Annotated in this window: 59 protein-coding genes, 1 tRNA gene and 1 other RNA gene; 27 read left to right on the top strand and 34 right to left on the bottom strand. The window is 66.2% G+C overall.

The window, feature by feature from the left end; translation table 11 throughout:
- Positions 1-12: 12 nt before the first annotated feature.
- Positions 13-498 (bottom strand): glutathione peroxidase, encoded by a 486-nt coding sequence (locus tag IEX43_RS12390; RefSeq protein WP_268238371.1) that lies wholly within the window; start codon positions 496-498, stop codon positions 13-15.
- Between the two features lie 102 nt (positions 499-600).
- The gene (locus IEX43_RS12385; RefSeq protein ID WP_229666453.1) at positions 601-1,851 is read right to left on the bottom strand and encodes a peptidoglycan DD-metalloendopeptidase family protein; all 1,251 of its coding nucleotides are present in this window, start codon (positions 1,849-1,851) and stop codon (positions 601-603) included.
- A 650-nt stretch (positions 1,852-2,501) separates the two neighbouring features.
- Between IEX43_RS12385 and IEX43_RS12380 the strand changes: the two genes are divergently transcribed.
- Entirely contained in the window at positions 2,502-3,422 is a 921-nt protein-coding gene (locus IEX43_RS12380; RefSeq protein ID WP_188811430.1) for an oxygenase MpaB family protein, read from the top strand.
- A 79-nt stretch (positions 3,423-3,501) separates the two neighbouring features.
- Here IEX43_RS12380 and IEX43_RS12375 read toward each other — a convergent pair.
- A tRNA-Ser gene (locus IEX43_RS12375) sits at positions 3,502-3,586 on the bottom strand.
- Positions 3,587-3,923: 337 nt separating this feature from the next.
- Here IEX43_RS12375 and IEX43_RS12370 point away from each other — a divergent pair.
- The 5 genes from IEX43_RS12370 (at position 3,924) to IEX43_RS12350 (ending at position 10,411) form a co-directional block, all read left to right on the top strand.
- The gene (locus IEX43_RS12370; protein WP_188811429.1) at positions 3,924-4,286 is read left to right on the top strand and encodes a YqfO family protein; all 363 of its coding nucleotides are present in this window, start codon (positions 3,924-3,926) and stop codon (positions 4,284-4,286) included.
- 7 nt (positions 4,287-4,293) lie between these two features.
- Positions 4,294-4,390, top strand: an RNA gene (gene ffs / locus IEX43_RS12365) — signal recognition particle sRNA small type.
- Between the two features lie 21 nt (positions 4,391-4,411).
- On the top strand, positions 4,412-8,101 hold the full coding sequence (locus tag IEX43_RS12360) for a DNA polymerase III subunit gamma and tau (RefSeq protein ID WP_188811428.1): 3,690 nt from the start codon (positions 4,412-4,414) through the stop codon (positions 8,099-8,101).
- A gap of 78 nt (positions 8,102-8,179) precedes the next feature.
- Positions 8,180-8,779, top strand: coding sequence for a recombination mediator RecR (recR, locus tag IEX43_RS12355; RefSeq protein ID WP_066273645.1), 600 nt, complete (start codon positions 8,180-8,182; stop codon positions 8,777-8,779).
- Between the two features lie 273 nt (positions 8,780-9,052).
- Positions 9,053-10,411, top strand: a complete 1,359-nt coding sequence (locus tag IEX43_RS12350; protein WP_066273644.1) for an aspartate kinase — start codon at positions 9,053-9,055, stop codon at positions 10,409-10,411.
- A 94-nt stretch (positions 10,412-10,505) separates the two neighbouring features.
- Here the strand turns inward: IEX43_RS12350 and IEX43_RS12345 are convergent, their stop codons facing one another.
- Entirely contained in the window at positions 10,506-10,721 is a 216-nt protein-coding gene (locus IEX43_RS12345) for a hypothetical protein (protein WP_188811426.1), read from the bottom strand.
- A 121-nt stretch (positions 10,722-10,842) separates the two neighbouring features.
- Positions 10,843-11,085, bottom strand: coding sequence for a hypothetical protein (locus tag IEX43_RS12340; protein WP_188811424.1), 243 nt, complete (start codon positions 11,083-11,085; stop codon positions 10,843-10,845).
- 76 nt (positions 11,086-11,161) lie between these two features.
- Between IEX43_RS12340 and IEX43_RS12335 the strand changes: the two genes are divergently transcribed.
- The 4 genes from IEX43_RS12335 to IEX43_RS12320 are packed head-to-tail and all read left to right on the top strand — an operon-like array spanning position 11,162 to position 13,451.
- Positions 11,162-11,650 carry a MarR family winged helix-turn-helix transcriptional regulator gene (locus IEX43_RS12335; RefSeq protein WP_188811422.1) on the top strand — a complete coding sequence of 163 codons (489 nt, stop codon included), beginning with the start codon at positions 11,162-11,164 and terminating at the stop codon, positions 11,648-11,650.
- 4 nt (positions 11,651-11,654) lie between these two features.
- Complete coding sequence (locus tag IEX43_RS12330; protein WP_229666443.1) at positions 11,655-12,209, top strand: SSI family serine proteinase inhibitor; 555 nt, start codon at positions 11,655-11,657, stop codon at positions 12,207-12,209.
- A complete protein-coding gene (locus tag IEX43_RS12325) occupies positions 12,181-13,119 on the top strand; it encodes a 3-methyladenine DNA glycosylase (protein ID WP_188811420.1) in 939 nt (312 codons plus the stop codon). Before IEX43_RS12330 ends, IEX43_RS12325 begins: the two co-directional genes overlap by 29 nt.
- Positions 13,116-13,451, top strand: a complete 336-nt coding sequence (locus IEX43_RS12320) for a serine protease inhibitor (RefSeq protein ID WP_188811418.1) — start codon at positions 13,116-13,118, stop codon at positions 13,449-13,451. The genes IEX43_RS12325 and IEX43_RS12320 overlap by 4 nt, the downstream gene beginning before the upstream one ends.
- An 88-nt stretch (positions 13,452-13,539) precedes the next feature.
- Here IEX43_RS12320 and IEX43_RS12315 read toward each other — a convergent pair whose 3' ends face one another.
- Together IEX43_RS12315 and IEX43_RS12310 are read right to left on the bottom strand one after the other, a co-directional pair.
- Positions 13,540-16,644 (bottom strand): S8 family serine peptidase, encoded by a 3,105-nt coding sequence (locus tag IEX43_RS12315; RefSeq protein WP_188811662.1) that lies wholly within the window; start codon positions 16,642-16,644, stop codon positions 13,540-13,542.
- Between the two features lie 289 nt (positions 16,645-16,933).
- A complete protein-coding gene (locus IEX43_RS12310) occupies positions 16,934-17,119 on the bottom strand; it encodes a hypothetical protein (protein ID WP_174180966.1) in 186 nt (61 codons plus the stop codon).
- A 294-nt stretch (positions 17,120-17,413) separates the two neighbouring features.
- Between IEX43_RS12310 and purS the strand changes: the two genes are divergently transcribed.
- Genes purS through purL form a run of 3 tightly spaced genes read left to right on the top strand, consistent with a single transcriptional unit; the run spans position 17,414 to position 20,761 of the window.
- Positions 17,414-17,665 (top strand): phosphoribosylformylglycinamidine synthase subunit PurS, encoded by a 252-nt coding sequence (gene purS, locus IEX43_RS12305; RefSeq protein WP_015935902.1) that lies wholly within the window; start codon positions 17,414-17,416, stop codon positions 17,663-17,665.
- Between the two features lies 1 nt (position 17,666).
- Positions 17,667-18,455, top strand: coding sequence for a phosphoribosylformylglycinamidine synthase subunit PurQ (purQ, locus tag IEX43_RS12300; RefSeq protein WP_188811416.1), 789 nt, complete (start codon positions 17,667-17,669; stop codon positions 18,453-18,455).
- On the top strand, positions 18,452-20,761 hold the full coding sequence (gene purL, locus IEX43_RS12295) for a phosphoribosylformylglycinamidine synthase subunit PurL (protein ID WP_188811414.1): 2,310 nt from the start codon (positions 18,452-18,454) through the stop codon (positions 20,759-20,761). The genes purQ and purL overlap by 4 nt, the downstream gene beginning before the upstream one ends.
- Positions 20,762-20,834: 73 nt before the next feature.
- Here purL and IEX43_RS12290 read toward each other — a convergent pair whose 3' ends face one another.
- The 5 genes from IEX43_RS12290 to IEX43_RS12270 all read right to left on the bottom strand — a co-directional run bounded on the left by IEX43_RS12290 (position 20,835) and on the right by IEX43_RS12270 (position 23,540).
- A complete protein-coding gene (locus tag IEX43_RS12290) occupies positions 20,835-21,776 on the bottom strand; it encodes a hypothetical protein (protein WP_229666441.1) in 942 nt (313 codons plus the stop codon).
- 117 nt (positions 21,777-21,893) lie between these two features.
- Positions 21,894-22,187 carry a DUF503 domain-containing protein gene (locus IEX43_RS12285; RefSeq protein ID WP_104188210.1) on the bottom strand — a complete coding sequence of 98 codons (294 nt, stop codon included), beginning with the start codon at positions 22,185-22,187 and terminating at the stop codon, positions 21,894-21,896.
- 75 nt (positions 22,188-22,262) lie between these two features.
- Positions 22,263-22,580 carry a putative quinol monooxygenase gene (locus tag IEX43_RS12280; RefSeq protein WP_104188207.1) on the bottom strand — a complete coding sequence of 106 codons (318 nt, stop codon included), beginning with the start codon at positions 22,578-22,580 and terminating at the stop codon, positions 22,263-22,265.
- Positions 22,577-23,131, bottom strand: coding sequence for a DUF1990 family protein (locus tag IEX43_RS12275; protein WP_188811412.1), 555 nt, complete (start codon positions 23,129-23,131; stop codon positions 22,577-22,579). The genes IEX43_RS12280 and IEX43_RS12275 overlap by 4 nt, the downstream gene beginning before the upstream one ends.
- Positions 23,124-23,540 (bottom strand): MmcQ/YjbR family DNA-binding protein, encoded by a 417-nt coding sequence (locus IEX43_RS12270; RefSeq protein ID WP_188811410.1) that lies wholly within the window; start codon positions 23,538-23,540, stop codon positions 23,124-23,126. The genes IEX43_RS12275 and IEX43_RS12270 overlap by 8 nt, the downstream gene beginning before the upstream one ends.
- 45 nt (positions 23,541-23,585) lie before the next feature.
- On the opposite strand from IEX43_RS12270, the gene IEX43_RS12265 reads away from it, so the two are divergent.
- A complete protein-coding gene (locus IEX43_RS12265; protein ID WP_188811408.1) occupies positions 23,586-24,614 on the top strand; it encodes an isopenicillin N synthase family dioxygenase in 1,029 nt (342 codons plus the stop codon).
- 13 nt (positions 24,615-24,627) lie between these two features.
- Here the strand turns inward: IEX43_RS12265 and IEX43_RS12260 are convergent, their stop codons facing one another.
- The 6 genes from IEX43_RS12260 to IEX43_RS12235 all read right to left on the bottom strand — a co-directional run bounded on the left by IEX43_RS12260 (position 24,628) and on the right by IEX43_RS12235 (position 29,984).
- The gene (locus IEX43_RS12260) at positions 24,628-25,053 is read right to left on the bottom strand and encodes a CoA-binding protein (protein ID WP_188811406.1); all 426 of its coding nucleotides are present in this window, start codon (positions 25,051-25,053) and stop codon (positions 24,628-24,630) included.
- Between the two features lie 79 nt (positions 25,054-25,132).
- Positions 25,133-25,990, bottom strand: coding sequence for a hypothetical protein (locus IEX43_RS12255; protein ID WP_188811404.1), 858 nt, complete (start codon positions 25,988-25,990; stop codon positions 25,133-25,135).
- Positions 25,987-26,535: an RNA polymerase sigma factor gene (locus IEX43_RS12250; protein ID WP_188811658.1), complete on the bottom strand. Its 549-nt coding sequence runs from the start codon at positions 26,533-26,535 to the stop codon at positions 25,987-25,989. Before IEX43_RS12250 ends, IEX43_RS12255 begins: the two co-directional genes overlap by 4 nt.
- A 285-nt stretch (positions 26,536-26,820) precedes the next feature.
- A complete protein-coding gene (locus IEX43_RS12245; RefSeq protein WP_188811402.1) occupies positions 26,821-27,177 on the bottom strand; it encodes a YegP family protein in 357 nt (118 codons plus the stop codon).
- 197 nt (positions 27,178-27,374) lie between these two features.
- Positions 27,375-28,664, bottom strand: a complete 1,290-nt coding sequence (locus IEX43_RS12240; protein WP_104188403.1) for an adenylosuccinate synthase — start codon at positions 28,662-28,664, stop codon at positions 27,375-27,377.
- A 258-nt stretch (positions 28,665-28,922) separates the two neighbouring features.
- Positions 28,923-29,984, bottom strand: a complete 1,062-nt coding sequence (locus tag IEX43_RS12235; RefSeq protein WP_066273598.1) for a M14 family zinc carboxypeptidase — start codon at positions 29,982-29,984, stop codon at positions 28,923-28,925.
- A 327-nt stretch (positions 29,985-30,311) separates the two neighbouring features.
- Here IEX43_RS12235 and IEX43_RS12230 point away from each other — a divergent pair, with 327 nt between their 5' ends.
- The gene (locus IEX43_RS12230; RefSeq protein ID WP_174180939.1) at positions 30,312-30,953 is read left to right on the top strand and encodes a uracil-DNA glycosylase family protein; all 642 of its coding nucleotides are present in this window, start codon (positions 30,312-30,314) and stop codon (positions 30,951-30,953) included.
- Between the two features lie 126 nt (positions 30,954-31,079).
- On the opposite strand, the gene IEX43_RS12225 is transcribed toward IEX43_RS12230, so the two are convergent.
- From IEX43_RS12225 to IEX43_RS12215, 3 genes are all read right to left on the bottom strand, one after another.
- The gene (locus tag IEX43_RS12225; protein WP_188811401.1) at positions 31,080-31,502 is read right to left on the bottom strand and encodes a DUF3151 domain-containing protein; all 423 of its coding nucleotides are present in this window, start codon (positions 31,500-31,502) and stop codon (positions 31,080-31,082) included.
- Complete coding sequence (gene fbaA / locus IEX43_RS12220) at positions 31,503-32,522, bottom strand: class II fructose-bisphosphate aldolase (protein ID WP_188811400.1); 1,020 nt, start codon at positions 32,520-32,522, stop codon at positions 31,503-31,505.
- Between the two features lie 115 nt (positions 32,523-32,637).
- Entirely contained in the window at positions 32,638-33,249 is a 612-nt protein-coding gene (locus IEX43_RS12215; RefSeq protein ID WP_192044014.1) for a TrmH family RNA methyltransferase, read from the bottom strand.
- Between the two features lie 115 nt (positions 33,250-33,364).
- On the opposite strand from IEX43_RS12215, the gene IEX43_RS12210 reads away from it, so the two are divergent.
- Complete coding sequence (locus IEX43_RS12210) at positions 33,365-34,195, top strand: HAD-IIA family hydrolase (protein WP_229666440.1); 831 nt, start codon at positions 33,365-33,367, stop codon at positions 34,193-34,195.
- A gap of 9 nt (positions 34,196-34,204) precedes the next feature.
- Here the strand turns inward: IEX43_RS12210 and IEX43_RS12205 are convergent, their stop codons facing one another.
- From IEX43_RS12205 to pyrE, 4 genes are all read right to left on the bottom strand, one after another.
- The gene (locus tag IEX43_RS12205; RefSeq protein WP_188811397.1) at positions 34,205-35,245 is read right to left on the bottom strand and encodes an alpha/beta fold hydrolase; all 1,041 of its coding nucleotides are present in this window, start codon (positions 35,243-35,245) and stop codon (positions 34,205-34,207) included.
- A gap of 83 nt (positions 35,246-35,328) precedes the next feature.
- Positions 35,329-35,952 carry a hypothetical protein gene (locus IEX43_RS12200; RefSeq protein WP_188811394.1) on the bottom strand — a complete coding sequence of 208 codons (624 nt, stop codon included), beginning with the start codon at positions 35,950-35,952 and terminating at the stop codon, positions 35,329-35,331.
- 111 nt (positions 35,953-36,063) lie between these two features.
- On the bottom strand, positions 36,064-36,831 hold the full coding sequence (locus IEX43_RS12195; RefSeq protein ID WP_188811392.1) for a GAF and ANTAR domain-containing protein: 768 nt from the start codon (positions 36,829-36,831) through the stop codon (positions 36,064-36,066).
- Positions 36,832-36,956: 125 nt separating this feature from the next.
- The gene (gene pyrE, locus IEX43_RS12190; protein WP_188811390.1) at positions 36,957-37,541 is read right to left on the bottom strand and encodes an orotate phosphoribosyltransferase; all 585 of its coding nucleotides are present in this window, start codon (positions 37,539-37,541) and stop codon (positions 36,957-36,959) included.
- A 74-nt stretch (positions 37,542-37,615) separates the two neighbouring features.
- Here pyrE and nadE point away from each other — a divergent pair, with 74 nt between their 5' ends.
- Positions 37,616-38,470 carry an ammonia-dependent NAD(+) synthetase gene (gene nadE, locus IEX43_RS12185; protein ID WP_188811388.1) on the top strand — a complete coding sequence of 285 codons (855 nt, stop codon included), beginning with the start codon at positions 37,616-37,618 and terminating at the stop codon, positions 38,468-38,470.
- A gap of 4 nt (positions 38,471-38,474) precedes the next feature.
- Here nadE and IEX43_RS12180 read toward each other — a convergent pair whose 3' ends face one another.
- Positions 38,475-39,272 (bottom strand): IclR family transcriptional regulator, encoded by a 798-nt coding sequence (locus tag IEX43_RS12180; RefSeq protein ID WP_188811386.1) that lies wholly within the window; start codon positions 39,270-39,272, stop codon positions 38,475-38,477.
- Positions 39,273-39,448: 176 nt separating this feature from the next.
- Here IEX43_RS12180 and IEX43_RS12175 point away from each other — a divergent pair, with 176 nt between their 5' ends.
- The 6 genes from IEX43_RS12175 (at position 39,449) to IEX43_RS12150 (ending at position 43,865) form a co-directional block, all read left to right on the top strand.
- Positions 39,449-40,180, top strand: coding sequence for a CoA transferase subunit A (locus IEX43_RS12175; protein ID WP_188811384.1), 732 nt, complete (start codon positions 39,449-39,451; stop codon positions 40,178-40,180).
- 33 nt (positions 40,181-40,213) lie between these two features.
- Positions 40,214-40,885, top strand: a complete 672-nt coding sequence (locus tag IEX43_RS12170) for a CoA transferase subunit B (RefSeq protein ID WP_188811383.1) — start codon at positions 40,214-40,216, stop codon at positions 40,883-40,885.
- A complete protein-coding gene (locus IEX43_RS12165) occupies positions 40,882-42,072 on the top strand; it encodes an acetyl-CoA acetyltransferase (RefSeq protein WP_188811381.1) in 1,191 nt (396 codons plus the stop codon). The genes IEX43_RS12170 and IEX43_RS12165 overlap by 4 nt, the downstream gene beginning before the upstream one ends.
- A gap of 270 nt (positions 42,073-42,342) precedes the next feature.
- On the top strand, positions 42,343-42,546 hold the full coding sequence (locus tag IEX43_RS12160; RefSeq protein ID WP_013599688.1) for a cold-shock protein: 204 nt from the start codon (positions 42,343-42,345) through the stop codon (positions 42,544-42,546).
- 146 nt (positions 42,547-42,692) lie between these two features.
- On the top strand, positions 42,693-43,046 hold the full coding sequence (locus tag IEX43_RS12155; RefSeq protein ID WP_188811378.1) for a hypothetical protein: 354 nt from the start codon (positions 42,693-42,695) through the stop codon (positions 43,044-43,046).
- Positions 43,047-43,079: 33 nt separating this feature from the next.
- Entirely contained in the window at positions 43,080-43,865 is a 786-nt protein-coding gene (locus IEX43_RS12150; protein ID WP_188811376.1) for a MerR family transcriptional regulator, read from the top strand.
- Here the strand turns inward: IEX43_RS12150 and IEX43_RS12145 are convergent.
- A complete protein-coding gene (locus IEX43_RS12145) occupies positions 43,862-44,995 on the bottom strand; it encodes an acyl-CoA dehydrogenase family protein (RefSeq protein WP_377102775.1) in 1,134 nt (377 codons plus the stop codon). The two genes, IEX43_RS12150 and IEX43_RS12145, sit on opposite strands and share 4 nt — an antisense overlap.
- Positions 44,996-45,143: 148 nt before the next feature.
- On the opposite strand from IEX43_RS12145, the gene IEX43_RS12140 reads away from it, so the two are divergent.
- Positions 45,144-45,650, top strand: coding sequence for a MarR family winged helix-turn-helix transcriptional regulator (locus IEX43_RS12140; RefSeq protein ID WP_104188143.1), 507 nt, complete (start codon positions 45,144-45,146; stop codon positions 45,648-45,650).
- A gap of 43 nt (positions 45,651-45,693) precedes the next feature.
- Here IEX43_RS12140 and IEX43_RS12135 read toward each other — a convergent pair whose 3' ends face one another.
- Together IEX43_RS12135 and IEX43_RS12130 are read right to left on the bottom strand one after the other, a co-directional pair.
- Positions 45,694-46,347, bottom strand: a complete 654-nt coding sequence (locus IEX43_RS12135; protein ID WP_188811372.1) for a DedA family protein — start codon at positions 46,345-46,347, stop codon at positions 45,694-45,696.
- A gap of 71 nt (positions 46,348-46,418) precedes the next feature.
- Positions 46,419-47,018 (bottom strand): helix-turn-helix domain-containing protein, encoded by a 600-nt coding sequence (locus IEX43_RS12130; protein WP_229666439.1) that lies wholly within the window; start codon positions 47,016-47,018, stop codon positions 46,419-46,421.
- A gap of 66 nt (positions 47,019-47,084) precedes the next feature.
- Between IEX43_RS12130 and IEX43_RS12125 the strand changes: the two genes are divergently transcribed.
- The gene (locus IEX43_RS12125; protein ID WP_188811370.1) at positions 47,085-48,062 is read left to right on the top strand and encodes an NAD(P)/FAD-dependent oxidoreductase; all 978 of its coding nucleotides are present in this window, start codon (positions 47,085-47,087) and stop codon (positions 48,060-48,062) included.
- Here IEX43_RS12125 and IEX43_RS12120 read toward each other — a convergent pair.
- The 4 genes from IEX43_RS12120 to IEX43_RS12105 are packed head-to-tail and all read right to left on the bottom strand — an operon-like array spanning position 48,049 to position 52,428.
- Positions 48,049-48,825: an enoyl-CoA hydratase gene (locus IEX43_RS12120; protein ID WP_188811368.1), complete on the bottom strand. Its 777-nt coding sequence runs from the start codon at positions 48,823-48,825 to the stop codon at positions 48,049-48,051. The two genes, IEX43_RS12125 and IEX43_RS12120, sit on opposite strands and share 14 nt — an antisense overlap.
- Entirely contained in the window at positions 48,822-49,811 is a 990-nt protein-coding gene (mmsB, locus tag IEX43_RS12115; RefSeq protein WP_188811367.1) for a 3-hydroxyisobutyrate dehydrogenase, read from the bottom strand. The genes IEX43_RS12120 and mmsB overlap by 4 nt, the downstream gene beginning before the upstream one ends.
- A 2-nt stretch (positions 49,812-49,813) precedes the next feature.
- Positions 49,814-50,929, bottom strand: coding sequence for an enoyl-CoA hydratase/isomerase family protein (locus IEX43_RS12110; protein ID WP_188811366.1), 1,116 nt, complete (start codon positions 50,927-50,929; stop codon positions 49,814-49,816).
- Complete coding sequence (locus IEX43_RS12105; protein WP_188811365.1) at positions 50,929-52,428, bottom strand: CoA-acylating methylmalonate-semialdehyde dehydrogenase; 1,500 nt, start codon at positions 52,426-52,428, stop codon at positions 50,929-50,931. The genes IEX43_RS12110 and IEX43_RS12105 overlap by 1 nt, the downstream gene beginning before the upstream one ends.
- Before the next feature lie 256 nt (positions 52,429-52,684).
- On the opposite strand from IEX43_RS12105, the gene IEX43_RS12100 reads away from it, so the two are divergent.
- Positions 52,685-53,491 (top strand): exodeoxyribonuclease III, encoded by an 807-nt coding sequence (locus IEX43_RS12100; RefSeq protein ID WP_188811364.1) that lies wholly within the window; start codon positions 52,685-52,687, stop codon positions 53,489-53,491.
- 34 nt (positions 53,492-53,525) lie between these two features.
- A complete protein-coding gene (locus IEX43_RS12095) occupies positions 53,526-54,422 on the top strand; it encodes a hypothetical protein (RefSeq protein ID WP_188811363.1) in 897 nt (298 codons plus the stop codon).
- Between the two features lie 48 nt (positions 54,423-54,470).
- Here IEX43_RS12095 and IEX43_RS12090 read toward each other — a convergent pair.
- A partial coding sequence (locus IEX43_RS12090) for an integrase core domain-containing protein (RefSeq protein ID WP_188811362.1) occupies positions 54,471-54,723 on the bottom strand: 253 nt, incomplete at its 5' end.

The following is a 54,723-nucleotide window of genomic DNA, read 5'->3' as shown; positions in this document are numbered from 1 at the left end:
AGCGGCGCATTTTTATCCGAGGGCGTTCTCGACGGCGTCGATCACCTCCGCCGAGTCGGGTTCCACTGTGGGCGCAAAGCGTCCCATCACTTCCCCTTCCCGGCTGATAAGGAACTTCTCGAAGTTCCACTTCACCAATCCGGGCAACAGTCCTGTCTTGAACTTGGTGAGCTCCGTGTAGAGCGGGTGCTGGCCCCTGCCGCGGACGTCCGCCTTCACGGTCAGAGGGAATGTCACCCCGAAGTTCCGCTGGCAGAACTCGGCGATCTCGCTGTCACTGCCAGGTTCCTGCCCGGCGAACTGGTTGCACGGGACGCCGAGGATCTCGAACCCGCGGTCCCTGAACTTTTCGTAGAGCGTCTCCAGGCCGGCGTACTGGGGCGTGAACCCACAGTTGGAGGCTACGTTCACCACCATCACCACTTTTCCCTTGAACATGCCGAAGTCGGTGGCGGTGCCGTCGTTCAGGGTCAATGGGATCGGGTACAGGGATGTCACAGGTTGCGTCCTCGGAAAGTTGTTCATGCCTGGAATTCGTTACCGGCGAACCACTGTACTGGTCCGGGCTTGGAGTTTCCTGGGTGAACTTCCGGCTCGATCTTAGGGTTCCGGGGTCGCGTACGTGCCTGTTGGCAGCGGCTCTGGCTCTGTGGTCTCAATCGGTGCCGGAATCGGCTCGACTGAAAAGGTCGCAGTGGGCGCCGGTGCGGGCTCAACCGGTGCAGGCTGAACCGGTGTGGGCGCGGGCTCAACCGGCGCAGGCTGCACCGGTGTAGGCGCGGGCTCAACCGGCGCAGGCTCAACCGGTGTAGGCGCGGGCTCAACCGGTGTAGGCGCGGGCTCAACCGGCGCAGGCTGGACCGGTGTGGGTGCGGGCTCAATCGGCGCAGGCGGGGGTTCAACCGGTGCCGGAACCACGGGCGCAGGCTCCGGCTCAACCGGTGCAGGCGGTGGCTCAACCGGTGTCGGTGTTACCGTTCCCGGATCCGTCGGGGTCGGAGTGCCCGGCTCAGTCGGCGTCGGCGTCGGCGTCGGCGTACCCGTCTCCGACGGTGTTGGCGTACCCGTCTCCGACGGTGTTGGCGTACCCGTCTCCGACGGTGTTGGCGTACCCGTCTCCGTCTCAGTCGGGGACGGCGTCGGCGTGCCCGTCCCAGTCTCCGTCGGGGACGGCGTCGGCGTGCCCGTCCCAGTCTCCGTCGCGGACGGCGTCGGCGTGCCATACCCGGCCCACGCAGTCGGCGACGGCGTTCCGGAGTCCGCGGGCCTCAGGGTCGACAGCCAGGATGCCGGCCCAGAAGGAGACCCAGCCGCCGTCGTCGGGTCCTTGACCCAGCGGGGAGCCGGAGGAGGCTCGTTGCCCTGGCCCACCGGGATGGTCCAGCGTATGGGCCCGGTGGACGGAGCGTCGGTGCCCGGCAGGTATGACCGCAGGTCAGCCGGTCCGCCGCCGAAAGCCCGGACCGGGATCAGGCGCCACTTCTGGGGGCTCACGTGGTGCCCGTCGAGGATTGTTTCGAAGTGCAGGTGGCATCCCGTCGACCATCCGGTGGAGCCCACCCGCGCAATGGCTTCCCCGGCGTTGACGGAATCCCCGCTGCGGACGGCGATGGACTCCAGGTGGTTGTAGGTGGTGATAAGCCCGTTGCCGTGGTCAATCTCAACCCGGTTGCCGCCGCCCCAGGGATGCCAGCCCGCGGCGCGCACCTTTCCCGAGTCAGCCGCGTAGACCTGGGTGCCGCAGGGAGCCGCATAGTCCTGGCCAAGGTGGAAATCGCCAGCTGTTCCGGACAGCGGACTTACCCGGAGTCCGAAGGGCGACGAGGGGGCCAACTGCTTGAGGGGAGCCATCAGGTACCCCGCCGGCGGCCTGCCCACCCCTGTCAGCTCCACGGCCAGGGAAGACGGGGTCTCCTCTCCGTGGCCACTTACCAGCGGACGCGGGAAGGCGATGTCAACATCTGGGTCGCTCAGGATGGCCGCGGTCAGGGGGCCTGCAACAAGGCCGTCCAACGTCGGGGCGCCCGTCCCCGTGCTGCCGTGCCGGTCTGGACTGGTGCCGGTACTGGAGCCAGCCGGAATCCCCACGGCACCCATGCCTGCGCCGGGACGGATAACGGAGGCCGCAACGGTCCCCGCTTCAGGTGCGGGGCCGGAAGGGTTCACGGCCCAGACGGCCATGGCCAGCACCCCGCTGGCCGCCACAGCTCGCACAACGGGCAGGCACAACCCTTTGGGGCTTGTGGCGTCCTTCCCGGATACCGCGTGATTGCCCATGAGACTGACTCCAGGACGTGACTGGCCGCCCCTGTCTTGACGGTATCTCCCATGGGAACATACGGGCCGGGACCCTGGGAACCCTGCAGCGGGACACTGCGGTTTTTTTGTGGATGACCGCTGTCCGGTTGCTGCCACCGGGTAGTCCGTTCACGAACCTGGACAGCCCGGGTTGTGCTTACGATTAGCCCAAGAGCGGGGTTTGCCGCAGGAGGGCGTGCGTAATGAAGAACATCCTGAGTCCCATCAAGAAACGCCTTGTCCACACGTTCAGCAACGGCTCCGAGGGCGTTCCGCAGTGGCAGCTCGATCTGGCGAAGGGGGACGACCCTGGCTACCACCTGCCCGGTTCCGCGGTGTGGGCGGTGCATGGTTCCATGTCGCCCATCGTCGCCGGGATCCGCACACTGCTGATGCAGTCCCTCCACCCCGGAGCTCTTGCCGGCGTCCACGAACATTCAAACTTCCGCGAGGATCCGCTGGGCAGGCTGGCAAACACTATCCGCTGGATCTTCACGGTGACATACGGTTCCACCGAAGCCGCGGAGAACGCCTCACGCCGGGTGCGCCGCCTGCACGAGGCAGTCCAGGGCAGTTACAGCGACAACCTCGGAACGCAGCGCGACTACAGTGCCAACGACCCGGAACTGGCCAGCTGGATCCACCTTGCTTTCACGGACGCGTTCCTGACAGCCCACAAAATCTGGGGTGGCGCCATACCCGGCGGCCCCGACGCCTATGTCCGCGAGTGGTCCCAGGCGGGCCGACTGATGGGAGTGGAGGAACCGCCGCTGAGCGAGACAGAGATGCACAGGCAACTGGACCGCTGGTACCAGAGCGGTGAGCTCCGCGTCGACAGCCGGGTGGCGGAGACGGTGGAGTTCATCCGCAACCCGCCTTTGAACCGGGTGCTCCGGCCGGGCTACCGGATCCTGTTTGCCGGTGCGGTGTACAGCCTGGAGCCAAGGTACCGCCAGATGCTCGGACTGGCTGTACCACGGCTGGGACCCGTGACGCTGCCGGTGAGGCTCGCAACCAAGCTGGTCCTCGGCGTCGTACGCCTGGCGTTGGGGCGCAGGGGCCCCAGCGAACTGGCCGCCAGGGAGCGCCTTCGCCGGCTGGGCGTGCCAGGCGCTGACGCGTGACGGCGTACTCGCCTCTGCCACAAGCTGAGAAACGAAAGAACCCGGCCCCGGCGGATGCCGAAGCCGGGTTCTTAACCGGCGGAGAATGGGGGATTTGAACCCCCGAGGGCGTTAACCCAACACGCGTTCCAGGCGTGCGCCATAGGCCGCTAGGCGAATTCTCCAGCTGCTTCTGAATCAAAAGCAGATACTAGATTACCTGATCTTTTCCGCATCGCCCAATTGGCCCCCGGGTGCGCGGCCGGAGGTACAGCCGAAGGTGCTCCCCGCCATGCGGCTTCACGCCTGCGCGGATGCTCTTTAACCACGAAATGGACGCCCCCAACGCGTCCATTCCCCGGACACCGTTGAGCTGCCGGGTCCGGCCCCGTTCAGCCAGGCCACGCAGCTCACAACCTTGAGATTGCCCCAATCGGTGTATATACCAATGATCAAGGGCACCGGCAGGATAAGCAACGACTTTCGTCCACCACGCCCACCCGGTTCCGGCAGGATGAAGCTATGAGCGAGCTGCACGCACTGGTGATCTATGTCCCGCGTACTCACACTGAGGCGCTCCTCACAGCCATCGGCGGCGCCGGAGCGGGCAGGATCGGCAAGTATTCGCACTGTTCCTTCGTCACGCCGGGGACGGGCCGCTTTACTCCCCTGGACGGCGCAGAACCGTACCTTGGACGGGTCGGCGAGCCGGAAGAAGCCGCCGAGGACAGAATCGAATGCGTGGTTGAAGAGCCTCTGTTGGAAGGGGTCATCGCCGCCGTGCGGGCAACGCATCCGTACGAGGAGCCTGCTTTCATGAGCTGGCCGGTTGAAGGCTGGCGACGGACGGACGGCCGATTCGAGTCGGGCAGCAAGTTCGGGTAAAGTGTCTGACGGCCCCTCATGTGGCGTCATCCTGTTGAACTCCCCCAGGACCGGAAGGTAGCAAGGGTAAATGGGCTCTGGCGGGTGCATGGGGGGTCTTTACTATTCCCCCACAGGGCGGCAGGATGTCGGCCCGGATTGGTAGGGTTTTCTCTGTGACAGTTACTACCGCCCTCTACCGCAGGTACCGTCCAGACTCCTTTGCAGACGTTATCGGGCAGGAACATGTCACCGGGCCGTTGATGACCGCTTTGCGGAAAAACCGGGTCAACCACGCCTATCTCTTCTCGGGGCCAAGGGGCTGCGGCAAAACCACCTCCGCACGGATCCTGGCGCGCTGCCTCAACTGCGCCCAGGGCCCCACTGACACCCCTTGCGGGACGTGCCCCAGCTGCGTTGAGCTTGCCCGCGGCGGCTCAGGCTCCCTGGATGTCATCGAGATCGACGCCGCAAGCCACGGTGGTGTGGATGATGCCCGGGACCTCCGCGAGCGCGCTACCTACGCCCCGGTGCGTGACCGCTACAAGATCTTCATCATTGACGAGGCCCACATGGTCACGTCAGCCGGCTTCAACGCCCTGCTGAAGATCGTTGAAGAACCACCGGAACACATCAAGTTCATCTTTGCCACCACGGAACCGGACAAGGTCATCGGGACCATCCGCTCCCGCACCCACCATTACCCTTTCCGGCTGGTGCCCCCTGAGCCGCTGATGGCCTACCTTGAGCTGCTGTGCAACCAGGAGAACGTTCCTGTGGCCCCCGGCGTCCTGTCACTGGTAATCCGCGCCGGCGGCGGTTCCGTCCGAGACTCGCTTTCTGTCCTGGACCAGCTGATGGCCGGTGCAGGCCCGAACGGCCTCGACTACGAACTTGCCGTCGCCCTCCTGGGCTACACCCACGCTTCGCTGCTCGATGACGTGGTTGAAGCCGTGGCCGCATCCGATGCCGCCACCGTTTTCCGGGCCGTGGACCGGGTCATCCAAACCGGCCATGATCCCCGCCGCTTCGTGGAGGACCTGCTGGAACGCTTCCGGGACCTCATCATTGTCCAGGCCATGCCGGAAAGCGCCCAGACCATCCTTCGCGGCATGCCCGCGGACCAGATTGCCCGGCTGAAGAACCAGGCCCACAACCTGGGCGCCGCCGAGCTGTCGCGGGCCGCAGACGTCACCAACACGGCACTGACCGAGATGACCGGTGCCACCTCCCCGCGGCTGCACCTCGAGCTGCTGTGCGCCAGGATCCTGCTGCCCAGCTCTGAGCAGAACGAGCGCGGCATGGCCGCACGGATAGACCGTGTGGAACGCCGGCTGAACTACGCCGGGAACGACGTCGGTGCTCCCGCCGCCCCAGGTGCGCCCCGCACCGCGGCGGACGTTTCCCCCACGCCTCAAGCGGGGGCACTTCCGGCCCCCGCCCCGGCCACAGTACCCGTTTCTCCTGCCCGTCCGGCAGCGGCTGGGGGTTCTGGTGGCGGACAAGCTTCTCCTGTCGCTCCGGCAGCGGGTGGGGCTTCTGGCGCGCCTGCCGCCCCGCCATCGCCTGCAGTGTCCGCCGCTTCGAGCACGCCTGCGGGCACGTCGGCGGCTTCGCCCTCGACGCCGGTTCCTGCCTCGGCGTCGGCCACTCCGCCAGTTTCGGCAGCACCAGCCGCTCCGGCAACGCATGCTGCCGGCCCGGCAGAGGACGCCTCCTCCCCCGCTGGCGCACCCCGCGGCCCGCTGACCGCACCGCGCGTCAGCACCGATGACTGGCCCGTAGAGGATCGGGCGCGGAACACTTCATCATCCACCCCTCCGGCTGGCCGCGGCGCCGATGTGCCCCGCGCCAGCACGGCACAGCAACCGTCCGCTGCGCCCAGTCAGGCACAGGGCGGCAATCCCGGGGCAGCCCCGGGCCCGGTACAGGGTGCAATGCAGGAGCCGGCGGACCGGCCGGCGCCGGCTTCCGGGCCACAGCCCTCCCCTGCCCCTGCCCCGGCCCCGGCCCCCGCCCAGCAGGACAGGCCTGCCCCGGTGGCTGCCGCAGCGGCTGGGCCCATGGGCGATGTGGAGGTCTTGCGCCGTGCCTGGCCGGATGTCCTGCGAACGCTGTCCAAAATCAAGCGCAGCACGTGGGCGCTCGTCGAACCCAACGCCCAGGTGGCCGCGTTCGACGGCCACCTCCTGACCCTGGCCTTCACCACGCCCGGGCTTGCCGGCGCCTTCGGCCGGGCAGACCATTCAGAGAATTTGCGGCAGGCCATCCACAAAACCGTGGGCATCGACTGCCAGATCACTGCGTCGGCCGGCGGCGGCGCGCAGGCGAGCTCTGACCCAGACCCAAAAGTGCCCGCCACCCGGGTGGCCCAGGCAACGTCGGCTGACGTCGCCTGGGGCCTGGCCCCTGCGCCCTCATCGTCACCCGAGCACTCAGTCCGGCAGCCGGAGACCTCAGGCCGCCCCAGCGCTGTGAGCCCGCGAGGCGGTTCGCCAAGTCCGGATGGCGCCAACAGCGCTGCCCCGCAGACCCCTCTGCGGGACGCGCAACAACAGCCCACGGGCGGCGCGGCTGCAGGGGAAAATGCCGGCCGCACCGGCGGCGCCGCACCGGAGCCCGCTGCGGCTCAGGCGGCCGTCCCGGCGAACCCTGGCAGCCAGTTTGCGGAGAGCGGTGCCGGACAGTCCGGCCCCGGGCAGGCGCCCGGACACGTCCCCGCCACTGTAAACGCCTCCCCTGTTGCGGTTCCTGCCGCCCCGGCAGGCGACTACTCCTATTCTGACGACGACTGGGGACCAGCCAGGGACGAGGACGCTCCCCCGCTGGAAGAAGAACCTCCCATGGACTGGGACCCTTCCGCCCAGTCCATGCCGCCGGCGCCATCGGCCGGTACCGGTTCAAGCAGCACCAGTTCAAGCAATTCAGGCACGGGTGGCGTTTCAAGCAGGGCCGGTTCCTCACTGGTCGGTTCTGCTCCGGTCGGCTCCGCCGCCGGTACCACCGCCCACAGCAACGGCCAGCCTGGCGCTGATCCGGCGTCGGCCGCCGGAAGTCCCCACGATCCTTGGACCCGCGCAGTCGAACAGGCACCCGGAGTCTGGGTGGTAGGCGAGGAAAGCAACGTGGGCAAGAGTGCCTCCGCGGAAGGACCCGAAGAGGCACCAAAGCCGCCTGCTCCAACGCCGCACTACGAACCTGCTGCCGCCCAGGTGCCGCCCTCCATCCCGGTCACCAAGGCCGGCTCCAGCCCTGAACCGGACTGGGGCCTGGCGCCTGCTGCCCCGGCTCCCGGCAGCGGACAGCCCGGAGCCGATGATGACGGTCAGGCGCCTTCATCACCGCAGCACGTGCGCGCGCCCGAGTACGCCATGGCATCGGCTGCCTCCGCTGCTGCAGCCCCCTCCGCGCACGCTGCTCAAGCCCCAACGGCACCATCTCCAGCAGCACCGTCCCTACCAGCATCCTCTCCGGCGCCAGCGTTTCCGGCGGCTTCGGTGATCACTGCGGCGGCGCCGGCTGCTCCTGCCAAGGCGGCTCCCGCGAAGGCGGCCCCGGCAAACTCTCCGCAGGGGTCTTCTGCTGCCGCAGCAGAAGCACGGCAGAGCCTGTACCAGCGCTTGTCCAACAGCCCCGAAGCAGAGGCCGGGCGTGCCAAGGCGCCAGCCAGGGCGGTTGCAGCTGCTGCCACCTACGTCCAGGACATCCCCAGCGCCGACGATGAGACGATCGAAGAGTCCGGAGTGTTCGGACGTGCCGCCGTGGAGCGTATTCTGGGCGGGAAGCTAATTGAGGAGCGTTCCCCGGACGGAAGCCCCATCGCGCCGCGGTACTGACCGCGGCCCCGGCGAGCCGGGGGCGCATCTGCAAGTCATTGCTTTACCCGCAAATCACACCAAGCTGAAGAGGGAAACGTGTACGAAGGTGCTGTCCAGGAGCTGATCGACGAGCTCGGACGCCTTCCGGGGGTGGGTCCCAAGTCCGCCCAACGGCTCGCGTTCCACATCCTTGAGGCGGACCCGCAGGACATGAAACGGCTGGTTGAGGCGATCACCACCGTCAAGGAACGGGTCAAGTTCTGCTCGGTGTGCGGCAACGTCACCGAGCAGGAACTCTGCAATATTTGCCGGGATCCTCGCCGGGATCCGGCCGTGATCTGCGTGGTGGAGGAATCAAAGGATGTGCTGGCCGTGGAGCGGACACGGTCGTTCCGGGGCCGCTACCACGTGCTGGGCGGCGCCATTAATCCGATCGCGGGCGTTGGACCAGAACAGCTCCGGATCCGCGAACTGCTGACCCGGCTTAACGACGGCGCCATTCAGGAAGTCATCATCGCCACGGACCCCAATCTTGAGGGCGAGGCCACCGCCACCTACCTGGCACGCATGCTGAAGACGATCGGGATCACGGTGACCCGCCTCGCCTCCGGGCTCCCGGTGGGCGGAGACCTGGAATACGCGGACGAGGTCACCCTGGGACGCGCTTTCGAGGGCCGCCGCAACGCCCTGACCTGACCGGGTACCACCTGACACGGCGCAACAACCTGCGCACCACAACAAGTTCCCCCCCCCACTGCCATGGCTCCAGGCGTCGCCATTCTCCAGCACGCGTGCCCTCCAGCGGCGCATCCCGGGCCTGAAAATGGTCACAATTCAACCCCGGGCTGCGGGCGGCGATAAACTGGAGGAAGAAGTCGCGCCATCGATGGCGTTAGTTCCCAGCGTCAGGGCCAGCACAGCGTTACGGCTGTCTGGCCGGACTCCAATTGATCCAGTGAAGGTACGCGCATGAGTACGCCCACTACCGAAGTGCACAACGCAACGCAGCAGCAGGAGCCGCCCGCCGGCCGTGCGGTGACAAAGCAGCTCATCGTGCAGAAGTTCGGCGGATCCTCCGTGGCGGACGCGGACGGTATCAAGCGGGTTGCCAAACGCGTGGTGGACGCACAGATTGCGGGCAACGAAGTTGTGGTGGTCGTCTCGGCCATGGGTGATACCACTGACGAGCTCCTGGACCTTGCCGGCCAGGTGACAGACTCCGCCCCGGCCCGCGAGATGGACATGTTGCTGTCCGCGGGCGAGCGTATTTCCATGGCACTCCTGGCCATGGCCATCAACAAGCTGGGCGCCTCCGCCCAGTCCTTCACCGGTTCCCAGGCCGGCATGATCACCGATGGCATCCACGGCAAGGCCCGGATCATCGACGTCGACCCCCACCGGATCCGCACCGCCCTGGACAAGGGCAACATCGCTATCGTGGCCGGCTTCCAGGGAATGAGCCGGGCCACCAACGAGATCACCACCCTGGGCCGGGGCGGTTCAGACACCACCGCTGTGGCCTTGGCCGCTGCGCTGGAAGCGGACGTTTGCGAGATCTACACGGACGTGGACGGCATTTACACGGCGGATCCCCGTGTTGTTCCCTCCGCCCAGAAGATTGAACGGATCTCCAGCGAGGAGATGCTCGAGCTCGCTGCATCCGGAGCCAAGATCCTGCACCTGCGCTGCGTGGAGTACGCCCGCAGGTTCGGCGTCCCCCTGCACGTACGTTCCTCATTCAGCCAGCACGAAGGCACGTGGGTCATCCCCAGCGCCGAAGACAAGATCACCACACAAGAGGGAGTTGCCTTGGAGCAGCCAATCATCTCCGGCGTTGCGCACGACCGTTCCGAAGCCAAGGTCACCGTTGTTGGCGTCCCGGACATCCCCGGCAAGGCCGCAGCGATCTTCCAGGTCATCGCCGACGCCCACTCGAACATCGACATGATCGTGCAGAACGTCTCCACCCACGGCACGGGGCGGACGGACATTTCCTTCACGCTTCCCATCGTGGAGGGTGCCGACGCGCTGGCAGCCCTTCATGCTGCGCAGGACCAGATCGGGTTCGAGAGCATCGAGTACAACGAGCAGATCGGCAAGCTGTCCCTGATCGGGGCGGGCATGCGCTCCCACCCGGGCGTGTCGGCAACGTTCTTCAAGGCACTGTCCGACGCCGGCATCAACATCAACATGATCTCCACCTCCGAGATCCGCATCTCCGTGGTGACCCACGCGGACCTGCTGGATGAGGCTGTCCGCGTCATCCACAAGGCCTTTGACCTGGACAGCGAAAGCGAAGCCACCGTGTACGGCGGCACCGGCCGCTAGCCGGAAACGAAAAACCGGGCTCCTTTCCGCCTGTTCGGAGAGGGGCCCGGTTTTTTGTCCTGCTGACGGGATTGCCGGAGCAGCCGGGGTCCGTTCAGCTTTGCTTTTCGAGGTCTTCGCGACGTACGGCGTAGTGATGGCCGGCACCATCGGTTTCCACAACGAAGTGCGAGAGTTCCTCTTCCGAGGCCTGTTCGAAAGCGTCGTGCCTGTGCGTTACCGGCGTATCGGGGTCCAGCCGCGCGGCTGGTCCAAAGAAGAACCGGAGCCTGTCGGTCAGGCCCATGAACCTGTCGACTACATGTGCCACTGTTTCCACCCCCTTCCCGACTATCCGGGGGAAAGAGTTCCTGCCTCCGTGCTGGAGCCAGTGCCCTTATTTTATGCCCGCGGACCGGAAAAGGCTCCCGCCCATACCCGCTTGGGCAGGCTCAGCGGAGCGACTTGTCTTCCGGGTTCCTGGGTACAACGTAGGTGCTGCCATCGGGCCGGGTAACGGTCTCCCACTGCTGGGTCTCCGCCTCACGCTGGGCCAGCAGCCTGCGGTTTTCCTCCGTCATGTCGTGGACAAGGGATGAGCGGTTGGCCGGACCAAAGATGGCCCGCAGCCTGCCGGTGGCCCGCATGAAACGCTGTGACGCGTTTTCCTTACCCTCAGAGTTGCTCTTGCCCATGAACCGGCTCCTTACCTGACATGATTACTATTCGAAGTGTACGCTAATAGTTAGTGCACTAACAATTGGAGGAGCTATGGAGACGGCGACCGGCATCGAGCCGGGGCAGGACGGGGACCTGCTCCTGGAGCACCAGTTGTGCTTCGCGCTGACAGTGGCTGCGCGCAGCGTCGTGGGTGCCTACAAGCCCGTCCTCGAGAGACTGAACCTGACCCACCCGCAGTACCTCGTGATGCTGTGCCTGTGGGAGGCGAGTCCGCGCACGGTCCGGAACATCAGCGATGCCCTTGCCCAGGAACCGGCCACCATCTCACCGCTGCTCCGCCGGCTTGAGGCCGCGGGACTGATCACGCGACGGAGGGCGGACGGCAACGAGCGTGCCCTCGCCGTCGAACTGACCCCCGAAGGCGCCGCGCTGCGCCAGGAGGCCCTCAAGGTCCCGGGAACCATGATGGAACGCCTGGGATTAACCCGCGCCGAGGTCACGGAACTGCACACCTCCATGATGGGGCTGATTGCGGCCACCTCCGGCCAGGAGACATCACCAGAACCGGCAGTAGAATGATGGGATGACGGACAGTCCACGGTCCATGAGGAAGACGGCGCTCGCCCTGCTGCTGGCGGCAACGCTGCTCCCGGCGTGCTCCCCGGACCAGGGCGGAGGCAGCCCTTCCGCAACTCCCACAGCCTCCGCCACTGCCTCGGACAGCCCGTCCGCCGACACCGAGACCTCCGTCCCTGCCCCCGCCCCGGAACCGTCAGCGGCACCCTCCGGGCCCGGGCAGGGCAATGCCGAACTGTCCATCATCGTGACCACCGCAGAGGGAGAACCCGAGACCAGCTACACCCTGGTTTGCACAGACGGAGTCCCTGCTGCCGAGAGCGTGCATCCCGCCGCGGATGCAGCCTGCTCCGCCTTGAAGGAAAACGCGGGGCTGCTGAGCCCCAACACCCCGGGAACCGCGCAGGCCTGCACGCAGCAGTGGGGCGGCCCCCAGAAAGCCACCGTGACGGGAGTTGTGGACGGCGTCCCGGTAGACGCTGCCTTCTCGCGCACCAACGGCTGTGAGATCGGCAGCTGGGATGCTGCAAGGGATGTTCTTGGTGTTGCCGGTGGAGCCTAGGCTCCTCGCGGCGGACGTATGGCAGGAGCTGGAGAAGGCACACCAACTGCGCGTCAGCCGCTACGCGGACCCCTACCTGGCCCGCAGGTCGGCAGGTAAAAAGCATCCGGTGGAGGACTTCCTCTTCACCTACTACACCCAGAAACCTGGCCAGCTGCGCCGGTGGCACCCCGGCGCAGGGAACGTCCTGCTGGGCGGGGAAGCGGCCGGGCGCCTTGGCTGGAAGCACTACCGGCAGCTCGACGACGGCGAGCTTGCCTTCCTGGGGCTGCCGGAAGGCAGCACCGCGGTCACCTTTGACCGGGACGCCTTTCTTGCCGACCGCAGCGAGGCAATCGCCTTTGCGGGCATCATCCTGCGAGGAACTGCAGCGCGCCCCGCCCAGTTTGGCTGCTTCGGGCTGCACGAATGGGCCATGGTGTACCACCAGGACAGGTTCGACCTGCGCCACGAGTACCTGCAGCTGCGGTTGGGGCCGGCCGGCACGGACAAGGTGGTGGAGGACAACCGGATCCGCTGCACCCACTTCGACGCATTCCGCTTCTACACTCCGGACGCCGTCCCGCTGAATGAGTTGGCGCCGAGCCGCGACACCCAGCGGCACCTCGAACAGCCCGGCTGCCTCCACGCCAACATGGATCTGTACAAGTGGGCGTACAAGCTGCTGCCGGCCCTGCCCAGCGAGCTGGTGATGGACTGTTTTGAGTTGTCCTGGCGGATCCGCGCCATGGACATGCAGGCTTCCCCTTACGATCTTGCGGAGTGGGGCTACCCCGCAATTCCCATCGAGACGCCGCAGGGCAAGGCCGAGTATGTGGAGCACCAGCGCTCCTTTGCCGCGGAAGCGGCTGCACTCCGGGAGAAGCTGGCCGTGGAACTGGATGCACTGCCCCGGACGGTTCCGGCGTGATCGACCTGACCGTCAGGCTCCGGGAAGATCCTGCCGCCGTCGAACATGTCTTCCGGCTGGTGGCCGACGGCGGCCGCGCCCAGCCGGCCACCACCCTGCCGGACCCTGATGCGGCCCTGGCCGCGGTGGAAAAGTACGGCGAGGGCATCTTCTTTCCCAAGCCCGGCCCACCCCGGTTGTGCACCCAGCAGTACGGCGGACCCCAGGTAGCCCTGGTCACGGGCATCTTTCATGGGCGCACCGTTGATTCCGTGTTCACACGCACGGATGGCTGCGAAATCTCGCGCTGGAATGCCATGGCGGCGTTGCTTGGGAGCGGGGGCGGAGCCTAAGGAAGCTCGTAAGGCCGGTTAGACACAGGACAGGACCCCGGGCGGTTGAAACGCCCGGGGTCCTGTCCTCATCTATAGCGTCAGGCTGCTACGCCGCTGGTACGGCGTCTGCGAACGCCACCTGCGGAGCCCCGGCAGGGGCAGCAGGCGCAGCGCCCACCTGGACGTTGACCCAGGTCCTGATGCCGTTGCCGCCCAGGCTGAGCCGGGACAGGTAGGCACCCTCGGAGAGTCCCGTCCAGGACACCGTGGCCGAGGTGGCAGTTCCGTTGGGAGCCACGATCGGGTTCGGTTCCACAGTCAGGTTGCCGGCGTCACCCGCGAAGGTCACGGCCTGGACGGAGGCACTGGCCGGTCCGTTGTCCGGAGTGGAGTACAGGTTGACTGCGAGGTAGTACGTTCCCGCGCGCGGAGACTCCAGGTTCAGGAACTCACTGGCGGAAGCCGTCGCCACCTGGGTGGCTGTGAGTCCACCCGAGCCATTGGGTGCGTAGACCACCATGTCCCAGTCGACGTCGTCCGATTGCGCCTGGACACCCAGCCGGGCAAAGGATGCTCCTTGCGGAACCGTCACCTGGAGGAGCGCGTTGTGGTCATCGTTCCGGGGAGCGTACTCACCGGGTGTCTTGGTGATGGCGGTCTGGCTCAGCGGTGCCAGGCCTTCCACGCCCACATCGATGGGGTTGTCCGAACCTGACACCAGTTCCATCGTGCCGCTCCCGCTGCCCGTGGCCGAGCTGAAGGAGAAGGACGGAGCGATCTGTGCATCAACGGGCCGGATGGCGATGGGCGAGCTGACCGTGCGGGGGCCCTTCCAGGTGAGGGTGCCCGTGCTGAACTTGCCTACCGGAGCGCTGGCATTCCGGATGGTCAGGGTGACCTCGCGGGTCTGTCCTGCCTTGGCGAAGTTCAGTGCTTTCGGCTCCACCTGGATGTTGAAGCCGGGCATGTTGACCTCCGGCCGGTACATGCCCGGAACCAGCGCGGTCAGCTGCCGCTTGACCTGCACTTCTCCCACCAGGCTGCCGAGCGCAACGGACGGCAGGTTCAGGTCGCGGGCAGCGATGGTACCGGCCTGCGGTGCGCCGGTGTCCACGCCCTGCCCGTTAAGGAAGCCGAGCCAATCCTTGATGCCCGAGTTGTAGACCAGGCCCGGATCCAGGACGCGGGTTGAGTCGATGTGCCCCGCGCCGCCCTGGAAGGGATCGGCATTGGGCGAACCATCGGCGTTGACCAGCGGGTAGGCGGTGGTCATCATGGCCGACTTGACCGTGGCGGGAGACCAGGTGGGCTGCTTGCCCAGGACCAGCGCAGCGAATCCGGCGATATGCGGGGCAGCCATGGAGGTGCCTGACATGAAGCCGAACTGGTCGCCGTCGTTACCGATGGTGGAGACGCCCGCCAGGACGTTGACGCCCGGTGCTGCGATGTCCGGTTTCAGCAGGTCTCCGCCGGCGGCGAGGGTGGGGCCGCGGGAGGAGAAACCGGCAATCTGCGGCGCCGGGGCCGGCGGTTCACCGGTCAGGTCGCCCTTGACCAGGCTGACGGTCAAAGCGGGGTTCGCTTCCAGCTTTGACTTCAGTTCCAGGCTCTTGGGCGCATTGACGTGCACGGTGGGCAGCACATGGTTGTCTGCATCTTCGGAGCTGCTGGTGAGGTTCACCAGGACCATACCGAGGCCGCCCTTGTCCTGGACTTCCTGGCTCTTGGCCGTCCTGTCCACCACGCCGCGGTCGCAGACAACAACCTTGCCTGCCACCTTGTCCGCATCCAGGCTGCCGGGGCCGCAAAGGTTGGCGTTGGTTACTCCCGCCGCTGCGGCAGCAGCCGCAACCACCACAGGCTTGTCAGCCACTTCCGACTTCATGATGGAGGCTCCGCGGTACAGCGAGCCGTCAGAAACCTTGACGGTGCCCAGCAGGTCACTGGGGAACGTCGATGCGGCAACCGTGGTCAGCCAGGGCGAGGCATGGTTGACAGTGGACACGGTGGGGCCGGAGTTGCCGGCCGAAGCGGAAACGAACACGCCTGCAGCTGCTGCGTTAAGGAACGCCAGGGCCACGGGGTCGGCGGTGTTGTTGTTATTGCCCGAGATGGAGTAGTTCAGGACATCCACGCCGTCCTTGATGGCGGCTTCCACTGCTTCCACGGATGCCGAGGAGTAGCAGCCGCCGGTGTCCGGGTTGGTGTCTTCCCAGCAGACTTTGTACACCGAGACCTTGGCTGCGGGGGCAACGCCGGAGCTCTTGCCGAAGCTTGCGCCGTCGATCACCTGCTCCACATTGGCGTTGCCGGCCGCGGTGGTGGCGGTGTGGGTTCCGTGGCTTCCGACGTCGACAGGCGAGATGAGTTCCTCGGGCGCACGGTTCTCCGGGGCCACGTACTGCATGAAGGTATCGGCGAAGTACCTGGCCCCGATGACCTTGGAGTTGCACAGGGAGCCGTCGAAGGAGGCCCCCGTCCCCTGGCCTTTCTGGCATTCTCCTTCGAAGGTGGTGCCGTCAGCCTTGAGCATGGCGATCCGACCCTCAGCGGTGCGGTAGGGAACGCCCACCTGGGCAGGACCGGTCAGCGGCTGGACCGGTTCGCCTTGCAGGAAGGGGTTGTCCGGCGCGTAACCGGAGTCGATGACTCCCACAACCACACCCTTGCCGGCGTTCGCTTCGCCGCCGAACTGGGTTGCCCAGACCCCATCGGTGCCGGTCAGCTTCAGGAAGTCGGTGGTGGTGTAATCCGGGGCGTTCTCCACGTCCGGGGCCACAACCAGCACGCGGTCGTCTTTGGACAGCTCCATGGCCTGGGCGGCGGTCAGTTCTGCCGTGAAGCCATTGAGGGCAGCGGTGTACTGCTTTCCAGGGGTTACCCCCTGGCTGGCGGCGACCTCCCGCTGCTGCTTGCGGAGATGTGCGTCATAGGCCCTGTAGTTGGGGCCGCCGGCGTCCAGCTTCCGCCCCTTCTCGGGCTTGGTTGCGCCAAGTCCGGGCGTCTCCCCCTCATAGGCGGCCGCTGCAGCGCCCGCCAGGACAACGATGTAGCGTCCATCCTTGAAGTCGGCGGGTGCATTCTCCTTGGCCGTCACTGCCTTGTCCTGCCCGGCCGGCGCCGCGGTGGCGGGAGTGATGGCCATCGAGGTGAGGAGTAGCGGCAAGCCCACGGCAAGCGCCGCTGCCTTCCGGAGTCCCCCGCCCCGCATGGGGCTCTTTCCAGTAGATCTCACGTGCAAACCTTTCACGATGTACCGGCCCATCCACGGTTGGGGGCCCGAAAAGACATGGCATGGCACGCGAAGTTACAGATCTTGTCATTTCGTGAGACCAGCCGATCACAGAGTACAGACTGATAGCTGAATATGACATAGGACACAAAAGTGAAAATTCCGCCAGTCATACGCCGGCAAGCCGGGGACCTGCCGCAGCAGGAAAGGGCACGAAAAAAGGGCGCCCTGAAGGACGCCCTCGGAACCAGGGGGATACGCTCCGCCGCTACTGGCGCGGCGTACGCACCACGTCGCTGATCCACTGCCGGGTCTTCTCATCCACCGGCCCCGCCACCCTGTTCTCCCGGGCGAAACGGTCGGCCTTAATCTTTTGGAACACCATCCGGCCCAGTCCTGCGAACACTGCTGCAGCGACCACGGGCAACAGTACGGATTTCGAATTTTCAGCCATCCAACAATCCTAGTGACGCAGCCCGTCCAACTCCACAGCACCAAGCCGGAAACCGCTGCCACCACCCGTCCGGCAAGCAGGCTGCCCGCGGTCGTCCTGCCCGAACCGGCCGAATACAGGCTGTGGCCCTTCGGCCGGTAGAATGGACGAGCAAGCTCGCGGAGCGCCCGTCCTCATTGTCTGAACTCACGGCCTGACGTCACTGTCTAACACAACGTGCCCCGGACCCGGAACGGCGTGAGACGGCACCACTCCGCTGCGCCCTTACCCAAGCTCACGCACAGGAGTTACCGGATGCCCCGGATCGTTGTTGACGTCATGCCCAAGCCCGAGATTCTGGACCCGCAGGGGAAGGCGATCGTCGGCGCTCTCCCCCGCCTGGGCTTCACCAGCTTCAGCTCTGTCCGCCAGGGCAAGCGTTTCGAACTGACGGTCGACGGCGAGGTGACCGAGGAAATCCTGGCCCAGGCCCGCGACGCCGCGGAAACCCTCCTGTCCAACCCCGTGATCGAGGACGTCGTCAACGTCGAGGTCGTCGAGGCCTGACATGACTGAGCTCCCCCTCATCGGAGAAGCCCCCGGCGACGCTTCCGGCGCCAGCAGGCTCACCGGCGCCAGGATCGGCGTCGTCACGTTCCCCGGCACCCTTGATGACCGCGACGCCGCACGCGCCGTCCGCCTCGCAGGCGGCACCGCCGTCGAACTCTGGCACGCCGACACCGAACTCGGTGACGTTGACGCGGTCGTTATTCCCGGCGGGTTCTCCTACGGTGACTACCTCCGCGCCGGCGCCATTGCACGCTTCGCGCCGCTGATGTCCAGGATCATCGACGCCGCCAACTCCGACGCCAAGCTGCCGGTGCTCGGTATCTGCAACGGCTTCCAGATCCTCACCGAGTCACACCTGCTGCCCGGCTCGATGATCAAGAACGACCACCTGAAGTTCATGTGCCGGGACCAGGTCCTGCGCGTCGAGAACAGCAACACCGCCTGGACCCTGGACTACGAAGCGGGCCAGGAGATCACCATCCCGCTGAAAAACCAGGACGGCCAGTACATCGCCGACGACAAAACCCTGGACGCCCTTGAGGCCGAGGGGCGCGTGGTGTTCCGCTACGTTGGCTTCAACCCGAACGGCTCCCGCCGGGACATCGCCGGCATTTCCAACGCAGCCGGCAACGTGGTGGGCCTCATGCCGCACCCCGAGCACGCGGTGGAAGTTGGCTTCGGCCCCGAGACTGTTGTGTCCCGGGAGACGGGTATCGCCGGGTCCGGCACCGACGGCCTGGGATTCTTCACCTCCGTCCTGAACAAGATTGTGGGAGGCGCCAAGTGACCACGGAAACCACCAAGAAGTTCAACATCGACACGGTCGAAAACGCGGCCAAGACCCCGGACGTCGAACTCCCCTGGGCCGAACTGGGCCTGAAGCAGAACGAGTTCGACGAGGTCGTCAAGGTCCTGGGCCGCCGCCCCACCGGCGCCGAACTGGCCATGTACTCCGTGATGTGGAGCGAGCACTGCTCCTACAAGTCCTCCAAGAACCACCTGCGCCAGTTCGGCCAGAAGGTCACCGAGGAAATGAAGAAGGACATGCTGGTGGGCATCGGCGAAAACGCCGGCGTGACCAACCTTGGGGACGGCTGGGCCGTAACCTTCAAGATCGAATCGCACAACTCGCCGTCGTTCGTTGAGCCCTACCAGGGCGCCGCGACCGGCATCGGCGGCATTGTCCGCGACATCATCTCCATGGGCGCCCGCCCCGTTGCCGTGATGGACCCGCTGCGCTTCGGCGCCATCGACCACCCGGACACCGCGCGCGTCATGCACGGCGCGGTCGCAGGCATCGGCGGCTACGGCAACTCCCTGGGCCTGCCCAACATCGGCGGCGAAATGGTGTTCGACTCCGTGTACCAGGGCAACCCGCTGGTCAACGCGCTGGCCGTGGGCGTCATGCGGCACGAGGACATCCGCCTGGCCAACGCATCCGGCAAGGGCAACAAGGTTGTCCTCTTCGGTGCCCGCACCGGCGGCGACGGCATCGGCGGCGCCTCCGTGCTGGCCTCCGAGTCCTTCGACGACACCAAACCGTCCAAGCGCCCAGCGGTGCAGGTGGGCGACCCCTTCGCTGAAAAGGTCCTCATCGAGTGCTGCCTTGAACTGTTCAAGGGTTCCCTCGTGGAAGGCATCCAGGACCTGGGCGCCGCCGGCATTTCCTGCGCCACGTCCGAGCTGGCCTCCAACGGCGACGGCGGCATGCAGGTTGAGCTGACGTCCGTCCTGCTGCGCGACCCCACCCTGACCCCGGGCGAGATCCTGATGTCCGAGTCGCAGGAACGCATGATGGCCGTGGTCACGCCGGAGAACGTCAAGGCGTTCGAGGCCGTTATGGACAAGTGGGCCGTGGAGTATTCCTGGCTCGGCGAAGTGACCGACACCGGCCGCCTGATCATCACCTGGGAAGGCGAGGTGATCGTCGATGTCGATCCCCGCACCGTGGCACACGACGGACCGGTCTACGACCGCCCGTACGCCCGCCCCGAGTGGCAGGACAGCGTGCAGGCTGACACCTTCACCGGCTCAGTGCAGGACGCGGGCCGGCCCGCTGCCCCGGCCGAACTGGCCAAGGCCGTGACCGAGCTGGTGGCCTCGCCGAACATGTGCTCCAAGGACTGGATCACCAACCAGTACGACCGCTACGTGGGCGGCAACACGGCCATGGCCTTCCCTGATGACGCCGGCGTGGTCCGCGTCGACGAGGAAACCGGCCTGGGCGTGGCCCTCGCCACCGACGCCAACGGCCGCTACACCTACCTCGATCCGTACCACGGCGCGCAGCTGGCCCTGGCCGAGGCGTACCGCAACGTGGCCACATCGGGCGCCGTACCCATGGCAGTCAGCGACTGCCTGAACTTCGGTTCCCCCGAGGATCCGGACGTCATGTGGCAGCTCGCCGAGGCCATCCGCGGCCTGTCCGACGCGTGCATGGTGCTGGGCATCCCGGTCACCGGCGGCAACGTCTCCCTGTACAACCAGACGGGCACCACGCCCATCCACCCCTCCCCCGTGGTGGCGGTCCTGGGCAAGCTCGACGACGTTGCCCGCCGTACGCCGTCGGGTTGGCGTGAAGACGGCCAAGCCATCTACCTGCTGGGCACCACGGGCGCCGAGCTGGACGGCTCCGAGTGGGCGAACATGCGCGGCCACCTGGGCGGACAGCCGCCCAAGGTTGACCTTGAGGCCGAACGCGCGCTGGGCGAGATCCTGATCAACGCATCCCGCGACGGCATGATCGACTCCGCGCACGACCTGTCCGAAGGCGGCCTCGCGGCAGGCCTGGTGGAATCCGCGCTGCGCTACGGCGTAGGTGCCCGCATCGCGCTGCAGGATGTCCTGGACCGGGACGGCGTGGACTTGTTCACGGCGCTCTTCTCCGAGTCGCAGGGCCGCGCCGTTGTGGGTGTCCCGCGCTCCGAGGAAGTCCGCTTCACGGACATGTGCACCGCCCGCGGCTTCGCCCACACGCGCATCGGCGTGGTGGATGCGGCCAGCGGCACCCTGGAGATCAACGGCGTGGAGTCGCTGCCCCTGGACGCCCTCCGCCAAGCCCACGAAGGGACCCTGCCGAAGTACTTCGGCTAGGCCACCCCACCCATCGATTGCTCCGTAATTGTCGTTTTGAACCCTCAGAACGACAGTTACGGAGCAATCGTTCTTAATCGCCTCGACGCCAGCCGGCCTGGACAAGCGCACTGCGCACCTTCATGACAGCAGACTTGGCGTCGTTGAGCATATGGCGTTTGGATATCCGGACTTCGGTCCAGCCCAGGGCGGTGTAGCGCTCCGAGCGGGCAATGTCCCGCAGGATCTGTCCCTCTTCACCGTGGTGTTCACCCTCGTATTCGATCCCGATCCGGTACTTGCGGTAGGAGAGGTCCGGCTCGTGGTGCCGTTGGCCGGTGCTGTCGATGATGGCGACGTTCAGCTCAGGTTCGGGCATGCCTGCCCGGACCAAGGCCAGCCGCAGCAGGGTTTCCTGGGGCGAGTCCGAGCCCACCCGGATGAGCTCCATGGCCTCTTTGGCCTTGCGGAGTCCGCGTTTGCCTTTGTGCCGGTTGATCATGAGCTGAAGATCGCCGATGGAACACAACGGCATGTCCCGGCCCTCAAGCTCCAGCCTGGGTACGCGGACACAGCTGTCCCCCATGGCCACAATTTCATCCACGGACAACATCTCCGCCATGTCCAGCCAGGTGCGCTCAGGGGTGGTGACGGGGAGTCCGCCCATCATCATCACCTCGTCCTCGAAGAGCTTCATCCGGTGGACGATGACGTGCGGGCGCGCCAGATGCGCTGCGCCTTCGGGGCGGATGAGGTGGTAGACCTCGAGGCCTTCGTTCTGCCGCCGCTGCGGCAGGCCATGGAGCTCCGCGGCGGTGGCATGCGATGCGGCGCATCGCCCGTTGACTTCGATGAAAGGCCGCACCCTGGCACTCAGGGGGAGCGCCGCCGTCGTGCGTTCCATGCGGATGCCCCTGCCATGGCGCACCAACGACCCGTGACGCCAGCGCCGCGCGGATACTCCTGCGAGCGCCGCATCTGCAAGGGTGAAGGGGCCGGTCCGGAGTTCGTCCGGCAACGGGCGGGGCGTCTTCATCGGTCCATGAGACCAGAATCGGGGAAAGGCCGCAGAAGTTATCCACACCCCTCATCGACTGCTGAGTACTTGTCGTTTTCGCGCGTGAAAACGGCAAATACTCAGCAGTCGATGGGATTAGTCCTCGCTGTGGTGGTCACGCTGCCGGGCACTGAGCAGTTCGAACTCCGGCCGGGCTGCCACAAAGCGTTCGACGGCGTCCAGCACCTCAATGAGGTGGGCGCGGTCGGCCGCGACCAGGCCCGCGCCCACCTGCGAGCGCCGGTATTGCTCGTGGTCCCCCACCTCGGCAACGGAGACGTCGAAGCGCCGCCTGATCTCGGCGAGAAGCGGCCTGATGACCGAGCGCTTTTCCTTGAGGCTTTGGACGTCGCCCAGGAGGATGTCGAATTCGATCCAGCCGATCCACATGCCTTCATGCTATCGACTGCTCCGTATCTGGCGTTTAGGAGGGCCAAAACGGCAGGTACGGAGCAATCGATGGGGTCAGATGGTGAGTTCGCCCATCCGGTCCCAGCCTTCGCCGTCGAGCTGGCGGCTGATGATCCTGGGGGTTTCGGCCAGGGCCTGCGGCATGTCTGCCATGGCCTGCTTGAAGTGGGGGCTGTTGACGTGGTCGCCGGCGGCGTCGTCCTTGAAGGCTTCCACCAGGACGAACTCGTTGGGGTCGTCCACGCTGCGGGACCAGTCGAACCACAGGTTTCCCGGTTCCTGCCGCGTGGCCCGGGTAAAGTCGGCCACCAGGTCGAGCCAGCGCTCCGACCAGTCGGGCTTGACCTTGAACTTGACGACAATGAAGATCACGGGGGCATTCCTTCCGAGGCGAGAGTGCGTGCCCCTTCAATGTACCGGGACGTCACGTGGCGCTGTGCAGCGCGGGTGACCAGTCCGCCGGCAGCGTAGAACCAGTTGGCTGGTTTGCTGAAAGCCCGGATTCGTAGGAACACCTCTCCACGCCCGTTGATCTCCACTTCAATGGATTCCTCGCCCCGCGCGGGATGCCCGGGCAGCGTTCCGTAGCCAAAGCCAGCTGACTGCGGCATCTCCCCGGGCGCAGGCTCCCGGACCCACACCACCTGGCACGGAGCGTTCAGCCGGAAAGGCCCGGCACCGAAGCCGCTGACCACCCGCACCCCCGGTGCCGCCACGGGTGAATCGGCACGGACGCGGAGCCCCGCCCGCCGCTGCAGTTCCCAACCCAGGATGCCGGCGGCAACCCGCTGGTACACCGCCATGCCGCAGCCCAGAAAGGCTTCCTCCAGGACCCGCGGATAGCCCGCAGGGGCGGTGCCGCGCTGGGTGCTGCCAATCCCAGGATAGTTGAGCCCGCCCCCAGCCAGCCTTTTCTCAGGCACGTTCCCTACCCGCCGATCCGCTCAGCCGGGCCCACCCCAGCTGCTCCTGCTGTTTCCTGGTCAGGCCTGCCACCACGAGGTCGTAGGAGTCCTCCACCATGTCCCTGACCATGTCGTCAGGAAGCGTCCCATCAAGCCGCACACCGTTCCAGTGGGTCTTGTTCATGTGCCAGGCCCCGGAAATTTCAGGGTGCGCGGCGCGGAGCTGTACCGCCAGGCCCGGCTCGCACTTGAGGTTCACGTATCCGTCCGGGCTCATCGACGACAGGGCAAAGACCTTGCCCTGCGTGGGGGAACCGCCGGCACTGGAGGCGCGCACCTTGAAGACAGCGGTCTCCGGCCCGAAGGGGTAATCCTCGTAGGCGCCGGGGAATGAGAGGCAAACTTTCCGCAGTGCGTCGGGGTCCATCCAGGAAGCCTATAAAGCCAACGCGTCCGGTGCTAGTCTGCGAGGATGGCACGCGATCAGGGGCTGATACCTGTTCTGGACCTGGGCACGGCGCGGCAGGCCGACGGGTCCTTCAGCCCGGATTTCATCGGGCAGCTGCGGTACGCCACCCACAATGTGGGCTTCTTCCAGATCACCGGCTACGGCGCGGCCCCCGGACAACCGGAACAGCTTCTGGACACCATCAGGCGGTTCTTCAGCCTTCCGCTCGAGGAGCGCCTGAAGCTGGACAACCGGCTTTCACCGCACTTCCGCGGCTACACCCGGATGGGCACCGAGGTCACCCAGGGAAAGGCAGACGCGCGGGAGCAGATCGACTACTCGCCGGAGCGGCAGCCCGTTACGGACTATCCGGAGGACCAGCCGTTCTGGCTGCTGCAGGGCCCCAACCTCTGGCCTGATGAATCGTTCCCCGAACTTCGCCCCGTGGCCATGGCCTGGGCTGAACTGATGTCTGCGGTGGGGATGGAGCTGCTTAGGGGGATCGCCGTTTCCCTGCAGCTTCCGGAGGACTACTTCGACGAGCCGTTCCAGGGGTCACCGGCATGGATGGGCAAGCTGGTGCACTACGTGGGCGGCGTGGTGGAGGCCGCTGGAGACCAGGGCGTGGGATCGCACGCGGACTACGGATTCGTCACGCTGCTGCTCCAGGACGATGTGGGCGGGCTGGAAGTCCTGCCGCCAGGTGCGGCAGCGTGGGTTCAGGTAGAGCCGCTCCCGGGGGCGCTGGTGGTGAACCTCGGCGAAATGCTTGAGGTGGCCACGGAAGGCTACCTGGCAGCCACCATCCACCGGGTACAGGCACCGCCGCCGGGGGTGGACCGGTACTCCGTTCCGTTTTTCTGGTCGCCACGGCTCGACGCGGTCATCCACCCGGTGCCGCTGCCGCCGGAACTGAAGGCTGCAGCGAGGGGAATCACGGATGATCCGGCGAACCCCCTGCTGGCCTCGTTTGGAATGAACATGTTGAAAGGCAGGATGCGGGCGCACCCGGATGTCACTGAGCGGCACTATCCGGAGCTGCTGAAGAGCTAAGGCTGAGGGCCTCTCAGAGATTGAACTTCCAAGCCTGCTGCGCGGGACAGCTGTCCATCACCACGTCCAGCCCCGCGTCCTTGGCCCGTTTGGCTGCCGCCTCATCGACGACCCCCAGCTGCATCCACACCGCTTTCGCGCCCACCGCAATCGCCTGGTCCACGACGGCCCCAACTTTCTGGGAATTCACAAAGCAGTCCACGACGTCGATGGGCTGCTTGGCGGCCGGGATGTCCAGGAGGCTGCCGTACCCGGGTTCGCCGTGGACGGGGTCGCCGGGCAGGTTGACGGGGATGATTTCCATGCCCAGCCGGTCGCGGATGAACAGCGAGGTATCGAAGGCGGCGCGCCATTCGTTGGTGCTCAGGCCGACAATGGCCCAGCGTCCTTTGGTGCGCATCAGGCGTTCTATGACTGCAGGATCGTTAGTGTGGCCCATGGGTTCAGCCTACGCGGAGGCAGCGGCGGCAAGCGTGCACCCCGCTGCGCAGCGTCCCCAGCCTCTCACGTCGGTAAAGCTAGCGGACGAACTTTTCCCTCCATTTGGCCCCGGGCACGGGTTTTTCTCCGGCGGCTGCCTCGGCTCCCTGCCCTGACGGTCCCTGTCCGGCTTTTCCCGGCACACCGGGAGCATCGACTGGCGGTTGTCCTGGGTTGTCCGGGGTGCCCCCGTTGCGGTTCCCGGCATCCGGCCCACCGGTGTGTTCCGGCGCTGCTGCCGCATCGGCTTCTGCGGCCTCTTTCCGTTCCGTGGTCCCGTCCTGTCCGCCGGCCGCTGGAACTTCGCCGGGTTCTTCCCAGCCCTGGCCGGGCAGCAGGAAGGCTGTGGCTTGCCAGGACTCCTCCGCGGGCTGCGGCGCCACCGGCGGTTCCCCGCCAGGGGTGCGGCCGCCGGCCAGCCCGCCGTCATCCTGCGCAGCGTCGCCGCTGCCCTCCTGGAGTGGTCCGGGTGCGGCGGCCTGGGGTGTCCGGATGGTCCAGGACGGGGACCAGTCCTCAAGCAGCTGCTGCACGGAGGGGCTGCCGCTATGGGCCGGGCCCGGGGAGCTGGCGGCCACGGTGCCAACTCCCATTCCCATGCCCGCCAGCAGCGCCAGCCCGACGACGGTGGGCCGGTGTGCACGCAGCCGGCGCCGCCCGAGTTCGTCGCCCGGGCTCCCCTGTGCCATATCGCTGCCCTGGGCGTCCTTCCCGGCTGCATTGCAGGTACCGCCGGCCAGCAGGGCAGCCAGCTGTCCCGTGGGAGCCGGCACGGGCAGGTCCGCCAACGAACCTACGGCCAGGAGGGCCCGGCGCAGGTCCGCGTCCTGCCCAAGGCCCGCGTCGAGGAGTATCTCCTCCACAGCGTCCGCTGTGGGGTGCGCTTGTGGTGTCATGGCTTCAGGTATTCCTTAACGTCCGCAAGTTCCCGGAGCTTCAGGAGCGCCCGGCGCTGTAGCTGCTTTACTGCGCCCTCGCTCTTGCCCATGGCTTCCGCGGACTGCTCCACGGTAAGCCCGGCCACGAGGCGGAGGGCCAGTACCTCGCGCTGGTCCTGCGGCAGCGCATCCAGCAGGCCAAGGACCTCCTGCGGTGCTATCCGTTCCAGCGCTTCTGTTTCCGCCGACGAATCCTCGCGCAGGTCCAGCTCAGGTTCAAACGGGAGCTTGGCGGGAGTACGGCTCTGGCGCCGGTGGTCGTCCACCATGCGGGCATGGGCCACCGAAAAGATGAAGGTGCGCAGCCCGGTGGCTCCCCCGTGCACCGAGCCAAGACGCGGCAGGACGGAGAGGAACACTTCCTGCATGGCTGCCTCCGGATCCTCGACTCCCCGGGCCGTCAGATAGCCCAGGACCTGTGATGCATACGTCCGGTAGACAACGCTGAACACTGCTGTCCCGGCGGGGCCGTCCAGGGCCTCGTCTGTCAGGGCATCAGTCACGGACGTGGAGCTTTCGGTCAAAGATGGGGTTGTTTGCGCGGAGAGGCCGTCCGGCTTGCGGAACGCCTTTTCCCCGCCTCACTTTACCGCTCAGTAACCACTGCCCGGGACCGCCACGCGTCTGCTGCCGGTCCGACAAAGCAGCTGCCCCTGCCGTCGGAAAGTGAAAGAGCCGGCCTGGAACGTGATGGGGGACAAGTTCCAGGCCGGCGCTACATAGGGGTAATCGCTGCAGGCACGTAAAGGGTTACGCGCTCACGGAAAAACTTTGAAAACTTTTGCAGGTCAGCGGGCCGCGGCAGTCCAGCGGGGCCGGGTGCCCTGCCGCCGCGGGCCCTTGGCGAAAACGAAGGTGTGCCCTCCGGCGGGGACGCGCTGGTCGTCGCACTCGGTCCGGGGTGCAGCCGGGACCGGTTTCTCCGCCGGAGCAGGCACGCGGGCCTGGCGGGTTGCGGCCCCGGCGGAACAAAGATCTGTGACCAGTCCGGTACCGGCGCACTCCCGGACGGCGGCGATGCCGGCAGCAAGGGCGGCCTTGTCCTGGTACGGGCCGGACACGGCCATCACTGCGCCGTCAGGGGCCAGGAGCCGGAACCTGAAAGACGAATCAGAGTCCACAAATGCCTCGAATTTCCCGGCCATGGCAAGTCCTTCCTCGGAGTCACAGGGTGTACACACGAGTCTCGCGGGCTTCCCGGCAACCTCACAAGACCAACCACGTTAACCCTGTGTAAATTGCCGCAGGACCTTCCCGCCCGGGCAGGCACAAGCGGCGGGACACCTTTGCAAGGTGTCCCGCCGCCGTCGTAATTTCCTGCTTCTACCCGGTCATGGACCGGTCAATCGTTGATGAGGTCGTTCACCACGATGGTCTGGTCACGGTCCGGGCCCACGCCGATGGCGGAGAAGCGCGTCCCGGACAGCTTCTCGAGAGCCAGGACGTAGTTGCGCGCGTTCTCCGGGAGGTCCGCGAGGGTGCGGGCGCCGGTGATGTCCTCGGTCCAGCCTTCGAAGTACTCGAAAATCGGTACGGCATGGTGGAACTCGGTCTGCGTCATGGGCATTTCGTCGTGCCGGACGCCGTCGACGTCGTAGGCCACGCAGACAGGGATCTGCTCGATGCCGGTGAGGACGTCCAGCTTGGTGACGAAGTAGTCCGTGAAGCCGTTGACCCGTGAAGCGTGGCGGGCCAGGACGGCGTCGTACCAGCCGCAGCGGCGGGGGCGTCCGGTGTTGACGCCGAACTCACCGCCGGTCTTCTGGAGGTACATGCCCATCTCGTCAAAGAGTTCCGTGGGGAACGGCCCGGCACCAACGCGGGTGGTGTAGGCCTTGATGATGCCGATGGAGCGTGAAATGCGCGTGGGCCCGATGCCCGAACCAACGGACGCGCCGCCGGCCGTGGGGTTGGAGGAGGTCACGAACGGGTAGGTGCCGTGGTCCACGTCCAGGAACGTTGCCTGGCCGCCCTCCATCAGGACCACCTTGCCCTCGTCCAGCGCGGTGTTCAGGACCAGCGTGCTGTCGATGACCAGCGGGCGGAGCCGTTCAGCGAACGACAGGAAGTAGTCAACGATCTCATCCACCACGACGCTGCGGCGGTTGTAGACCTTGACCAGGAGTTCGTTCTTCTGGCGGAGGGAGCCTTCCACCTTCTGCCGGAGGATGGACTCGTCAAAGACGTCCTGCACGCGGATGCCCAGCCTGGCCACTTTGTCCATGTAGGCCGGACCGATGCCGCGGCCGGTGGTGCCGATGGCGCGGCTGCCGAGGAAGCGCTCGGTGACCTTGTCCAGAACCTGGTGGTACGGGGCCACCAGGTGGGCGTTGGCGGAGACGCGGAGCTTTGAAGTGTCGGCACCGCGGGCCTGCAGGCCGTCGATCTCCTGGAAGAGGGCCTCAAGGTTGACCACGCAGCCGTTGCCGATGATGGGGACCGCGTTGGGGCTGAGAATGCCTGCCGGCAGCAGCTTGAGTTCGTACTTTTCACCGCCTACGACGACGGTGTGCCCGGCGTTGTTGCCGCCGTTCGGCTTGACGACGTAGTCAACACGGCCGCCGAGCAGGTCGGTGGCCTTGCCTTTTCCTTCGTCGCCCCACTGGGCTCCTACGATCACAATTGCTGGCATGGGATCCTCCCCCATTCGTTCGGGCTGCCAGGTTCCGGCCACACTGTGGCGGTCCTGCGCAGCGCCGTTCATGAGAATGCCCCGAATGTACCGGCTGTCACTGGTCCGATGGCGGCACAGCGACGCAAGAGTTCCGGGGCCCTTACCACCCAAGTTTAGCCGATGGGCGACTTTGTCCACTCGTTGGTCCGCCGCGGCCCATCCTGCAGCGCGGGGCTGCTGCAGGACGGGACCGCGGCGGGGCGTCAGCGGGTGCTGCTACTCGTCGTCGGCTTCCTCTCCCGGGCGGGAGGTCTGGGTGGCGAGGCTGTCCCAGAAGGACGTGTCGGCGTCGGCGATTGAACCGTCAGCGATGGCGGCGGCGGTGGCGGTCAGCGTGGTGACTGTCTGTTTGATCAGGTAGCCGTTGCTCCGCAGCCCCAGTGCGTAGCCGTCCAGGTAGTGGTCGGACATGCCGCGCATCTCGAAGAGCAGCGTCGCAATGCCGTACTCCACGGCGATGCCGTTGCGGCTGATGGTTTCGGCACTGCCCCCCACGTACTTGCCGAGGTGGCCCCAGCCGGTGGAGTCGACATTGTCAAAGACCACCGCGCCCAGCTGCTTGGACTTCTCCACCACTGCCGGATCGGCGTTGGGTGTGGTGGGGTACAGGATCGAGCCGGACACCAGCTTTCCGTCGCGTTCGCTGCGGGTGCCCTGGTGGTGGAGATCGATCATGTAGTCCACCTGGTACTTGCGCATCACGTTGTTGTGCAGCGCCTGCGTTTCAGGCTGGACCTTGGCCACGTGGTCACGGTTGAGGTCCACTTCATTCGCGTTGTAGCGGGTCATGTTTCGGTCGCCCTTGGCGATGTAATCCTCCAAGGAGAAGTTCACGTCCCCCATGGCACCGTCGGCGTTAAGCATGGGAACAACGAGGATGTTCACGCCGTCAAGGATGTCCCCTGACTTACCGGTGCCCAGGTGCTTGACGAATTCCAGGGCGCCCTCGGTGGTGAGCTGTTCGTTGCCGTGCTGCTGCGTCAGGTAGAGGATGGTGGGTTTGGCGGGGTCCGAAATGTACTTGACCAGGTGGATGTCCCGGCCCTTGACCGTTTGGCCGATGACTTCCAGCTCCATGGCGGGCTGGCGGGCGTCCTGGTCTTTGAGGAACGCAACCATCTGGTCATAGGTGGCAAGCTTCGATGTGGTGATCTGGCCGTTGCCGTCATAGTTGGGGCCTTCGCCGACGGCGAGGGCCGGTGCCGGGACGGTCACTGCCGCCAGTGCCAGGGCTCCCGTTAGTGCCAGGGTCCTGAAGGTTGCCAGGGTTTTTCTCACGGTGCGGTACCTCTTTCGAGTGCATAGGGTGTGTCCAGCCAGCGGTGATCCCCCATGTGCGAGCTGTGACAAAAGCCAACCAACCTGAACGAATGCTGTCAATGGGCGTGACAGGAATCTGCAGTCAGTTATTACGTTGCGAAACCCTGTGCCACGCGTTTATTGGTTGCCTCGGACCGGCGTTTCGTTTCGCGGGGCTTGCTAAACTGGGAAAGGCCGACCAGGAATCGGCCCACCCCATTTCAACCACCGCGGATGTAGCGCGCCATCGTGCGCCCATTTCCGTGGTGGCAGCAACACCAATCCCCGCAGGAGATCAAGCACTACATGACAGCACTGGCACCCGAATCTTTCCATGAGCAACTCCTGAGCCGCCGCTATGAACCCAACGTCGCGGCCGTCAATGAACTGTGCGATTCCCTGCAGGACGCCAAGCCCGGCACCGTGGTGCCCTACGTCGACCCCATGCACGACGTGGACGAGTGCCGCATCATCAGCCTGTACTCGAACATCGGCGAGGCCGACAAGTCCGGTTTCATCACCCCCGGGGACCATGATGCCGTGACCCGGATGCTCGGCATCCAGTGGAAACTGGGCCTTCGCCCCGAATTCGTGATGCCGTGGAACGTGCACCCGTGGCACCTCCCGGGAGAGCCCAACGGAAAGTTCACCCCGGACCAGATCTCCGCCGGCCTCAAACCGCTCCTGAAGTTCCTGGCGCTGGTTCCCCGCGCGTCGGTGATCGTGGCGCACGGCACCGAGGCCAACCGGCTCGCCAACCTGCTGCTGAAGACCGAAGTTCCGCTGCTGTGGCGCCGCGGACTGAAGACCTACAAGGTGCGTTCCCTCAGCGGCCGCGCGTTCGCCGGTTCGCCGGCCCGCCAGGAGGAGTACCTCGAGGACATGCGCGTCGCCTACACCGACGCCATGGCGCGGACGGGCCTGCAAAAGTCCCCATCCGCCCCCTAACCTCGCAAGCTCGGCCAGGGAACCCTGCGGACGTGGGCCCATGCCGCCAGAATCACCGCTTACGACGGCGGGTGGCCACCTTTTCCCAAAGGTGACCACCCGCCGTCGTGCTTTATTCAGTGCCTGTTACTTCGCCTCGATGGCAGCCTTCGCCGACGGGTCGGAGTCGTTGAGGAACTTCTCGATCCGCTCAGGCTCCTCCGCCTCGCCGATGGCGGCGGAAGCCCGGCCCAGCGAGTACAGGGCCCGCAGGAACCCCCGGTTGGGCCCATGCTCCCACGGGATGGGCCCCACGCCGCGCCAGCCGTTTCGGCGCAGCGAGTCCAGTCCCCGGTGGTAACCCACCCGGGAGTAGGCGTAGGAATCGATGGTGCGCCCCTCCGCCCAGGCCTCCTCGGCCAGCACGGCCCACAACAGTGACGAGGTGGGGTGCTTGGCCACGAGGTCCAGGGCCTCCTGGCCCGCGTCCAGCTGCTCGTAGACCTCGGTCTCGGCAGGCAGGAGCGTGGGCTCCGGGCCCATCAAATTCCGGCGGAACTCGTCCGACATCTAGAAGGTCTTTCCGGCCGAACCGAGCTGCTTGGTGGCTTCCACCACGCGGGCTGCCAGGCCGGCTTCGGCGGAGGCGCCCCAGACGCGCGGGTCGTAGGTCTTCTTGTTGCCAACCTCGCCGTCGACCTTCAGGACGCCGTCGTAGTTCTTGAACATGTGGTCCGCAACCGGGCGCGTGTAGGCGTACTGGGTGTCGGTGTCGATGTTCATCTTGATGGTGCCGTAGGAGACCGCGTCCGCGATTTCCTGGTCCGAGGAGCCGGAGCCGCCGTGGAACACGAGGTCGAACGGGCTGTCCTTGCCGATCTTCGCACCCACCTGGGCCTGGATGTCCTTCAGGATCTCCGGACGGAGCTTGACGCCGCCGGGCTTGTACACGCCGTGGACGTTGCCGAAGGTGAGGGCCGTGATGTAGCGGCCGTTCTCGCCGGAGCCTAGGGCATCGATGGTGGCCAGGGCGTCTTCCACCGTGGTGTAGAGCTTCTCGTTGATCTCGTTCTCAACGCCGTCTTCCTCGCCGCCCACGGTGCCGATTTCGACCTCGAGGATCATCTTGGCGGCAGCGGTGCGCTCCAGCAGTTCGCGGGCGATGCGCAGGTTCTCCTGCAGGGTCTCGGCGGAGCCGTCCCACATGTGCGAGTTGAAGATCGGGTTGCGGCCGGCCTTGACCTCAGCCTCGGAGGCAGCGAGCAGGGGCAGGACAAAGCCGTCCAGCTTGTCCTTGGGGCAGTGGTCCGTGTGCAGGGCGATGTTGACGCCGTAGTTCTTGGCGACTTCGCGGGCGAACGCCGCGAAGCCCAGGGAACCGGCAACCATGTCCTTGGTGGAGGCGCCGGACCAGTAGGCCGCACCGCCGGTGGAGACCTGGACGATGCCGTCGGACTCGGCTTCGGCGAAGCCGCGCAGGGCCGCATTCAGCGTCTGCGAGGACGTCACGTTCACGGCCGGGAATGCGAAGCCGCCCGCCTTTGCGCGGTCGATCATCTCGGAGTAGATCTCTGGGGTTGCAATGGGCATGCTGACTCCTATGCTGAGGTTCGTCTGTGGGCTGGTAACCCTGGAGTACCGCTTACGGCTAGCACCATCCTAGTCATTGACGCCCAAAGAGTGTTCCGGATTACGCTCCGCCGCACTACACGTGCTGGTTGAACACGTGCCGGCGCACCCAGGCGTGCATGGCGATGGCTGCGGCGGAGGCCGCATTGATGGACCGGGTGGAGCCGAACTGTTCGATGGACAGGGTGGCCACGGCGGCCTCATGGACCTCCGGCGTCAGCCCGGGCCCTTCCTGGCCGAACACCAGGACGCAGTCCTTGGGCAGTTCGTAGGTTTCCAGCGGAACCGAATCGGGGAAGATATCGATCCCGATGATCGCCAGCCCCTCCCCCTCCGCCCAAGCCACGAAGTCTTCAACCGTGGGATGGTGGCGGACGTGCTGGTAGCGGTCGGTGACCATGGCGCCCCGCCGGTTCCACCGGCGTCGTCCGATGATGTGCACTTCCTTCGCGAGGAACGCATTGGCGGTGCGCACCACCGTGCCGATGTTCAGGTCGTGCTGCCAGTTCTCGATGGCTACATGGAAGTTGTGGCGCCGCGAGTCCAGTTCCGCAACGATCGCCTCGTGCTTCCAGTACCGGTATTTGTCCAGCACGTTGCGGCGGTCGCCGTCGGCGAGGAGATCGGGGTCCCAGTGGTCGCCTTCCGGCAGTTCACCTTCCCAGGGCCCGACGCCGACCTCCGCCATGTGCGGGCGGGCCTCCTCAGGTTGGGGGTCGGGTTCGTCTGGGAGGCCGGGCGCTTGGTTCACCCCTCAACACTAGACTGGACCACTGGAGCATTCATCACCCGTGGAGGTAGACGTGGCAGAAGCAGACCAGGTAGCAGGAAACCCGGCGGTATACCGCAGCGGCCAGGAGATCGAGTGCTGGCTCACGGACATGGACGGTGTGCTGGTCCACGAGAACCAGGCAGTTCCCGGCGCCGCCGAGCTCATCCAGCGCTGGGTGGACACGTCCAAGCGCTTCCTGGTGCTCACCAACAACTCCATCTTCACCCCGCGCGACCTGGCTGCCAGGCTGCGAGCGTCCGGTCTGGAGGTCCCCGAAGAGAACATCTGGACCTCGGCCCTGGCCACCGCCCAGTTCCTGAAGAACCAGGTGGAAGGTTCCGGATCAGGGAACCGCGCCTACACCATCGGTGAGGCAGGACTTACGACGGCGCTGCACGAGGCAGGCTTCATCCTCACCGACCAGGACCCGGACTTCGTCGTTCTCGGCGAAACCCGCACGTATTCCTTCGAGGCGATCACCATGGCCATCCGCCTCATCCTGGCCGGTGCACGCTTCATCGCCACCAACCCGGACGCCACCGGGCCGTCCAAGGACGGCCCCATGCCGGCCACCGGGGCCATCGCAGCACTCATCACCAAGGCAACCGGACGCGAGCCCTACATTGTGGGAAAGCCCAACCCGATGATGTTCCGCTCGGCCATGAACCAGATCGATGCCCACTCCGAGACTACGGCGATGATCGGGGACCGGATGGACACGGACATCATCGCGGGCATGGAAGCCGGCCTGCACACCGTCCTGGTCCTGACCGGCATCACCCAGCGCGACGACATCGGTTCATACCCGTTCCGGCCCAACCAGGTCCTGAACTCCGTGGCCGACCTGAAGAACCAGATCTAGCAGGGGGCCCTAGAAGACTGTCACCCGGGATCCGCCGCGCGGAAGCGGGAAGTGCTCGTCCAGCAGCTGTTCAAGGACCGGCCGGTACACGTTGGGGTTCCATCCGGGGCTTGCGTGGGCCGGCCTGGCGCCTTCGGTGTGGAGGCTGCTCGAGACCATGTTCGCCTTGAACGCCACGGCCCAGGCCTCCACCGCCGTCTGGTAGCGGACCGTGCGGTCCCGGGGGTTGCCGATGTAGGCCATCTTGGCGCCACCCAGCTTGCCGGCGAACCTGCTGCCGTCGAAGTAGTAGATGTAGGCCGATTCGGACTGGATCAGCAGGCTCGAGGGAGCAATCGGGGAAAGCTGTTCGAGGGTCTGGTCAAGGATCTGGCGCCAGCTCCGCTCGTCCTTGTGGATGACCCGCTCACCAAGCTCGTACCCGCCGCGAAGGGTGGACGGGAACCGGAAGCCCCGCTCGTACAGGAACACCACGCCGTCGAACCAGCTCTGGTCCAGGACATCGTGCTTGCTGTAGGGGCTTGAGTCCAGCACGATGAACTGAACCTCCACCCCGTGGATTTCCAGGAGCCGGGCAGCAACCTGGGTGGCCACCATTCCGCCGAAACTGTGGCCGTAGAAGAACAGCTTCGTGAGTTTCTGGGCCCGGACGTGCTCGATGACGGCAATGACGATGTTGTCTATATCCAGGCCCTGGTTGGAGTACCCCACCGCAGCCAGCCGTGCCCGCTTGTTCAGGGCCCCGCGGAGCGAGTTGAGGATCCACTGCGACTCCTCCCAGCTGGTCTTGTATCCGGGGAACAGGAACCAGCTGGCGTCCGGGTAGTAGGTGTCGGCGAAGTCGTCGGCAACAGTGAGGATCCGGTCCGTGCGGCGCTGGGCCTGCACCTCCCGGGTCAGCAGCATGTCTGCCGCGAGCAGCCCGGCAGCACCGGTGCCTGCCAGGAAGCCACGCCGTGAGAACTGTTTGAGGGCAGCACCTTCTGCCAGCAGCCGCGCCCCCGGGACCACGAGCCGGCCCTGCGGACTAACCTCCCCCTCATACGGCACGCCTCTACCGTATGCACAATGGAAGACGCTGCCGCAAGAATCCCGGTGTAACCATTGAGTGACGCCCGGTCAGCAGGCACCTCTCAACTGGCTGCCTGGCCCTCCGAGGCGGTAAGAGGTACCGCGTCCTCCTGCCGGCGCCTGCGGAACTCCAGTCCAATGTCGTTGTACCGGCCCAGCAGGTCCGGGCCGGCGAAAGCACTGGGGGTGTCCAGCAGGCCGAAAATCCAGTCGCTTGCAGTTAGCAGTTCGGCGTCCGAGTACTCCTCCAGCGGACGGCCGCACAAGTCTTCCAGGCGTCCGGTCGGCACCAGCGGGTAGCCATCAGCAAAGTCCTCGCCGTTCTCCGTCACGTCGGTGAGGACGTCGATGAGTGCCAGCGGCTGCTGGGTCGGGTCTGGCTGCCCGGCCCATCCATCGGCGCTTGGGGAAAAGGCCAATGAAACGCCGTTACCGTAAATCCCCGGCAGCGTATCGCTGTCGATGGAGTTGAGGTCGCTCCGGAGACCGGCAAGGGCAGAGGACTCCACCTTCCCAGCCCCGGAGAGTTCAACGTGGATGTGGGAGCGGATGCCCATCCGGCGGACGCGCCGGACAATGTGCACGAGCTCGGGGCGGGAGCTTTGGTTCAGGCTGCCCCTGATATCAATGCGGACGACGTCGGCGGGGACATCAAGGTTAACGAATGCATTTAATGCGCGGTCCATAGGTACTCCAAAAGAGGGTGTCTATGGCCGACGGCTCAACCTCGGTAAGCGTAACCCCCCACGGAAGCCGGGCACAACCCGCCAGTAACAACGAGGTGGGCTGGTTGCCGGCTACGCGCTTTGGTCAGCCTGCCGCTTTCCCGGCTCCTGGAAATGCGTGCGGGTGCCAACGCCTCCCACCGAGTCCACCAGGGACTTGGCGATATCCCTGAGCTTGGTGTTGGTGTTGCTGGAGGCCTCGGTGAGGATGGCAACTGCGGCCTCCTGGCTGCACCTGTTCTGGGCCATCACGATTCCTATGGCGAGGTCGATGATGGTCCGGGACTCCAGGGTGGCGCGGAGGTTGGCGGCGCTGTCAGTGTGGAGGGAGAACCGCACGGCCAGGCGCAGCGCCTGGGAGATTTCGCGGGTGAATTCGCGTGCCCTCGCAACGGCACGCTCATCGAATTTGTGCGGGGCGTCCGAGTACAGGTTAAGCGCAGCCTTCGCCTCCCCGTGGAGGATGAAGGGCAGGGACAGTACCGAACGCAGCCCATGGGAGGCAACCGCCGCAGCGTAGTCGGGACCCCAGCGGTTCTCCTCAAACAGGTCCGGAACGTTGACTTCGCGTTCCTCCTTGGCGGCGGTGAGGCAGGGGCCCTGCGCGAGGGAGTACTGGATCTCATCCACTTCCCTGGCCGAATCGCTGCTCCAGCCGATGGTGGCGGCCTTCCGGTCACGGAGGAGCGTGATGCCGCACAGGGCGTCGTCGCCGCCGCCGGCCATCTGGTGGGCGGAAAAACGCGCCAGTTCGTTGAGGAAGTCCTCGAAGTCGGCACTTTCCAAAATGAGGTTCTGGACCTGGTCGGTGGTACTCAAGGGCTGTTCAGGGGGGAGCATGGTGCACGTTCTCCGTACGGGAAGAGGGGTTATCGCAAATGATAGAACAGCCCCGCGTTGCGGTCCAACGGGCCGGCGGCCGCCGCAGCCGGCCCGATGGACCTAAACACCGTTGTGACGAATGCTCAGGACAGGCCGAGCTCGTCCTTGCCGAACGCGAACAGGTAGGGCACACCGGCTTCGGCCTCGATCTTTTCCTTGGCTCCGGTGTCGCGGTCTACGATGACGGCCACTGCCACCACGTTGCCTCCGGCCTTCCGGACGCCTTCCACAGCCGTCAGCGCGGAGCCGCCTGTGGTGGACGTATCCTCCAGCACCAGGACGTTGCGGCCTTCCACGGAGGGGCCCTCCACCTGGCGGCCCATGCCGTAGGACTTCTGCGCCTTGCGGACCACAAACGCGTCGACAGTCCGCCCGGCGTCCACGGCGGCGTGCATCACTGCCGTACCTACCGGGTCCGCGCCCATGGTGAGCCCGCCTGCGCACTCAAAGTCGATGCCGGCGTCGTCCGCCAGGGCAAGCATCACCTGGCCCACCAGCTTGGAGGCCTCGTGGTGCAGCGTGATCCGGCGGAGGTCGATGTAGTAGTCAGCCTCGGCTCCGCTGGACAGGGTTACCTTGCCGCGGACCACGGCGAGTTCCTTGATCAGTTCCAGCAGTCGGGCACGGGCGGCTGCAGTATCCACTGCAGTGTCACTGGGGGAAGTCATGGTCTCCAGTTTAGTGCGGGCAGGCCGGTGTGGATGCTTGAGGCCTGTCGCCGCGGCTGGCTAGTCTGGACCATATGCGCGAACTCCAGGCAAAGATCATTGAGGAAATGGGCGTCCAGCCCCGGATCGACCCCGCCGGGGAGGTGCGCAATCGCGTCACATTCCTGAAGGACTACCTCAAGGCCACCCAGACCAAGGGCTTCGTCCTGGGCATTTCCGGCGGGCTTGACTCATCCCTGGCCGGGAAGCTGGCCCAGCTGGCGGTGGAAGAACTCGAAGCCGAAGGGGTGGACGCAAACTTCGTGGCGGTACGGCTGCCCTATGGCGTCCAGCACGACGAGGAGGATGCCCAGGCTGCCCTGGACTTCATCCAGCCCAAGACCCAGTGGACGTTCAACATCTCGGCTGCCGTGGACGGGTTCGAGGATGAATTCGAGAAGACCGTGGGCTCGGAAATTTCCGACTTCCACAAGGGCAACACCAAGGCACGCACCCGAATGATCGCCCAGTATGCGCTCGCGGGAGAACACAACTACCTGGTCATCGGCACGGACCACGGCGCAGAGTCCGTGACAGGCTTCTTCACCAAGTACGGCGACGGCGGCGCGGACATCCTTCCGCTGTTCGGCCTGAACAAGCGGCAGAACCGGGCCCTGCTGGCCGAGCTCGGCGCCCCCGCCCGCGTCTGGGAAAAAGTGCCCACGGCGGACCTGCTGGACGACAGGCCGGGCCGCACCGACGAGGACGAGCTCGGCCTGAGCTACGACCAGATCGACGACTACCTCGAAGGCCGTGAGGTGCCTGAATCCGCGGCTGCGTCCATCGAGGAGAAATACCTGCGCACGCGGCACAAGCGCACCGTCCCGGTCACCATCTTTGATACCTGGTGGAAGCACCAGGGCCCCGAGGAGCCCCGCGCCGGACTGTAGGGTTTCAGCGGGGCGAGCGCCCCTTGTCCCCCGCTCCGCCCAGCTGCTGGGTGATGCGGTGCGCCTCGGCCATCAGGAGGCTGCCCAGTTCCTCCTGCCGCTCGGGCTTGAAGCGCGGCTCGATGCCGGTAAGGGAGAGCGCCCAGGCGGGCCTGCCGGAGGCATCGAACACCGCGGCGCCCATTCCCCAGCTCCCTTCCAGGACAAGGCCCGGATTCACCGAGTATCCCGCCAGCCGGGTCTGGGCGAGGTTGGCCCGGACCCGGTCCCCGGTGTGTGACGCAGCGAAAGCACCCGCGTGCTCGGCCCAGTGAGCGAGCAGCTCTTCCTGCTCGGCTTCCGGCATGAAGGCCATGATCGCGGTGCCGGCCGAGGCAACGCCCAGCGGGAAGCGCACGCCCTCGTGCAGGACAAAGGACCGTACCGGGAAGCTGCCCTCCTCCCGCAGCAGGCACACTGTTTCGGAGCCACGGCGGATGGAAAAGAAGGCGCTCTCGCCGGTGGCTTCGGCCAGCCGGCGGAGGCTGGGCCGGGCGATGTCCTCGAGGGGAAACCGCGCTGCTGCCACCGACCCCATCAGGAGGATCTCCGGACCCAGCACCCAGTTGCCGGAAACGGCGTCGTGGTCCAGCAGCCCCTCCGACGCGAGTGAGGAGAGGAGGCGGTGGACGGTGGGCCGGGTGAGGCCGGATTCCTTGACCAGACCGGTGAGCGCCATGCCCTCCGCGCTCCTGCCCACGAGCCGTAACAACCCTGCAATCCGGCTCACCACTTGGGCTCCCTGTACCGGCGACGTGTTCATATTCTCCCTTTACGTCCACATTATGGATAGTCAACATCGTACCGTCCATACTGTGAATTTCGCGCTTTTCGACGACAAATCCGCTCCTTGACAGCCTTAGGGAACCCTCGTAGTGTCCACTTTCAGGAACCTTGTCCACAAAGTGGATAAGTGCCGGATGCTCGATGAGGAGAGTCATGACAAAGCTTCAGTCCACTGCCGCCGCTGCCCTGGAGGACGTCCTGCGGGACGGCATGACACTCGCTGTGGGCGGGTTCGGCCTCAGCGGGATCCCCGCGGATCTGATAGAGGCCGTCCGGGACTCCGGAGTGAAGGACTTGACGGTGGTCTCGAACAACATGGGGGTGGACGGCAAAGGCCTGGGCATCCTGATCGATGCGGGGCAGGTCCGTAAGGTCATCGCCAGCTATGTCGGCGAGAACAAGCTGTTTGCCGAGCAGTACCTGGCCGGCCAGCTGGAGGTGGAGTTCACCCCGCAGGGCACCCTGGCAGAACGGCTCCGCGCCGGCGGAGCAGGCATCCCCGCCTTCTACACCAGGACCGGAGTGGGCACCCTCGTTGCCGAAGGCAAGCCGCACGAGGTGTTCGACGGCGAAACGTACGTCCGCGAGCGCGCCATCCGCGCCGACGTCGCGCTTGTCCATGCGCACACTGCAGACACGGACGGAAACCTTATCTACCGCTACACGGCCCGGAACTTTAATCCCATCGTTGCCACCGCCGGCCTCCTGACCATCGCCGAAGCCGAAGTGATTGTGGAACCGGGCCACCTGGATCCCAATCACATCGTCACCCCCGGCGTGTACGTGCAGCGACTCGTGCAGGCCCGGGACCGGGTCAAGGACATCGAGCAGCGCACGGTGCGTCCGGCTTCTCGCCGTGCAGCGTCCGAAGCCGTGCCGGCCTGATCCCCTTCCCTACCTACCGAAAAGGAGAACCCCATGGCCTGGACCAGGGATGAAATGGCTGCGATTGCGGCCGAAGAATTGAACGACGGCGACTACGTGAACCTGGGCATCGGCATCCCAACGCTGGTGGCCAACAACCTGCCGGACGGCGTCCGCGTGGTCCTGCAAAGCGAGAACGGCCTGCTGGGCATGGGCCCCTTCCCCTACGAGGGTGAGGAGGACGCGGACCTGATCAACGCCGGCAAGCAGACGGTCACCGTGCTCCCGGGCGGCAGCATCTTCGACTCCGCCACCTCGTTCGGCATGATCCGGGGCGGACACGTCAAAGTTGCCATCCTCGGCGCCATGCAGGTCTCCGGCAGCGGCGACCTCGCCAACTGGACCATCCCCGGCAAGATGGTCAAAGGCATGGGCGGGGCCATGGACCTCGTGGCCGGAACCCCGCGCGTGGTGGTCCTCACCGAGCACAATGCCAAGGACGGCACTGCCAAGATCGTGACGGAGTGCACCCTGCCGCTCACCGGGCTGGGCTGCGTGGACCGGATCATCAGCGACCTCGCGGTGTTTGACCTGGTCAAGGACGACGACGGCAGGCGGCAGCTGACGCTCACCCGCCTGGCGCCTGGGGTCACGGTTGAGGAGATCCGGGAGAAGACCGGAACAGAGTTTGTCGTGGAACTGGACAACGAGGAAGTGGCGGCATGAGCCTGCGGGAACAGTTCGGCAAGGATGTCCTGCTGACCGGTTGGGGGCACAGCCGGTTCGGTAAGCTGGCGGACGATACCCTGGAGTCACTGATCGTCCAGGTTGCCACCGAGGCGATTGCGAATGCCGGGATCGAGCCGGGCCAGATCGACGAGATCTACCTGGGCCAGTTCAACTCAGGCATGATGCCGCTGGCGTTCCCGTCCTCTCTCGCACTGCAGGTCTCGCCGGACCTGGCCAACGTTCCAGCCACACGGGTGGAGAACGCCTGCGCCTCAGGCTCCGCCGCGTTCCAGCAGGGCACGAAATCCCTGCTCGCGGGCACGGCGAAGACAGTACTCGTGATCGGGGCGGAGAAGATGACGCACGCCGGGGCCGAGGTTGTGGGGGCCGGGCTGCTGGGTGCGGACTACGACATGGCCGGCAAAGCATCCACCACCGGTTTCACCGGGCTCTTCGCCGAGGTGGCCAAGCACTACGGGAAGCGGTACGGCGACGGGAACCTGGGTGACGTCCTGGGCTCCATCGCCGCGAAGAACCACCGCAACGGCGTGGACAACCCCTACGCCCAGCTCCGCAAGGACCTCGGCGAGGAGTTCTGCCGCACCGTGTCGGACAAGAACCCCATGGTGGCTGATCCGCTGCGCCGCACGGACTGTTCCCCCGTCTCAGACGGCGCCGCCGCCGTCGTGCTGTCCGTGGCCCCTACCGGAGGCGCCACTGCGCCGGTCCGCCTCGCCGGCTTCGGCCAGGCAAACGACTTCTTCCCCGCCGCCCGCAGGGACCCCACGGCGTTCGAAGCCACCCGCGTGTCCTGGCAGCGCGCCTTGGCGATGGCCGGCGTCGGACTCGATGACCTGGACTTCGCCGAAGTCCATGACTGCTTCACCATCGCGGAACTGCTCATGTACGAGGCCATGGGCCTGACCGAGCCGGGCAGGGGCGCCCGGGCCATCGAAGAAGGGTGGGTCTTCAAGGACGGCAAGCTGCCCGTGAACGTCTCCGGCGGGCTGAAGGCCAAGGGCCACCCCGTGGGCGCCACAGGGGTGTCACAGCACGTCATCTCCGCGATGCAGCTCACCGGAACCGCTGGCGGCATGCAGCTTGCCAACCCCCGCCGCGCAGCCGTCCAGAACATGGGCGGGGTGGGCATCGCCAACTACGTGAGCATCCTGGAGGCCCTCTAACCCGAAGAGTTTTTGTCCAGATATGCAGACTTCGGCGGCCCGCAACCCTGCATATCTGGACAAAAACTCCTAGGGGGTTCGTGGACACCACGTCGGCGGCAAAAGCAACCGCAATACGCCGCGAAGGGATGCGCTGACCTCGCCAAATGTTGCCTAACCCTTGCACGCACGGCCTGCGCCCCGTACGTTGGGGACTGCGGGGGACGTTCTCCTCGCACTCCGGGCCGATGGCACGGGGAGAGAATCAGAGTCACACGAAGGAATGCAGCCATGGCAACAGGCACAGTTAAATGGTTCAACGCCGAAAAGGGTTTTGGCTTCATTGCCCCCGATGACGGGTCCGCTGACGTTTTCGCCCACTACTCCGCAATCGCCAGCAGCGGATACCGCTCCCTCGATGAGAACCAGAAGGTTGAATTCGATGTGACCCAGGGCCCCAAAGGCCCGCAGGCGGAAAACATCCGCCCGCTCTAAGGCTTAGGTGACCGCCGGCCCCGCGCCGGCGGAACCCCGTATCCTGCAGCGGCTTCTCCAGCATTTTGCTGGAGGGGCCGCTGTTTTGTTGCCCGCCGCCCCTGGCCATTAACCCTTCGGGTTCCGAAATTTGGGACAATCGGAGGGTGACGGGACAGGACCAGGACCCTTGGGAAGAGTTCGACCAACTGGGCCCGGCCGCGCCCGACCGCGTTCCCGGGCACCCCGGCGGTGAACCCCTGGGCTTCGGGTTCCGCACCGGTGTCCGCAGCGCGCGCGTCGCGGTCGGGTTCGCCATTTACACGCTGGCGCTGGGAACTGTCCTGGCGCTGACCGGATGCATTGTCTTCGCCGCCCGGGGGCAGTGGCTGCTCGTGGGCCTGATGCTGGCCATCGAGGCAGTCTTCATTTTCGCCTTCAGGCGCCTCGTGGCGCAGGCCCGGAACCGGTCCGGACACCGCCGTCCACGCGGGCACGGATTCCCGGAAAAACCTGCTTGACCTTGACGCAACGTCAACCCCTACGCTCAGACCATGGAAGCAACGGATGCCAAGGCGGGGCCTGACTGGTCCATCCAGGACGTGGCACGGCTCGCCGGCACCACCAGCCGCACGCTGCGGCATTACGACGAGATTGGGCTGCTGAAGCCCAGCCGCGTGGGCAGCAACGGTTACCGCTATTACGACGGCGCCGCCCTCCTGCAGCTGCAACGGATCCTCCTGCTCCGGGAGCTTGGCCTGGGCCTGCCGGCCATTGCCGAGGTTTCCCGCCGGCAGACGGATCCTGCCAAGGCCCTGGGCCGGCACCTGGAGTGGCTGGCGCGGGAGCAGGAACGGCTCACGAAGCAGATGGCATCCGTCCGGCAAACCATTGAAACACTGAAAGACGGAGGAGACATGGTGGCGGAAAAGATGTTCGACGGGTTCGACCACACGCAGTACAAGGACGAGGTGGAAGAGCGCTGGGGCAAGGACTCCTACGCGAAAAGCGACGCCTGGTGGCGTGGAATGGGTGCGGTGGAACAGCGGGAGTGGAAGTCCCGCGCTGCGAAGCTGGGCAACGACTGGATAGCTGCTGCAGGCTCAGGGCTTTCCCCTGCCGGTCCCGAGGCGCAGGACCTGGCGCGGCGGCACGTTGCGTGGCTGACGTCCATCCCGGGCACCCCGGCCGCGGAGGACGGCGGAGACGTCAAGGGCTATGTTGTGGGCCTGGCGGAGATGTATGTTGCCGATGCCCGGTTCGCGGCCAATTATGGCGGCGAGCAAGGAGCAGGCTTCGTGCGGGACGCGCTGCTGGCTTACGCAGAGAAGCGTCTCTAGGCGAACGCCGACTTCCCGGTCACGGCCCGCCCCACGATGAGGGAGTTGATCTCGTAGCTGCCTTCGTAGGTGTACAGGATTTCTGCATCGCCGAACAGCTTGCCCATTTCGAAGTCGGCACTGATGCCGTTGCCGCCCAGCAGGGACCGCCCCATGGCCACTGAGGCCCGGGCAAGCCTGGTGGTGGTGGCTTTGGCCAGGGCTGCCTGCGCCATCTCCAGCTTCCCCTCCTCCTGGATCCGTGCAAGCTGTACCATCAGCGCCAGGGAAGCCGTGGCGTTTCCCAGGATGTCCGCAAGCTGCTGCTGGACCAGCTGGAACTGTGCCAGCTCCTTGCCGAACTGACGGCGCGCCAGTGAGTAGGAGCGGGCTATATCGAACGCGGCGAGCTGGATTCCGGCGGCCTGCCAGCCCACCCAGGCCCGGGAATCCCGCAGTAAGTCGTTGGCCTTGGCGAAGGAGGTGGCCCCGGGCAGCAGGTTGGCCGCCGGAATCCGAACGTCCTGCAGCGTGATGTCCGCATTCTGCATGATCCGCAGGCCGATCTTGTTGCAGATTTTGGCAGCCGTGTAGCCGGGCCGGTCCGTCTCCACCAGGAAGGCCTTGACCTGGTGGTCCTCCACGTCGCGTGCCCAGACCAGGGCGAAGTCGGCGATGGTGCCGGCCCCGATCCAGCGCTTGGCGCCGTTCAGGATCCATTCGGCGCCGTCCAGCCTGGCTGAGGTCGCGAGCCCGCCGGAGATGTCGGACCCATGGTCCGGTTCCGTCAGCGCAAACGCCCCAAGGCTGGTGAAGGCTTCAAGGCCTGGCAGCCAGCGGAGCTTCTGTTCCGCGGATCCCAACTCCTTGATGGTGCCCACAATGAGCTCATTGTGGATGCCCGTGAGGGCGGAGAGGGACACGTCCGCCCTGGCCAGCTCCACGTACATCAGGCCCTTGAGGAGGATGGAGCTGCCGTCCACCTGGAGGGCACCCAGTCCATATCCGCCCATCTCGGCAAGGAGATGGAAAGGGAACTCTTCACGGTTCCAGTACGGAATGGATTGCCCCCGCACGCGGTCCTGCAGGAATTCACGGACGCGAAGGTACCGCTCCCGCTCAGGCCCTGCCAGGAGGTCCGCAACGTACATGAGGTCGGCGTCGGGAAAGGGGAGCGCTTCGCCGCTTCCTTCCGGCCCCACCGGCATCCACCTCCGCTTCGCCCAACCATTGGATGTCCTAGTATATTCACATCGCTGATGAAAGAGTGATGCGCGTCACCCGAACGAAAGGTGTTCAATGGGTACCCCATTGTCCCGCGATCCCATTGCCGAGGCGCGGCGGAACTGGGAGGAACATGGCTGGGCGGATGTCGCGGCTCCCATGGCTGCCATCACCGCCATCATGCGGACGCAGCAGATCCTGCTGGCCAGGATCGAGTCCACGCTCAAACCGTTCGGGCTGACGTTTGCCCGCTATGAACTCCTGGCACTGCTGAGTTTCACCAGGAAGGGCTCACTGCCCATGAATAAGGCGAGCGCACTGCTCCAGGTCCACCCCACGTCCATCACCAATGCGGTGGACCGGCTTGAGCGGGCGGGCCTGGTGGACCGGTCCCCGCATCCCACCGACGGCAGGACCACGCTGATTGAGCTCACCACCGCGGGGCGCACCTTGGCGAAGCGTTCGACGGCGGCGCTCAACGCCGAGGTGTTCAGCGCCCCGGGGTTCGACCCCGGCGACGTGGACCACTTGATCCGCATCCTCGGCGCCTTCCGCCGGAACGCCGGCGACTTCGAGGAGTGATGCGTGGCCTGGGGCGTGAAGCGCGGCTTTCTGGATGGGCCCGTCAGCGTCGGACTTTTTCCCGTTTGAGCCGCCGCACCACGAGCAGGGCTACCGTCACGCCCAGCGCAGCGTAGACAGCGTAGTTCAGGAACCTGGAATACTGCTCGATCAACTGGTATTGGGTGCCCAGCAGGTACCCCAGGCCGATCAGGGCCCCGTTCCACAGTCCGCTGCCCGCCAGGGTGTACACGCTGAAGGTGGCCAGGGGCATCCCTGACGCTCCGGCCGGGAGGGAAATCAGGCTGCGGACACCGGGGAGCAGCCGGCCGAAGAAGATGGAGGACCTGCCGTGGCGGCGGAACCATCCAGCCGCCTTCTCAAAGTCCTCCTGGTCCACCAGGGGGAGCCTGGACAGCCCGCGGATGGAACGTTGAAGGCCCAGCTTCGCGCCCAGCCAGTAAAGGAACAGCGCACCAAGGTAGGCCCCCAGGGTGCTGGTGACAAAGACGAGGATCAGCTGCAGGGAACCCTGTTTGGCGAGGTAGCCGGCCAACGGCAGGATCACCTCGCTGGGGATGGGCGGAACCACCGTTTCGGCGAGGGTGAAAGCACCCACGCCCCACTCGCCCATGTGCTCTATGGTCCGGGCAGCAACGCCCACCAGGCCGGTCAAATTGTCAGTTGAGCCGCCAGCGCCTGCCGCCATTCCCCACATAGAACTCCCCATCTGCTTCCGGCCGTCCCGTCCTGTCTACCCTAGGCAGCTGGGAAAAAGCTGGACCAAGGTCAGGACGGCCGGGAACGCACGTGCATCCGCTCCCCCTGGGTGCCGAAAAGGCTGAGGAATTCAACCGGCTTTCCATCCGCCCGGCCGAACCAGTGCGGCACGCGGGTATCGAACTCGGCGGCCTCCCCCGCCCCCAGGACCAGGTCCTGGCTGCCCAGCACCATACGGAGCTTTCCGTTGAGGACGTACAACCACTCGTAGCCCTCGTGCACCTGCGGGTTGGGCTGGTCCAGCGGCCCAGCCGGAAGGATGTGCTTGTAGGCCTGGATGCCGCCCGGCTTCCGGGTGAGCGGGATGATGGTCATCCCCCGCGCCGTGATGGGCCGCAGGTGCACCCGGGGATCCCCCGTTGCGGGTGCACCCACCAGTTCATCAAGCGGGACGTGATAGGCCTTCGCCAGGGGCAGCAGCAGCTCGAGGTTGGGGCGCCGCTGGCCGGACTCCAGCCTGGAGAGCGTGCTCACCGAGATGCCCGTGGCGTCTGCCAACGCTGACAGGGTGATGTCCCGGGCCAGGCGGAGCGCCCTGAGCCGCGGTCCAACCGCCGCAAGCACAGCGTCCGTTCCCCCGTCCATGCCGCTTTCGGCTCCCATATCCATGGCACCATATTGCCATTCCAGCAAAATACTTTGCCAGTCCGAACGGAACGCAGCAGCATGGGAGCCATGACTGAAAACTTCGAAACACTCCATGACGTCCTGGTTGTTGGCGGCGGCGCTGCCGGACTGAGCGCGGCCCAGATGCTGGGCCGCAGCCGCCGGTCCGTAGCCGTGGTGGACAGCGGGGAACCGCGCAACGCCCCTGCCGCCGGTGTCCACGGATTCCTGTCCCGCGACGGGATCAGCCCCGGTGAGCTCCTTGCCATCGCCCGAACGGAGGCTGAGGGCTACGGGGCTGCCGTGGTCCACGGCAGGGTCGTGGCTGCCGGCGGCGGCCTGGCGCAGGGCTTCCATGTAACGCTCGACGACGGCACGCAGCTGCGCGGCCGGCGCCTGCTGATTGCCACCGGGCTCACGGACGAGCTGCCCGCCGTCGACGGGCTGCGTGAGCGCTGGGGCAGGGACGTGCTGCACTGCCCGTTCTGCCACGGCTGGGAAGTGCGGGACCAGGCCATCGGCATCCTGGGGAACGGCCCGTGGTCAGTGCACCAGGCCCTGCTCTTCCGGCAGTGGAGCAGCAACATCACGCTCTTCCTGAACAACAGGGTTGCCCCGTCCGACGCCGAATACGAACAGCTGGCTGCGCGCGGCATCCGGGTGGTGGACGGGGTTGCCGAAGCTGTCCGGGTTGAACGTGACCGGCTGCGGGGCGTCGCCCTGGCCGGAGGTCCGGAGGTTGCCGTGGAAGCGCTGGTGGTGGGGCCCCGTGTCCATGCCCGGCTGGACGCCTTTGCCGGCCTTGGCCTGGCTCCGTCCGAACATCCGTCAGGAGCGGGAACCTACCTTGAAACGGATGCCGACGGCGGCACGCCCGTCCCCGGCGTCTGGGCCGCCGGCAACGTCACGGACCTGAAGGCGCAGGTGCTGGCCTCTGCGGCCACTGCCGCCTGGACCGCCGTCGTCATTAACAACCACCTCATGGCGGAGGAACTGGCAGCGGACATCGACGCCTACCGGAGGTCGCTGTCCCCTACCGGTGCCTGAACTCCGGCTGGCGCTTCTCCGTGAACGCCGCCATGCCTTCCTTCTGGTCCTCGGTGGCGAAGAGGGAGTGGAACAGCCGGCGCTCGAACAGGACCCCCTGGGCCAGACCGGTCTCGAAGGCGGCGTTCACGGCTTCCTTGGCAACCATGGCCACCGGCCTGGACTTGGAGGCGATCACCTCTGCGGCCTTCAAGGCCTCGTCCACCACGTCCTCGGCGGGGACCACCCGGGACACCAGGCCGCAGCGGTCGGCCTCCTCCGCCCCGATGAACCGCCCCGTAAGGATTAGGTCCATGGCCTTGGCTTTGCCCACGGCTCGGGTCAGCCGCTGTGAGCCGCCCATGCCGGGCAGGACGCCCAGGTTGATTTCCGGCTGCCCAAACTTCGCGTTGTCGCCGGCGATGATCAGATCGCACATCATGGCCAGTTCACAGCCCCCGCCAAGGGCGAATCCCGAGACGGCCGCAATGGTGGGGATGCGCAGCCGGGTGAAGTCCTCCCAGCCGCGGAACCAGTCGGCGGCGTACATGTCCATGTAGCCCTGCGCCGCCATCTCCTTGATGTCGGCGCCGGCTGCGAAGGCCTTGCCGGAGCCGGTAATAACAACCGCCCCCACCCCGGGATCGGCGTCCATGGCCTTCACCGCGGCCACCAGTTCCTCCATGGTGGCTTTGTTAAGGGCATTCAGTGCCTGCGGGCGGTTCAATGTCACCAGGCCAACCCGGCCCCGCTGCTCCACAAGGATGTTCGCGTATTCGGTCACTCCGGGCTCCCGTCGTCCTGCGCTGCGCCCTGCGACGCACTGCCTGCTAAGTTCTCTGGTCCGCCGCCCGCCCGGCGGCCGGACATATCGCGGATGTCGGTGATGATGCCGGAAAAGTCCCTTCCCGCGCCCTCCCCTGCCGCAAACGTACCGTAGATTTCCGCGGCGAGCGGGCCCATCCGGGCAGCCACCCCGGTGCTGTTGAGGGCATTGACGGCCAATGAGAGGTCCTTGGCCATCAGGGCGCCGGCGAAACCTGGCTGGTAGCCGCGGTTGGCGGGGCTGGTGGGAACGGGGCCGGGCACCGGGCAGTTGGTGGTGAGCGCCCAGCACTGTCCGGACGCCGCGGAGGCCACATCGAACAGCGCCTGGTGGCTCAGGCCCAGCTTCTCCCCCAGGACAAATGCCTCGCTGACGGCGATCATGGAGACGCCCAGGATCAGGTTGTTGCAGATCTTCGCAGCCTGGCCTGCGCCATGGGCACCGCAGTGGACAACGCGTTTGCCCATTATGTCCAGCAGCGGCCGCACAGCCTCAAAGTCCGCGGCGTCCCCTCCCACCATGAAGGTGAGTGTGCCTGCTTCGGCCCCCACTACGCCGCCGGAGACCGGGGCATCCACGGAGCGGTGGCCGGCATCAATGGCGAGGGATGCTGCTTCCCTGGCCTCGTCCACGTTGATCGTGGAGCAGTCCAGGAACATGGTCCCGGGCTTCGCCGCCGCCAGCAGTCCGGGCTGCCCCTCCCGGCCACGATAGGCATCCAGGACATGCCGGCCGCTGGGGAACATGGTGAGGACCACGTCAGCCCCGGAGACGGCTTCAACAGCGCCCGCCGCGACCGGGACGCCGCTGGCTGTGGCGGCGTCCAGGGCCGCCGGCACCACGTCGAAGCCGGCCACCGCATAACCCGCCTTGACCAGGTTCACGGCCATCGGACCGCCCATGTGGCCGAGGCCCAGGAAGGCGACAGTGTATTTATCAGTCATGGTCAGGCTCCTTTTTGCTGCGGTTCCACGCCCCGAAGGTCCAGTTCCCGGCTCCCCAGGGGCTCAAAAAAGCGCTCCACCTGTTCCGGCGTCACGTCCGCCAGGGTGGCCGGGTTCCAGCGGGGGTTCCGGTCCTTGTCCACCACCTGCGCCCGGATGCCCTCCCGGAAATCCGGCGCTTCCAGGAACCGCAGGCCCACCCGGTACTCCTGCGCCAGGGCCTCGTCCAGGGTGCGGCCTTTCACGCGGCGCAGGGCGGCCAGCGTGACCTTCACCGACGTGGGCGATTTCGCCTCGATGGCTTCCGCCGCCTGGAAGGCCTCTGCGCTTCCTTCTCCTTCGCGTCCCCGCAGGCGCCGGACGATTTCCTCGGCGTCGTCGGCGGAATAGCAGGCGTCGATCCAGTCCTGCTGTCCCTGCAGCGCCGAGGGCGGGGCCTCCGTGCTGTAACGCCCGACGGCGGCTTCCGCCGTTTCGTTTTCCAGCGCGGCCACGAGGGCGGGCAGTTTTTCGGACGGGACGAAGTGGCTGGCCAGGCCAAGGTACAGCGCATCCGCTCCGTCCAGGTGTGCGCCGGTCAGGCCTGCGTGGGTGCCCGTTTCGCCCGGGGCGCGGGACAGCAGGAACGTCCCTCCCACATCGGGTGCAAAGCCGATGGTGGTTTCCGGCATCCCTGTCCGGGTGCGTTCGGTGACCACCCGCACGGACCCGTGGGCGGAAATTCCGACGCCGCCGCCCAGCACCAGCCCGTCCATCACTGCCACGTAGGGTTTGGGATAGCGGGCGATCAGGGAGTTGACCCGGTACTCGGTTGCCCAGAAATGCGCGGTCCGTTCCCCACCTTCCAGCATGTCCCGATAGATGGCCACAATGTCGCCGCCGGCGCAGAGGCCCCGGTCTCCGGCGCCCTGCACCAGGACCGTGGCAACGCCGTCGTCGTCCGCCCAGGCGGTGAGCTGCTCCAGGAGCTGCCCCACCATGCCGGCCGTGAGAGCGTTGACCGCCCTGGGCCTGTTGAGGGTAATGACGCCCAGCCGGCCGCGGCGTTCAAACAGCACCTCCCTGCTGTCCACTGAAACCCCTGTATCAGCCGTGCCCTGTGGTGCGCTGTGCGTCATCAACTTCCTTCCGGCATCACGAAGCTTGCTCCGTGCCATATTCCCGAGGGCCACCGCGTGGTCACCGTTTTGGTCTTGGTATAGAAGCGGAAAGCGTCCGCGCCATGCTGGTTCAAGTCGCCGAATCCCGAGGCCTTCCAGCCGCCGAACGTGTAGTAGGCGATGGGGACGGGGATGGGGACGTTGATGCCCACCATGCCCACGTCCACCCGGGTGGCGAAATCGCGGGCGGCATCACCGTCGCGCGTGAAGATGGCCACGCCGTTGCCGAACTCGTTCCTGGTGCACAGCTCGAGCGCTTCATCGTAGTCTGCCGCCCGGACCACGCACAGGACAGGGCCGAAAATCTCGTTGCGGTAGATCGCCATGTCCGTGGTGACGTGGTCGAAAAGGGTGGGCCCTACCCAGAAGCCGTCCTCGTGGCCCGGCACATTGAGTCCCCGGCCGTCCGCCAGGAGGGTGGCCCCGGCGTCAGCCCCCGCCTGGATGTAGCCCTCGATGCGTTCCCTGGCATCCGCGGACACCACCGGGCCGAAGTCGGACTCCTGGTCAAGGCTGTGGCCCACCTTGAGGGCTGCGACGCGCTCCTGGAGTTTGGCCACCAGCCGGTCCGCTGTTTCCTCCCCCACCGGTACCGCAACGGAGATGGCCATGCAGCGCTCCCCGGCGGAGCCGTAGCCGGCGCCGATGAGGGCGTCCGCTGCCTGGTCCAGATCGGCGTCGGGCATGATCACCATGTGGTTCTTGGCCCCGCCGAAGCACTGGGCCCGCTTTCCGTGGGCGGCGGCCGTGGCGTAGATGTATTGGGCAATCGGGGTGGAACCCACAAAGCCCACCGCCTTGACGCGCGGATCCTCCAGCAGCGCGTCCACGGCTTCCTTGTCCCCATTGACCACGTTGAACACCCCGTCCGGGACGCCGGCTTCCGTGTAAAGTTCGGCCAGCCGGAGCGGCACCGAGGGGTCCCGTTCGGAGGGTTTCAGGATGAACGCGTTGCCGGCGGCCAAGGCAGGGCCGGACTTCCACAACGGGATCATGGCCGGAAAGTTGAACGGCGTAATGCCCGCCACCACACCCAGGGGCTGGCGCAGCGAGTGGATGTCTATCCCCGGTCCGGCGTCGCTGGAGAACTCACCCTTGAGCAGGTGCGGCGCCCCGGCGGCGAACTCCACCACCTCCAGGCCCCGCTGGATGTCGCCTTTCGAATCGGCGAGTGTCTTCCCGTGTTCGGAGGACAGCAGCCGGGCGAGCACGTCCAGGTCCCGGTTGACCAGGTCCACGAAGCGCAGCAAAATCCTCCCCCGGCGCTGGGGGTTCATGGCCGCCCACTCCACCTGCGCCTTCTCCGCGACGGCCACAGCGTTCTGCACCTCATCCCCGCCGGCAAGCGGCACGCGGGCCTGGACCTGGCCGGTACAGGGGTCGAAGACGTCGCCAAACCGGCCCGACAGGCCTGCGGCGTGATGGCCGCCGATGTAGTGGGAGAGTTCACGGACCATGACTGCACGCTCCTTCGCATGTGATCCAGGTCATTTCTGGTTGCGAATATACTCGGACTTCCTACTAACTTCCACCGGACGTTGCCCGTCCTTGTTCCACTGTCCCAGCCACATGGCAGGCACCGCCGTGCCGGGCCAGATGGGTGCCTAATGCTGCCGAATAGAGCTGCACGCACGGGCGTGTCCGCGCCGTTGTGCCCCGTTTCGGCGGCACTTCCGGGTCCGCAATTCCGGCGCTCAAGGTAGGTTAGGAACTGTGAAGATAGCTACCTGGAATGTGAACTCGCTCCGTGCCCGCGCCGACCGTGTTGAAGCCTGGCTTCAGCGCAGCGACTGCGACGTCCTGGCCATCCAGGAGACGAAATGCAAGGACGACAACTTCCCGTGGGAGCTCTTTGAGCGGATGGGCTACGAGGTGGCCCACTTCGGCGTGAACCAGTGGAACGGAGTTGCCATCGCTTCCCGCGTGGGGCTGGAGGACGTTGAGCGTACGTTCCTTGACCAGCCCTCCTTCGGCAAAGCAGGCAAGGACCCGGTCCAGGAGGCCCGCGCCATGGCTGCAACCTGCGCCGGAGTCCGCATCTGGAGCCTCTATGTCCCCAACGGCCGTTCCCTGGACGACGAACACATGCCCTACAAGCTCAAGTGGCTGGAAAGCCTGAAGACCCACGCCCAGGAGCTCGTCGCGCAGGACCCGAATGCCCAGGTGGCCCTGATGGGTGACTGGAACATCGCGCCGTTCGACGAGGACGTGTGGGACATCGACCTCTTCGTCAACAACCGGTACACGCACGTCAGCCCGCCGGAACGCGCCGCCTTCCATGCCTTCGAGTCGGCAGGCTTCACCGATGTGGTGCGCCCCTACACGCCGGGACCGGGCGTGTACACCTACTGGGACTACACCCAGCTGCGCTTCCCCAAGAAGGAAGGCATGCGGATCGACTTCGTGCTGGCCTCCCCGGCGTTGGCAGCACGCGTCACCGGCGCTTCGATTGACCGCGAGGAGCGTAAAGGCAAGGGAGCGTCGGACCACGCACCCGTGCTGGTGGAACTGGCGGACTGATGACCGTGACCTGGACCCACGCAAGGAGGCCGTCGTGACCGGAAACCTCTACCGGGGCCAGGCCGGCCTGCCGTTCTCGTCGACCCTGCGCGTCTACGAACCGCTGGACGCCTTCCCCGAAGAGCAACGGCAGGCGATCCAGGAGGCAGGGGCGCGTGCTGCCTCCCGCGCCGCCGTCGAAAACGCCGAACTGCTTGCTTCGCTGGGGCGCATCACGCGCTCCGGAGGCGACCCCTTCCCCACCGGACGCACAGACCTGGTGCGCGTCACCGCCGCCCCGGCACCTGCCGGCGGCAGCGACAGCGAACCATCTGCCGACGGAGCCGGCGCTGAGCCTGTGCTGCTGTACTGCCCCAGCCAGCTGGTGCTGCGCGCGGGCCTGGCCGCCAACGCCCTGATGGAGGGCATCCACGGCCCGCTGGCGGAACTGCTGATCCCCGAGGAACAGCGGGACAAGCACCAGGAACGGATCGACCAGGTGAAGGCCCGCGACGGCTCCACCCGCGTGCACACCCGGGCATCCACATGGGGAATCCCGTTCAGCTGGTTCTCGCTGTTCATGGAGTCGGACCACAAGGACGTTGTGGAAGCCGGGGGGCGGATCGTCACAGTGCGGGTGTGGGCGCCCATCACCGAGGCTTTGGAGCGTGCCCGCTACGCGGTGGCCAACCTGGCCCTGGCGGCGCCGGACCTGGACATGCTGGACGATCTTGCCCAGCTCACCGAGTGGCTTGAACTGTTCCACGTGGATTCCATGGTGGAGCTCGATTACGGTGCTGTCGCGGACAAGGTGTACCCGGACGAATCCCCCATGGACATCAGGCTGGGCATCGAGTGCCTCGCGGAGGGCGACATGACCGGTGCTGCTGCCGCCTACCGCCGCCTGGCCTCCCGCTGGATCCCGATCCGGCAGCTGGCGCGCGCCTCCTAGGCTGGCCCTGGCGGCGCATACCCCAGCCGTCCCCTGACCGGGGCGGCGCTAGGTGTACTGCCCAGGCAGGTTGGTTAAGCGGCTGATGGGCGGGTGGCCTCCGATTGCGGTGTGGGGCCTGTGGTGATTGTAGTGGTGCAGCCATGCCGGGAGGGCGTTTCTGCGGGCTGATTCCGTGGCGTAGAAGCGCTTGAAGGCCCACCCGTCGGCAAGGGTTCTGTGGAAGCGTTCGATCTTGCCGTTGGTCTGTGGGCGATATGGCCGGGTCTTCTTTGCCGTGATCCCCAGTTCTTGGCAGGTG

This window comes from Pseudarthrobacter polychromogenes, from assembly GCF_014644495.1.
GTDB lineage: Bacteria > Actinomycetota > Actinomycetes > Actinomycetales > Micrococcaceae > Arthrobacter > Arthrobacter polychromogenes.
Note: the sequence above shows the minus strand (reverse complement) of the source record. Positions and strands in the feature narration are given on the sequence as shown.

Bases quoted from the DNA above. Each gene is read 5' to 3' on its own strand.
- IEX43_RS12385 (WP_229666453.1), bottom strand. From the start codon at position 1,851: ATGGCTCCCCTCAAGCAGTTGGCCCCCTCGTCGCCCTTCGGACTCCGG.
- IEX43_RS12380 (WP_188811430.1), top strand. From the start codon at position 2,502: ATGAAGAACATCCTGAGTCCCATCAAGAAACGCCTTGTCCACACGTTC.
- IEX43_RS12370 (WP_188811429.1), top strand. From the start codon at position 3,924: ATGAGCGAGCTGCACGCACTGGTGATCTATGTCCCGCGTACTCACACT.
- IEX43_RS12360 (WP_188811428.1), top strand. From the start codon at position 4,412: ATGTCGGCCCGGATTGGTAGGGTTTTCTCTGTGACAGTTACTACCGCC.
- IEX43_RS12350 (WP_066273644.1), top strand. From the start codon at position 9,053: ATGAGTACGCCCACTACCGAAGTGCACAACGCAACGCAGCAGCAGGAG.
- IEX43_RS12340 (WP_188811424.1), bottom strand. From the start codon at position 11,085: ATGGGCAAGAGCAACTCTGAGGGTAAGGAAAACGCGTCACAGCGTTTC.
- IEX43_RS12335 (WP_188811422.1), top strand. From the start codon at position 11,162: ATGGAGACGGCGACCGGCATCGAGCCGGGGCAGGACGGGGACCTGCTC.
- IEX43_RS12330 (WP_229666443.1), top strand. From the start codon at position 11,655: ATGACGGACAGTCCACGGTCCATGAGGAAGACGGCGCTCGCCCTGCTG.
- IEX43_RS12325 (WP_188811420.1), top strand. From the start codon at position 12,181: ATGTTCTTGGTGTTGCCGGTGGAGCCTAGGCTCCTCGCGGCGGACGTA.
- IEX43_RS12315 (WP_188811662.1), bottom strand. From the start codon at position 16,644: ATGCGGGGCGGGGGACTCCGGAAGGCAGCGGCGCTTGCCGTGGGCTTG.
- IEX43_RS12310 (WP_174180966.1), bottom strand. From the start codon at position 17,119: ATGGCTGAAAATTCGAAATCCGTACTGTTGCCCGTGGTCGCTGCAGCA.
- purS (WP_015935902.1), top strand. From the start codon at position 17,414: ATGCCCCGGATCGTTGTTGACGTCATGCCCAAGCCCGAGATTCTGGAC.
- purQ (WP_188811416.1), top strand. From the start codon at position 17,667: ATGACTGAGCTCCCCCTCATCGGAGAAGCCCCCGGCGACGCTTCCGGC.
- IEX43_RS12290 (WP_229666441.1), bottom strand. From the start codon at position 21,776: ATGAAGACGCCCCGCCCGTTGCCGGACGAACTCCGGACCGGCCCCTTC.
- IEX43_RS12285 (WP_104188210.1), bottom strand. From the start codon at position 22,187: ATGTGGATCGGCTGGATCGAATTCGACATCCTCCTGGGCGACGTCCAA.
- IEX43_RS12270 (WP_188811410.1), bottom strand. From the start codon at position 23,540: ATGGACCCCGACGCACTGCGGAAAGTTTGCCTCTCATTCCCCGGCGCC.
- IEX43_RS12265 (WP_188811408.1), top strand. From the start codon at position 23,586: ATGGCACGCGATCAGGGGCTGATACCTGTTCTGGACCTGGGCACGGCG.
- IEX43_RS12260 (WP_188811406.1), bottom strand. From the start codon at position 25,053: ATGGGCCACACTAACGATCCTGCAGTCATAGAACGCCTGATGCGCACC.
- IEX43_RS12255 (WP_188811404.1), bottom strand. From the start codon at position 25,990: ATGACACCACAAGCGCACCCCACAGCGGACGCTGTGGAGGAGATACTC.
- IEX43_RS12245 (WP_188811402.1), bottom strand. From the start codon at position 27,177: ATGGCCGGGAAATTCGAGGCATTTGTGGACTCTGATTCGTCTTTCAGG.
- IEX43_RS12240 (WP_104188403.1), bottom strand. From the start codon at position 28,664: ATGCCAGCAATTGTGATCGTAGGAGCCCAGTGGGGCGACGAAGGAAAA.
- IEX43_RS12230 (WP_174180939.1), top strand. From the start codon at position 30,312: ATGACAGCACTGGCACCCGAATCTTTCCATGAGCAACTCCTGAGCCGC.
- IEX43_RS12225 (WP_188811401.1), bottom strand. From the start codon at position 31,502: ATGTCGGACGAGTTCCGCCGGAATTTGATGGGCCCGGAGCCCACGCTC.
- fbaA (WP_188811400.1), bottom strand. From the start codon at position 32,522: ATGCCCATTGCAACCCCAGAGATCTACTCCGAGATGATCGACCGCGCA.
- IEX43_RS12215 (WP_192044014.1), bottom strand. From the start codon at position 33,249: ATGGCGGAGGTCGGCGTCGGGCCCTGGGAAGGTGAACTGCCGGAAGGC.
- IEX43_RS12200 (WP_188811394.1), bottom strand. From the start codon at position 35,952: ATGGACCGCGCATTAAATGCATTCGTTAACCTTGATGTCCCCGCCGAC.
- IEX43_RS12195 (WP_188811392.1), bottom strand. From the start codon at position 36,831: ATGCTCCCCCCTGAACAGCCCTTGAGTACCACCGACCAGGTCCAGAAC.
- pyrE (WP_188811390.1), bottom strand. From the start codon at position 37,541: ATGACTTCCCCCAGTGACACTGCAGTGGATACTGCAGCCGCCCGTGCC.
- nadE (WP_188811388.1), top strand. From the start codon at position 37,616: ATGCGCGAACTCCAGGCAAAGATCATTGAGGAAATGGGCGTCCAGCCC.
- IEX43_RS12180 (WP_188811386.1), bottom strand. From the start codon at position 39,272: ATGAACACGTCGCCGGTACAGGGAGCCCAAGTGGTGAGCCGGATTGCA.
- IEX43_RS12175 (WP_188811384.1), top strand. From the start codon at position 39,449: ATGACAAAGCTTCAGTCCACTGCCGCCGCTGCCCTGGAGGACGTCCTG.
- IEX43_RS12170 (WP_188811383.1), top strand. From the start codon at position 40,214: ATGGCCTGGACCAGGGATGAAATGGCTGCGATTGCGGCCGAAGAATTG.
- IEX43_RS12165 (WP_188811381.1), top strand. From the start codon at position 40,882: ATGAGCCTGCGGGAACAGTTCGGCAAGGATGTCCTGCTGACCGGTTGG.
- IEX43_RS12160 (WP_013599688.1), top strand. From the start codon at position 42,343: ATGGCAACAGGCACAGTTAAATGGTTCAACGCCGAAAAGGGTTTTGGC.
- IEX43_RS12150 (WP_188811376.1), top strand. From the start codon at position 43,080: ATGGAAGCAACGGATGCCAAGGCGGGGCCTGACTGGTCCATCCAGGAC.
- IEX43_RS12145 (WP_377102775.1), bottom strand. From the start codon at position 44,995: ATGTACGTTGCGGACCTCCTGGCAGGGCCTGAGCGGGAGCGGTACCTT.
- IEX43_RS12140 (WP_104188143.1), top strand. From the start codon at position 45,144: ATGGGTACCCCATTGTCCCGCGATCCCATTGCCGAGGCGCGGCGGAAC.
- IEX43_RS12135 (WP_188811372.1), bottom strand. From the start codon at position 46,347: ATGTGGGGAATGGCGGCAGGCGCTGGCGGCTCAACTGACAATTTGACC.
- IEX43_RS12130 (WP_229666439.1), bottom strand. From the start codon at position 47,018: ATGGATATGGGAGCCGAAAGCGGCATGGACGGGGGAACGGACGCTGTG.
- IEX43_RS12125 (WP_188811370.1), top strand. From the start codon at position 47,085: ATGACTGAAAACTTCGAAACACTCCATGACGTCCTGGTTGTTGGCGGC.
- mmsB (WP_188811367.1), bottom strand. From the start codon at position 49,811: ATGACTGATAAATACACTGTCGCCTTCCTGGGCCTCGGCCACATGGGC.
- IEX43_RS12110 (WP_188811366.1), bottom strand. From the start codon at position 50,929: ATGACGCACAGCGCACCACAGGGCACGGCTGATACAGGGGTTTCAGTG.
- IEX43_RS12105 (WP_188811365.1), bottom strand. From the start codon at position 52,428: ATGGTCCGTGAACTCTCCCACTACATCGGCGGCCATCACGCCGCAGGC.